44 protein-coding genes (2 of these 44 only partly in view) are annotated in these 57,671 nt (G+C 53.6%); 29 read left to right on the top strand and 15 right to left on the bottom strand.

What is annotated here, in order from left to right:
* On the top strand, positions 1-2,194 hold the 3' portion of the coding sequence (locus tag GW590_RS14935; RefSeq protein ID WP_169403842.1) for a bifunctional diguanylate cyclase/phosphodiesterase. Its footprint begins 866 nt before the window's first position; 2,194 of the gene's 3,060 nt are visible here — the last part of the coding sequence; the start codon falls outside the window, past its left edge; it ends in the stop codon at positions 2,192-2,194.
* A gap of 321 nt (positions 2,195-2,515) precedes the next feature.
* Positions 2,516-4,090, top strand: coding sequence for a hypothetical protein (locus GW590_RS14940; protein WP_169403843.1), 1,575 nt, complete (start codon positions 2,516-2,518; stop codon positions 4,088-4,090).
* Between the two features lie 121 nt (positions 4,091-4,211).
* Here GW590_RS14940 and GW590_RS14945 read toward each other — a convergent pair whose 3' ends face one another.
* On the bottom strand, positions 4,212-4,982 hold the full coding sequence (locus GW590_RS14945) for an N-acetylmuramoyl-L-alanine amidase (protein WP_169403844.1): 771 nt from the start codon (positions 4,980-4,982) through the stop codon (positions 4,212-4,214).
* Between the two features lie 159 nt (positions 4,983-5,141).
* Between GW590_RS14945 and GW590_RS14950 the strand changes: the two genes are divergently transcribed.
* The 7 genes from GW590_RS14950 to cobA all read left to right on the top strand — a co-directional run bounded on the left by GW590_RS14950 (position 5,142) and on the right by cobA (position 17,476).
* Positions 5,142-6,416 (top strand): nitrate regulatory protein, encoded by a 1,275-nt coding sequence (locus tag GW590_RS14950; RefSeq protein ID WP_169403845.1) that lies wholly within the window; start codon positions 5,142-5,144, stop codon positions 6,414-6,416.
* Positions 6,417-6,737: 321 nt separating this feature from the next.
* Positions 6,738-7,994, top strand: coding sequence for a CmpA/NrtA family ABC transporter substrate-binding protein (locus GW590_RS14955; protein WP_169403846.1), 1,257 nt, complete (start codon positions 6,738-6,740; stop codon positions 7,992-7,994).
* Between the two features lie 12 nt (positions 7,995-8,006).
* Complete coding sequence (gene ntrB / locus GW590_RS14960; protein ID WP_169403847.1) at positions 8,007-8,951, top strand: nitrate ABC transporter permease; 945 nt, start codon at positions 8,007-8,009, stop codon at positions 8,949-8,951.
* Positions 8,948-9,745 carry an ABC transporter ATP-binding protein gene (locus GW590_RS14965; RefSeq protein ID WP_169403848.1) on the top strand — a complete coding sequence of 266 codons (798 nt, stop codon included), beginning with the start codon at positions 8,948-8,950 and terminating at the stop codon, positions 9,743-9,745. Before ntrB ends, GW590_RS14965 begins: the two co-directional genes overlap by 4 nt.
* Positions 9,746-9,768: 23 nt before the next feature.
* Positions 9,769-13,965: a nitrite reductase large subunit NirB gene (nirB, locus tag GW590_RS14970; RefSeq protein ID WP_169403849.1), complete on the top strand. Its 4,197-nt coding sequence runs from the start codon at positions 9,769-9,771 to the stop codon at positions 13,963-13,965.
* Entirely contained in the window at positions 13,962-16,634 is a 2,673-nt protein-coding gene (locus GW590_RS14975) for a nitrate reductase (RefSeq protein ID WP_169403850.1), read from the top strand. The genes nirB and GW590_RS14975 overlap by 4 nt, the downstream gene beginning before the upstream one ends.
* Entirely contained in the window at positions 16,631-17,476 is an 846-nt protein-coding gene (gene cobA / locus GW590_RS14980; protein WP_169403851.1) for a uroporphyrinogen-III C-methyltransferase, read from the top strand. Before GW590_RS14975 ends, cobA begins: the two co-directional genes overlap by 4 nt.
* 1,978 nt (positions 17,477-19,454) lie before the next feature.
* Here cobA and GW590_RS14985 read toward each other — a convergent pair.
* The 7 genes from GW590_RS14985 to GW590_RS15015 form a co-directional block, all read right to left on the bottom strand.
* Positions 19,455-20,477: a LacI family DNA-binding transcriptional regulator gene (locus GW590_RS14985; RefSeq protein WP_169403852.1), complete on the bottom strand. Its 1,023-nt coding sequence runs from the start codon at positions 20,475-20,477 to the stop codon at positions 19,455-19,457.
* 102 nt (positions 20,478-20,579) lie between these two features.
* A complete protein-coding gene (locus tag GW590_RS14990) occupies positions 20,580-22,127 on the bottom strand; it encodes a serine hydrolase domain-containing protein (RefSeq protein WP_169403853.1) in 1,548 nt (515 codons plus the stop codon).
* 126 nt (positions 22,128-22,253) lie between these two features.
* Complete coding sequence (locus tag GW590_RS14995) at positions 22,254-23,000, bottom strand: ABC transporter ATP-binding protein (RefSeq protein ID WP_169403854.1); 747 nt, start codon at positions 22,998-23,000, stop codon at positions 22,254-22,256.
* Complete coding sequence (locus tag GW590_RS15000) at positions 22,997-23,827, bottom strand: ABC transporter ATP-binding protein (protein ID WP_169403855.1); 831 nt, start codon at positions 23,825-23,827, stop codon at positions 22,997-22,999. Before GW590_RS15000 ends, GW590_RS14995 begins: the two co-directional genes overlap by 4 nt.
* On the bottom strand, positions 23,827-24,741 hold the full coding sequence (locus GW590_RS15005) for an ABC transporter permease (RefSeq protein WP_169403856.1): 915 nt from the start codon (positions 24,739-24,741) through the stop codon (positions 23,827-23,829). The genes GW590_RS15000 and GW590_RS15005 overlap by 1 nt, the downstream gene beginning before the upstream one ends.
* Positions 24,738-25,745 (bottom strand): ABC transporter permease, encoded by a 1,008-nt coding sequence (locus tag GW590_RS15010; protein WP_169403857.1) that lies wholly within the window; start codon positions 25,743-25,745, stop codon positions 24,738-24,740. The genes GW590_RS15005 and GW590_RS15010 overlap by 4 nt, the downstream gene beginning before the upstream one ends.
* Before the next feature lie 2 nt (positions 25,746-25,747).
* The gene (locus GW590_RS15015; RefSeq protein WP_169403858.1) at positions 25,748-27,343 is read right to left on the bottom strand and encodes an ABC transporter substrate-binding protein; all 1,596 of its coding nucleotides are present in this window, start codon (positions 27,341-27,343) and stop codon (positions 25,748-25,750) included.
* A gap of 244 nt (positions 27,344-27,587) precedes the next feature.
* On the opposite strand from GW590_RS15015, the gene GW590_RS15020 reads away from it, so the two are divergent.
* Positions 27,588-28,724, top strand: a complete 1,137-nt coding sequence (locus tag GW590_RS15020) for a dipeptidase (RefSeq protein WP_169403859.1) — start codon at positions 27,588-27,590, stop codon at positions 28,722-28,724.
* An 11-nt stretch (positions 28,725-28,735) separates the two neighbouring features.
* Here GW590_RS15020 and GW590_RS15025 read toward each other — a convergent pair whose 3' ends face one another.
* From GW590_RS15025 to GW590_RS15035, 3 genes are all read right to left on the bottom strand, one after another.
* Positions 28,736-28,945, bottom strand: coding sequence for a hypothetical protein (locus GW590_RS15025; RefSeq protein WP_169403860.1), 210 nt, complete (start codon positions 28,943-28,945; stop codon positions 28,736-28,738).
* A 512-nt stretch (positions 28,946-29,457) separates the two neighbouring features.
* Complete coding sequence (uxuA, locus tag GW590_RS15030; RefSeq protein WP_169403861.1) at positions 29,458-30,642, bottom strand: mannonate dehydratase; 1,185 nt, start codon at positions 30,640-30,642, stop codon at positions 29,458-29,460.
* A gap of 55 nt (positions 30,643-30,697) precedes the next feature.
* The gene (locus tag GW590_RS15035; protein WP_169403862.1) at positions 30,698-32,011 is read right to left on the bottom strand and encodes an MFS transporter; all 1,314 of its coding nucleotides are present in this window, start codon (positions 32,009-32,011) and stop codon (positions 30,698-30,700) included.
* Between the two features lie 292 nt (positions 32,012-32,303).
* Between GW590_RS15035 and GW590_RS15040 the strand changes: the two genes are divergently transcribed.
* A complete protein-coding gene (locus tag GW590_RS15040; RefSeq protein WP_169403863.1) occupies positions 32,304-32,990 on the top strand; it encodes a FadR/GntR family transcriptional regulator in 687 nt (228 codons plus the stop codon).
* Between the two features lie 88 nt (positions 32,991-33,078).
* Here the strand turns inward: GW590_RS15040 and hutG are convergent, their stop codons facing one another.
* The 3 genes from hutG to hutC all read right to left on the bottom strand — a co-directional run bounded on the left by hutG (position 33,079) and on the right by hutC (position 36,105).
* Complete coding sequence (gene hutG / locus GW590_RS15045; RefSeq protein ID WP_169403864.1) at positions 33,079-33,885, bottom strand: N-formylglutamate deformylase; 807 nt, start codon at positions 33,883-33,885, stop codon at positions 33,079-33,081.
* Positions 33,882-35,132, bottom strand: coding sequence for an imidazolonepropionase (gene hutI, locus GW590_RS15050; protein ID WP_169403865.1), 1,251 nt, complete (start codon positions 35,130-35,132; stop codon positions 33,882-33,884). The genes hutG and hutI overlap by 4 nt, the downstream gene beginning before the upstream one ends.
* A gap of 187 nt (positions 35,133-35,319) precedes the next feature.
* Positions 35,320-36,105 carry a histidine utilization repressor gene (gene hutC, locus GW590_RS15055; protein ID WP_211186786.1) on the bottom strand — a complete coding sequence of 262 codons (786 nt, stop codon included), beginning with the start codon at positions 36,103-36,105 and terminating at the stop codon, positions 35,320-35,322.
* Positions 36,106-36,274: 169 nt separating this feature from the next.
* On the opposite strand from hutC, the gene GW590_RS15060 reads away from it, so the two are divergent.
* The 11 genes from GW590_RS15060 (at position 36,275) to GW590_RS15110 (ending at position 49,585) form a co-directional block, all read left to right on the top strand.
* A complete protein-coding gene (locus GW590_RS15060) occupies positions 36,275-37,648 on the top strand; it encodes a formimidoylglutamate deiminase (RefSeq protein WP_169403866.1) in 1,374 nt (457 codons plus the stop codon).
* The gene (locus GW590_RS15065) at positions 37,645-38,241 is read left to right on the top strand and encodes a HutD/Ves family protein (RefSeq protein ID WP_169403867.1); all 597 of its coding nucleotides are present in this window, start codon (positions 37,645-37,647) and stop codon (positions 38,239-38,241) included. The genes GW590_RS15060 and GW590_RS15065 overlap by 4 nt, the downstream gene beginning before the upstream one ends.
* A gap of 275 nt (positions 38,242-38,516) precedes the next feature.
* Positions 38,517-39,509, top strand: a complete 993-nt coding sequence (locus GW590_RS15070; protein ID WP_169403868.1) for an ABC transporter substrate-binding protein — start codon at positions 38,517-38,519, stop codon at positions 39,507-39,509.
* Between the two features lie 119 nt (positions 39,510-39,628).
* Entirely contained in the window at positions 39,629-40,405 is a 777-nt protein-coding gene (locus GW590_RS15075; RefSeq protein ID WP_211186793.1) for an ABC transporter permease, read from the top strand.
* Positions 40,402-41,187: an ABC transporter ATP-binding protein gene (locus GW590_RS15080; RefSeq protein ID WP_169403870.1), complete on the top strand. Its 786-nt coding sequence runs from the start codon at positions 40,402-40,404 to the stop codon at positions 41,185-41,187. The genes GW590_RS15075 and GW590_RS15080 overlap by 4 nt, the downstream gene beginning before the upstream one ends.
* A gap of 140 nt (positions 41,188-41,327) precedes the next feature.
* The gene (hutH, locus tag GW590_RS15085) at positions 41,328-42,878 is read left to right on the top strand and encodes a histidine ammonia-lyase (RefSeq protein ID WP_169403871.1); all 1,551 of its coding nucleotides are present in this window, start codon (positions 41,328-41,330) and stop codon (positions 42,876-42,878) included.
* A gap of 25 nt (positions 42,879-42,903) precedes the next feature.
* On the top strand, positions 42,904-44,586 hold the full coding sequence (gene hutU / locus GW590_RS15090; protein ID WP_169403872.1) for a urocanate hydratase: 1,683 nt from the start codon (positions 42,904-42,906) through the stop codon (positions 44,584-44,586).
* 288 nt (positions 44,587-44,874) lie between these two features.
* Positions 44,875-45,969, top strand: coding sequence for an iron-containing alcohol dehydrogenase family protein (locus GW590_RS15095; protein WP_169403873.1), 1,095 nt, complete (start codon positions 44,875-44,877; stop codon positions 45,967-45,969).
* A 278-nt stretch (positions 45,970-46,247) separates the two neighbouring features.
* Positions 46,248-46,982, top strand: a complete 735-nt coding sequence (locus tag GW590_RS15100) for a MipA/OmpV family protein (RefSeq protein WP_169403874.1) — start codon at positions 46,248-46,250, stop codon at positions 46,980-46,982.
* Between the two features lie 56 nt (positions 46,983-47,038).
* Positions 47,039-48,265, top strand: a complete 1,227-nt coding sequence (locus GW590_RS15105; protein WP_169403875.1) for an MASE1 domain-containing protein — start codon at positions 47,039-47,041, stop codon at positions 48,263-48,265.
* Positions 48,266-48,283: 18 nt separating this feature from the next.
* On the top strand, positions 48,284-49,585 hold the full coding sequence (locus GW590_RS15110; protein WP_169403876.1) for an HdeD family acid-resistance protein: 1,302 nt from the start codon (positions 48,284-48,286) through the stop codon (positions 49,583-49,585).
* 102 nt (positions 49,586-49,687) lie between these two features.
* Here GW590_RS15110 and GW590_RS15115 read toward each other — a convergent pair whose 3' ends face one another.
* A complete protein-coding gene (locus tag GW590_RS15115; RefSeq protein WP_169403877.1) occupies positions 49,688-50,668 on the bottom strand; it encodes a LysR family transcriptional regulator in 981 nt (326 codons plus the stop codon).
* A 212-nt stretch (positions 50,669-50,880) separates the two neighbouring features.
* Between GW590_RS15115 and argH the strand changes: the two genes are divergently transcribed.
* The 7 genes in view from argH to GW590_RS15150 are tightly spaced (at most 41 nt apart) and all read left to right on the top strand, a layout consistent with a single transcriptional unit that may run on beyond the window.
* Positions 50,881-52,308 carry an argininosuccinate lyase gene (argH, locus tag GW590_RS15120; protein ID WP_169403878.1) on the top strand — a complete coding sequence of 476 codons (1,428 nt, stop codon included), beginning with the start codon at positions 50,881-50,883 and terminating at the stop codon, positions 52,306-52,308.
* A gap of 17 nt (positions 52,309-52,325) precedes the next feature.
* Entirely contained in the window at positions 52,326-53,195 is an 870-nt protein-coding gene (locus GW590_RS15125) for an amino acid ABC transporter permease (RefSeq protein ID WP_169403879.1), read from the top strand.
* Positions 53,196-53,208: 13 nt separating this feature from the next.
* A complete protein-coding gene (locus GW590_RS15130; protein ID WP_169403880.1) occupies positions 53,209-53,973 on the top strand; it encodes an amino acid ABC transporter ATP-binding protein in 765 nt (254 codons plus the stop codon).
* Between the two features lie 41 nt (positions 53,974-54,014).
* Positions 54,015-54,842 carry an ABC transporter substrate-binding protein gene (locus GW590_RS15135; RefSeq protein WP_169403907.1) on the top strand — a complete coding sequence of 276 codons (828 nt, stop codon included), beginning with the start codon at positions 54,015-54,017 and terminating at the stop codon, positions 54,840-54,842.
* Positions 54,843-54,865: 23 nt separating this feature from the next.
* The gene (locus tag GW590_RS15140; RefSeq protein WP_169403881.1) at positions 54,866-55,720 is read left to right on the top strand and encodes a polysaccharide deacetylase family protein; all 855 of its coding nucleotides are present in this window, start codon (positions 54,866-54,868) and stop codon (positions 55,718-55,720) included.
* The gene (locus GW590_RS15145; protein ID WP_169403882.1) at positions 55,710-56,627 is read left to right on the top strand and encodes a polysaccharide deacetylase family protein; all 918 of its coding nucleotides are present in this window, start codon (positions 55,710-55,712) and stop codon (positions 56,625-56,627) included. Before GW590_RS15140 ends, GW590_RS15145 begins: the two co-directional genes overlap by 11 nt.
* Positions 56,624-57,671, top strand: the 5' portion of a protein-coding gene (locus tag GW590_RS15150; RefSeq protein ID WP_169403883.1) for an MmgE/PrpD family protein. It continues 317 nt past the right edge of the window; the window shows 1,048 of its 1,365 coding nt (coding positions 1-1,048); it begins with the start codon at positions 56,624-56,626; its stop codon lies beyond the right edge, outside the window. Before GW590_RS15145 ends, GW590_RS15150 begins: the two co-directional genes overlap by 4 nt.

Raw genomic sequence — 57,671 nt, forward strand, 5'->3', positions numbered from 1 at the left:
GCTCAGCTTTTTTCTGGCCGGGATGGTGCTCCATTATTGGCGTAAACAGCTTGATGCCATCCGTTCATTGTCTGATAGCCGTAACCAACTGGATAGCGCCCAGGCAGTAGGGCATCTGGGTACCTATGTTTTTGATATCGCCAATGGCACAGGTATTGGTACGGCATCCCTTTATTCAATCGTAGGCATTAGTCTCGAGAACCATCTCAATTTTGGCTTGTGGGAAACGATTATTTATCCCGATGACCAGCATGAGGTACGACGTCGCCTGGATCGAGCCATTAAAAATCAGGAACCAAACTTCTCTATCGAATACCGCATTGTCAGAAAAAACGATGGCATGATTTGTTGGATTTTGGATCTCACCAAATTGGAATATACAACGGATGGGACCATGTTGCGGATGAGCGGGGTTATTCAGGATATTGGGGAACGCAAGTTGGCCGAAGAGAGATTAAGGCTGACGCAGGAAGTTTTCCTGCACACTAATGAAGGTATTTTTGTCACTGATAGTCAGGGGCAATTTCTGGAGATCAACCCGGCGTATACCCAAATGTCGGGTTACAATTTGCAGGATGTGCAATGCCAAATGCCGCTTTTCCCGCACTCAGGCTTGTGCCCACAAATGTTTCTGCAGCGGATATTACCGCACCTGCAGCAAATGGGCCGCTGGGAAGGTGAGCTACAGAGCTGCCGTAAAGACGGTAGTCTTTATATTCAGTTTGCCCGTATTTCTTCAGTGCTTGATAACCAGGGCAATATATCCCGTTTTATCGGCATTGCTTCTGATGTTACCGAGCTGCGTGAAATACAGTCGCGGGTAGAATATCTGGCTTATTTTGACAAGCTTACCGACTTGCCCAATCGCATCCGTTTCATCGATAGCCTGCAACAGGCGATGGACAATCTTCAACTGGGAAATGAGTCAATTGGCGTGTGCTATCTGGATCTCGATGGCTTCAAGCTGGTGAATGATGAATGGGGGCACAGTACCAGCGACGCTATCTTGCAGCAGGTTGGTACGCGGCTGCAGTCTGCTTTCGGTCAAAACGGCTTGGTGGCACGTATTGGTGGCGATGATTTTGTGGTGTTGCTTCAACATCTACAGGGTGAAAATGCGCTACTGTCAGCGATAGACCAGTTACATAATTTATTTGTTAAGCCTTTTTTGGTTGAGCAAGTTAGCGCAAAACTGACGATTAGCGTCGGAGCCACCCTTTATCCTCGCGATGGAGGTGAAAGTCCGGAAGTGATGATCCGCAATGCCAATCAGGCAATGTGTATTGCCAAGCTGGCCGGAAAAAATCGTTCCCATCTGTTTGATGTCGTCAATCAACGGCGTTTACGTGACAATCAAAATCTTTTTGCGCGCGTGCTGATGGCGTATGAGCAGAATGAATTTGAGCTCTATTATCAACCCAAGGTCGATATGTATAACGGCCAGGTAATAGGTGTCGAAGCATTGATCCGCTGGATCCATCCGCAACAAGGCTTAATCACGCCTGAAGCTTTTTTACCGCTGGTGGAAAATACCGAGTTCTCCATCACCCTCGGGGAATGGGTCATGCGTCAGGCGATGAGACAGATGAAAATATGGTCGGCAGCGGGGCTGGTGCTCCCGGTCAGCATCAATGTTTCCGGCTATCATTTACAGCGTTCTGATTTTGTCAGTCGCCTGGCACAAATCCTCGACGAATACCCAGGGGTAAAACCAGACTGGCTGGAATTGGAAATTCTTGAAACTTCAGCAATGGAGGATTTGGATCAGATAGCTCTCTTACTGCAAGCCTGCATGGCGCTCGGGGTGAATTTTGCTCTTGATGATTTTGGTACCGGTTACTCTTCACTGACTTACTTGCGTCGTTTGCCGACGAAAACGCTAAAAATCGACCGTTCTTTTGTCATAGAGATACTGACAAATTCAATGGATCAGGCTCTGGTGGCGGGTATCGTTGCGTTGGGTCATAGTCTGGCGCGCGAGGTGATTGCCGAGGGCGTGGAAAGCCTTGAGCATGGTATTCCCTTGTTGCGTATGGGCTGTCATCTGGTACAGGGATATGGCATTTCTCGGCCGATGAGGGCAGATGAAGTCCAGGATTGGGTGGCGCAGTGGCGAATGCCGGAGATTTGGAAAAATTGTCTTAGCGAAGAAAGTCAGCAGGCACCAGACCTGAACCAGCGTGCCTTTGGCTAACAAGTGATAAAACAGACCGAAAGGCCTGTCTGCCGCGCGGAGAGACCATCCGCAGGATATCCGTTTTGCGTACCGTTCTAAAAAGATAAAGCTTTGCTTTATCAGACTGCTGACAAAGTCCGTTATTAGGGAGAGTGCACCGTTGGGGTCGTAACGGGCTTGCCCGTCGGAGCGCCCCTGGGTGCGCTATGCCCGGGTATCTCGATCATCAAGACGACTTGGTTATCAAACTCATAAAGCTTTGCTTTATTTTGCCGATAATTTTAGCAGCAAGATCGGGAACTCCTCTGGAAACAGGACGCAAAAAAAGGACTTATCGGCATGACAGTTATTTCTGTGAACAATAACCAATCAGCAAACAGCCTGTTGACGACCGCTAAAATAGCCGCAACAGTGTCCGCTGTTGCCAGCCAGCAGCAGGCGACACCGTCGACGTCGGTATCAATCGGCCAAGTGGCCAGCAGTTCCCCTGTCTACACCATCACCAAACCGGTACTGGTGTGGGAGAATGTGTCGAACGACCTGATCACCTCAAAAATCGCCAGTAATCTCGGCAGCACCGCCAGCAATGGGGGCTTTAGCGGCCTGGGCGCGGCATTGCTACAGCGTTTTACGCAAAGTGGCGGCAATTATTCGCAGTCGGTTTTTCAACAGACCTCAGCTTCCCAGACAGATGCAGCCACTTCGCTGGCCAGCCTTACCCGGCAGTCGCAGCTACATGGCACTGCCGAAAACCAGGTCAGTCTGAGTATCAAAACCGCCAGCGGTGCGCTGGTGGATATCACCATGGGTAGCGACAACGATGGCTTGGCTGTGCAGGTCAAAGTCAGTAAAGGTACCTTGAGCGATACCGAGCGGGCGGCGCTGGCCAAACTTGCCGATGGTTTTCAGAAAGCCATTGATGGATTGACCACAGAACCGCCAAAGCTGTATCTCAGCGGTTTAACCCAGTTTGATACTTCCGTACTCTCGTCCGTTGATTTGCATGCCAATTTCGGCACCGCCAGTACGCTGGATTTTCATGCCGACAGTAATTCGCGCACGGTGAAATCTACCGGGGCTGCCGGGACGGTGGCGATCAACGTCGATATGAGCAAGCGGGCGACTCTCGGTAGCGAAAGCCAGCAAAAACAGGCTATGACGCAATATTTGAAGCAGTTCGACAGCGCGGGTAATCGGGGCAACGGTGATGCCAACCTGATGACCATGTTCAAGGACGCCTTTACGGCGCTGAACAGCAACACCGGGCCGTCGGCCTCGACGCAAAAAAGTAGCGGTAGTACACCGATTTATTTCTCCCTTAATGGGACAGATAAAAATATGCTCACCGGTCTGGCGGATTTTACTGCTTCCGTCACTCAGACCACCAATACCAACGCCAACCCAATGCGCCCTGGCGAAGTAGATGCCTTTTCTTATCAGGTATCACAAACCAGCAGCATCACCGGCAGCAGCACGCAGGATCGCAATATTACGCAGAAACAGCAGGCCCATCTGGTGGCCAGCTATCACAAGCCGCTGGCCGCGGATCTGCAACTGAATCTGACCAGCGATAAAAGCTCGCAAAATTATCTGTATTACCAGGTGGATGACAAGTCGGAAAGCAGCACATCAATCCAATACCACAAAGGTTTGCTGGTTAGTGCCGCCGTGGAACAGTCGGCCAGTACCTCAACCCGTATTCAAAAATATGTGCAGGGCATCTTGCAGTCCGATACCACTACGCCGGTAACCGCCGCAAAATCCACCGATCTGCTCGGTAAGTTGCAATCGGCCTGGCAGAATGACAAGTCCGGGATGTCGTTCCAGGCTTATCTAAGCCAACATACGCTGCCGGATCTCAGTAGCCTGGTCTTGTTGCAGTCAGATCCCACTCAATTAGCACAGGCATCGTAATTGCTCACTAATAAATAACTGAGCCTGCAGCTAAGCCATAAAATTAACGGCGGTGACCACAATCAGCAACGGGTGGTCACCGCCGTTTTTTGTTGTTTAACCGGGAAGCTAAGCAAACAAGTCAGCTTACCGGGAAATACCTTTCAACCAGGGCATAAAGAATGGCGGCCGTCTCCGCATCCAGTATGCCGTCATATTTTTGCGGCCTGAAATGAAGCTGAAATGCGCGGATTACATTCTGGTATCCACTGGCGGTGGTCGTCATGGAAGTGTCGTAGCCATAGCGCGCGAGTTGGGCTATTACGTCGTTTTTTTCTGGCAGAACGGGGGTAAACTGCGCCTGATAATGTTGCCGGGTGGTATTTTCATACCAGGCACCGATCCCCGATAAGTAGAGCTCTTGCCACGGAAAAGCCGTGCCAGGATCGCTTTTTCTACCAGGGGCAATATCACTGTGTCCAAGGACATGGGTAGGGGAAATCTCAGGATAACGTTGCAAAATATTGGCTGCCAGTTGTTTGACGGCCTCAATTTGCTGCGGGTTATACGGCGGAAAGGTGAAGATGCCATTATTATCGCTGGCTAAATTGACAATCTCAATGCCAATGGCGGTGTCATTGAGGTTACTGCGTCCAGCCCAGGAACTCACTCCGGCATGCCATGCCCGTTCACTTTCATCAACCAGATTAAAAATACGTAATTGGTCAAAACCTGCTGCAAGATAAGTTTCGTCAAGCGGATCGGGCAGCAGATAGTGTGCGCTGACTGCAGATCCCGTCAGGGTTGCCACCGAGTTCGCAAAGTTGACTGCCGTATAATGCATAACCAGAAAGCGAACCCGACGATCGAAACTTTTTACAGAGCGATAGCGATTAAAATCAATAGTAAACATAGATATCTCCTTTTGTTGGTACAGCTCCAGATATTGATAGTACAGACTCTGAGCGCGCAGGTCTGCGCAAAGTAATGATGTCGACACTGCCCTTAAGATACTTACGGCATACTTATTGCATATTCCCTTTATCTTAGGTTTTGCGGGTTCAGGATCCTTATGACAATTTCCGCGCTCAATTTTGTATTGGCATCGAAAAAAAGTGAAATAACCAGCCTGCAACAAATGTTGCAAATGGGCAAACTGGTCGGGGCGGTAAGCCAGCTTATCCATGTGCTGCAGCGCGAAAGGGGAACGGCCAATATTTATCTCTGTTCTCAGGGACAATACTTTGCCGAGCAGCTCGGTGAAAGAGCCTTACAGGTGCAACTGGCCGAACAGGGGTTGATGGCCCAGCTTTCGGCGCTCGATCTTAGCGGACAATATATTACCAATGCCTCGCGTTTATTCAGTTGCATAGCCACCGTATTGCACGGTCTTACGACTTTGCCTGAGCTGCGGCAACAGGTCGCGGCGCGGACAATCGAGCAACCGGCGGCAATGGATCGCTATTGCCAGGTGATCCGCAGTCATCTCAGCCTGGTATTTGAAGCGGCGGACACTTCTGCCGATCCGGCCATTGCGCGCGCCTTGCTGGCCATGTTCAGCTTTATGCAGGGTAAAGAGCTGGCTGGTCAGGAGCGGGCGCTGGCCGCAGCGGGTTTTGCGGCACGTTATTTTGATGAACCGCTGCAACAACAACTGGTGGCCTTGATTGACGGACAGGATCGTTGTTTCCACACCTTTACCGAATTTGCCGATGCCCGCTGCATGGCCTTATGGCAGCAACAGCAAAGTGTCGACAGCAGCGAGTTTGAACGTTTTCGTCGCGTTGCCTGTACGCGCGTCACCCCAGGCAGTGAGCCTAACGATGTAGCACTGCGCTGGTTTGCGGTCACCACGGCGCGTATTGACGGTATGAAACAGGTAGAAGATTTGCTGGAGGATATGGTGATGGAATGTTGCCAAATGCGCCTTGCCCAGGCCGAAAAAGCCCAGCAGTTGCAACAACTGGATATTGCCTTGATTGACCTGCAAATGCCGCAGCAAAGTAGTCGTTATGCGGTGTTTATCAGTGAGCCGGCCGGGCAACCGAACCATGACCATTATCAGACCGACGGCCTCAGTCCACAATTGAGCCGATCGATTCTGGATCTGGTCGAACAGCAGTCTCGCCAGTTACAGGCGCTGGATGCCGAGCTGGTGGGTTTGCGGGCGTCACTGGTGGAGCGTAAGCAGGTAGAACAAGCCAAGGGGCTGTTAATGCAGCACCGGGGACTGAGCGAACAACAAGCGCATAAAACCTTGCGTGATATGGCGATGAACCAGAATAAAAAACTGGCGGAGATTGCGGCGGCAATGCTGTCGGTGGCCGATTTGTTAAGCGGCAAGTAAGCTACTACCTAAGTAGTAGTTGCACTGATGATGTGCCATTTCCTTGTGCATCAGCCTCTACGATAGTGCAAAAAAAACGCATTTAGCAAAGAGAAATTAGCTAACTCGTTGATTTATAGTTGCACGCATGTTTCAAAATAAGTTGGCACGTAAGCTGCATTATTACTTTTAACATACCAAGCCAATGGCGGTTTGGTCAGGATTACGGATAAAGGCGTCCGTTAGCGTTCAGGAAACTGAGCGCTAACAGGACGCTTTTTTTTTGCTTTTTTTTTACCTGTTACCAGTCCGGTTTGCGCTGTCAGCCATAGGGGAAATGCCATGAAACATGAGAAAGCACGGGGACAAGTGTCGCGTCGCCAATTTATTACCGGAAGTGCCGCCCTGGGTGGTTCTATGCTGTTACCCGGATTTATAAACAGCGTCTGGGCGGCGGGTTCAGATGCGCCGGAAAAGAGAGAGATCCGTGTAGGTTTTATTCCTCTCACCGATTGTGCTTCGGTGATCATGGCAGCAGAGAAAAAGTTTGATGAGAAATACGGCATAAAAATCATTGCCAGCAAAGAGTCGAGCTGGGCTTCGGTGCGCGACAAGCTGCTATCCGGTGAGCTGGACGCTGCCCATGTCCTTTATGGTCTGGTCTACGGCCTGCAACTCGGTGCGGCAGGTCCGCAGCGCGAGATGGCCATGCTAATGAGCCTAAATAACAACGGCCAGGCGATCACTCTGTCAAATCAGCTAAAGCAGGCGGGAGTGACAGACGCGGCTTCACTGAAAAAACAGGTTGATGCCAGCGCCAAAGGTACTTACACCTTTGCGCAAACCTTCCCAACCGGAACCCATGCCATGTGGCTTTATTACTGGCTGGCCAACGCCGGTATCCATCCCTTCAATGATGTCCGCAACGTCGTGGTGCCGCCGCCGCAAATGGTGGTCAATATGAAAATTGGCAATATGAGCGGTTTTTGTGTGGGCGAACCCTGGAATCAGCGCGCCATTCTCGACGATATCGGTTATACGGCGATAACCACCCAGGAAATCTGGCCGGACCATCCGGAAAAAATTCTCGGTACCACCGCCAGTTGGGTGACGGCTAACCCCAATGCTGCGCGCGCCTTGACCGCTGCCGTGTTGGACGCCTCGCGCTGGATTGATACCTCGGACGCCAATCGGATTGAAACGGCGCAGGTTATTGCCGGACGCGCCTATGTCAATTCTTCGGTTGAGACCATTCAGGGCCGCATGCTGGGTAGCTATGAGAACGGTCTGGGCAAGAAATGGCAAGACAGTCACAGCATGCGCTTTTTCCATGACGGCGAGGTCAATTACCCCTGGTTATCTGACGGCATGTGGTTCCTGACCCAGCAAAAGCGTTGGGGATTGCTTGACCAGCATCCGGATTATCTGGCAGTGGCGAAAAAGATTAACCGTATCGATATCTATAAGCAGGCCGCCAGCGCGGTGGGCGGCATCAATCTGCCGTCGAGCGATATGCGCAGCAGTACCCTGTTTGACGGCAAGGTGTGGGATGGCAGCAACCCTGCGGCCTATGCCAACAGTTTTGCCATGCAACGTTAAGTGAGGTGACCGATGACCAGCCAACCGATCCATTCCCATGACAGTGCCGAGATTATCCCGCTGTCGGCGAGCCCTGCCAGTGCAGAAATAGTGCCCTTAACCACGTCGCCAAAAAACGTGATGCCGGCACCAGCCGAAGCCCATAAATCGCAGCGTGGCAAGCTGTCCCAGACGTTGCGAGCCTTGCTGCAAAAAGCGCTGCCAGGCCTGCTAGGGCTGGGGATAGTTATTGTTCTGTGGCAGATAGCCGCCCTCAGCAGCAAAGGTTTTCCTACGCCACTGAAAACCTGGGAGGCGGCGAAGGTAATTTTTGCCGATCCCTTTTATGTTGCCGGTCCCAATGATATGGGCATTGGCTGGAACCTGTTGGCCTCACTGAAAAGAGTGGCGGTGGGCTTTGGTCTGGCAGCAGCATTGGGTATTCCCGCCGGGTTTCTGATTGGTCGTTTCAGCTTTATCGCCAATATGCTTAACCCGCTGATTGCGCTGTTGCGCCCAGTCAGCCCGCTGGCCTGGCTGCCGATTGGTCTGTTGTTGTTTCAACGTGCCGAACCGGCCTCTGCCTGGACCATCTTTATCTGTTCGATCTGGCCCATGATCCTCAATACCGCCGAAGGGGTGCGCCGCATTCCACAGGATTATCTCAATGTCGCGCGGGTGCTTAACCTTAGTGAATTCACGGTGATGCGCAAGATCCTTTTTCCCGCTGTGTTGCCTTACATCCTTACCGGCGTTCGCTTGTCCATTGGTATTGCCTGGCTGGTGATTGTGGCGGCAGAAATGCTCACCGGTGGCATTGGTATTGGTTTTTGGATCTGGAACGAGTGGAACAACCTCAACGTGCAAAACATCATTATCGCCATCCTGTTGATTGGCTTAGTGGGCATGTTGCTGGAATTGGGGCTGATCGCCATTGCCCGCCACTTTAGTTTTAACAATGGTCGGGAGTCGCTATGAACCGTGAAAAAGCCCTTATTCGCGTACAGAACGTCAGTCAGAGCTTTGCTACCAGCAAAGGCCGATTTTTGGCGCTGGACAATGTCAGTTTCGATATCCATCCAGGGGAAACCCTGAGTTTTATCGGCCACTCCGGTTGCGGCAAATCGACATTGCTCAATTTGATCGCCGGGCTCAGCCTGCCGACCTCCGGCGTATTGCTGTGTGATAACCGCGAGATTGCCGGTCCGGGGCCAGAGCGTGGCGTGGTGTTTCAAAATCACTCGCTGCTACCCTGGCTGACCAGCTACGACAATGTGGCGCTGGCGGTGCATCAGGTGTTTAAAAACCAGATGAGCAAAGCCGAGATGCACGACTGGATTGAACACAATTTGGCGCTGGTGCATATGAGCCACGCCAGGGACAAGCGACCGGGTGAAATTTCCGGCGGCATGAAGCAGCGAGTAGGCATTGCCCGCGCGCTGGCAATGAAACCGAAAATCTTGCTGATGGATGAGCCCTTTGGCGCGCTGGATGCCCTGACCCGGGCGCATTTACAGGATGCAGTAATGGAAATTCAGCAGCGCCTGCGCACCACCATTTTATTGATCACCCATGACGTTGATGAAGCCGTGCTGCTGTCCGACCGCGTGATGATGATGACCAATGGACCGGCGGCGAAGGTGGGTGAGGTGCTCAATATCGACTTGCCTCGACCACGATCCCGTTTGGCTATGGCCAGTGATCCGTTGTTCCAGGGGTATCGCCAACAAGTGCTGCAATTTTTATATGACAAACAAACGGCGATCGCCTGAGTCTGACTGCGGGGGCTGCGGTGATGAATAAAACGGATTTGCTGGTGATCGGCAATGGTATGGCGGGAGTGCGACTGGTTGAGCGGCTATGCCAGCTGGCGGCCGATCGCTATCGCATTACCCTGTTGGGGGAAGAGCCACAGACCGCCTATAACCGGATTTTACTGACCCCGGTATTATCCGGCGAAAAGGCCTTTACAGACATTATTACCCATCAAGCGGAATGGTATAAACGTCACAACGTCACTTTTTTTGCCGGCCAGCGGGTGACCCATCTTTCCCCGCAAAATCAGCAGGTTTATTGCGGCGAACGGGCTTTTCATTATGACCATCTGGTATTGGCCACCGGTTCGCAGCCTTTTATGCCGCCGCTACCGGGGGCAGATCTGCCAGGCATTTTTGCCTTTCGCAGCCAGGGCGATGTGGAAAATATTCTCGCCGGGTTGCGTCCGGCAATGCCGGTGGTGGTGATCGGTGGCGGAGTGCTGGGTATTGAAACCGCCGCCGCCCTGGCGCTGCGCGGAGTGCAGGTTACCTTGGTGCAGCGTGGACCTTATCTGATGGATAGCCAACTGGATGCTCAGGCCGCGGGGCATCTTGAACAATTGTTGGCAGAACGCGGCATTACCACGCTAACCGGCGCCGAAACCCGGCGCTATATCGGCAACCCGCAGGGAAAACTGTGTGCCGTCGAACTGGCAGATGGCCGTCGCTTGTCTGCGGAATTAGTGGTGGTAGCGGCCGGTGTCCGCCCGTCGATAGCCTTGGCACAGGTTGCCGGTGTGGCTTGTCAGCGCGGGATTCTGGTGGACCACGAGCTGCGCACATCCCATCCGCAAATATCGGCTATCGGCGAGTGCTGCCAGCTTGGCGAGCAAACTTTTGGTCTGCTGGCGCCTTGCTGGCAGCAGGCCGAGCGCCTGGCTGCGCGGTTGGCCGGTGTTGCCAGTCAACCGTATCAACAACACCCGGTGCCGCTGCGCCTGAAGGTGACGGGGATTGATTTATATTGCGCCGGACAACTGCAGGGCGACCCCGCCAGCGTGGTGCAAAAATCCTGGGATCCGCTGGCCGGGCATTATCGCCGTTTGCTGCTGGTGGATCAGCAACTGAAGGGGGTGCTGCTGCTAGGTGATGCCACCGCCGGACCTGACTATTTGTCTCAACTTGATATGCCGGCGATGCCGGGCACGGCGCTAAATGTGTTTAGCGCTGATAACACCCTGGCATCGAGCCAACCTAATGACAACGATCGATTATCCCCCGGGGTAACGAGGAGCGAAGCAATGTCTAAACCCGTAATGGTTGTTGCCGGACACGGCATGGTCAGTCATCATTTTCTGCAACAGTTGGTGTCGCGCCAATTGCAGCAAAAATACCAGATTATTGTTTTTGCCGAAGAGACGACGGCCGCCTATGACCGTGTGCATTTATCGGAATTTTTCTCGGGACGTAGCGCCGAATCGCTGTCGATGGTTGAACCGGGCTTTTTTGAGCAAAACGGCATTGAACTGCGTCTGGGTCATGTGATCGAACATATTGATCGCCAGTGCCGGGTAGTGGTCGACCGGCAAGGGCGGCAAACCGCCTACGACTTGCTGGTGCTGGCCACGGGCTCCTTTCCCTTTGTGCCCCCGATCCCCGGAAATGACGGCCCCGGCTGCCTGGTCTATCGCACTCTGGAGGATTTGGCCGCGATCAGAGCCTGTGCCGATCGCGGCAAAGTGGGGGTGGTGATTGGCGGCGGCTTACTCGGGCTGGAAGCGGCCAATGCCTTAACGCTGCTGGGGCTGGAAACCCACGTTGTGGAGTTTGCTCCTCGCTTAATGGGAGTTCAGCTCGACGAGGGGGGGGCCAGTATGCTGCGCCAGAAAATCGAGGCGCTGGGTGTGCAGGTACATACCGGCAAAGAAACTCGCGCCATTATCAGCGGCGAACAGCATGACTACTGCCTCTCCTTTGCCGACGGCGAGCGACTGGAAACCGATCTGGTGCTGTTCTCTGCCGGGATCCGTCCTCGTGACCAGTTGGCGCGAGAGGCCGGGCTGTCCGTGGGGACACGCGGCGGTATTGTTATTGACGATCGCTGCCGGACCTCAGACCCGACCATTTTCGCCATTGGTGAATGTGCACTGTGGAATGGGCAGATATTTGGTTTGGTCGCCCCCGGTTATCAAATGGCCCGCACCCTGGCAGATACGCTGGCAGGCAGTGAGGCGGCCTTTAAAGGGGCAGATATGAGCACCAAGCTGAAACTGCTCGGGGTAGAAGTCGCCTCGGTGGGGGATGCTCACGGTCGCACGGCAGGCAGCCAGAGCTATAGCTGGATAGACGGTCCGGCAGAAGTCTATAAAAAAATCGTGGTGTCCGCCGATGGCACACGGCTGTTGGGCGCAGTGCTGGTGGGTGACAGTAGCGAATACAGCGCATTGTTACAGATGATGCTCAATGACCTGCCGCTGCCGGCCAATCCGCAAAGTCTGATCCTGCCGGCTACTGCCGGCGGCGGCGCGGCAAGCCTGGGAGTCGCCGCCTTACCGGCCAGCGCCCAAATCTGCTCCTGCCATAACGTCAGCAAAGGCGATATCTGTGCGGCGGTGCAGGAGGGCTGTAGTGATATGGCGGCGATTAAAAGTTGTACCAAAGCGGCGACCGGCTGTGGCGGCTGTGCCACCCTGACCCGTCAGGTGATGGAGTTTGCATTAACAGAACTTGGGGTAGAAGTAGATCGCCATCTTTGTGAGCATTTTGCCTTTTCCCGCCAGGAACTCTATCACCTGGTGCGCATCGGTAATATCACCCACTTTGATCAGTTAATGGCCAAACACGGGCAGGGACAGGGCTGTGAAATCTGCAAACCGGCGGTCGGTTCGATCCTCGCATCCTGCTGGAACGAGTATCTGCTGAAGCCGCAACATTTGCCGTTGCAGGATACCAACGATCGTTTTTTTGCCAATATCCAGAAAGACGGCACCTACTCGGTGGTACCGCGGGTACCTGCCGGAGAAATCACCCCGGATGGGCTGATTGCCATCGGACAGGTGGCCAAGCGTTATCAGTTATATAGCAAAATTACCGGCGGACAACGAATCGACTTGTTTGGTGCCAGGCTGGAGCAATTACCGGAAATCTGGCAACAGCTGATTGATGCCGGATTTGAAACCGGTCATGCCTATGGCAAATCGCTGCGCACCGTCAAATCCTGCGTCGGATCCAACTGGTGCCGCTACGGGGTTCAGGACTCCACCTCACTGGCGTTGGAGCTGGAGCATCGTTACAAAGGGCTGCGCTCGCCGCATAAAATCAAAATGGCGGTGTCGGGTTGCACCCGCGAGTGTGCCGAAGCGCAAAGCAAAGACGTTGGGGTGATCGCCACCGAGAAAGGCTGGAATCTCTACGTTTGCGGTAACGGCGGCATGAAACCACGTCACGCCGATCTGCTGGCTCGTGATATTAGCACTGCACAGCTGATCCGCACCGTTGACCGTTTTCTAATGTTTTATATCCGCACCGCCGACCGGCTGCAACGCACCAGTAGTTGGCTGGACAATTTGCAAGGCGGTCTGGACTATCTGCGTCGGGTGGTGCTTGAGGACAGCCTGCATATTGGCGATGAGCTGGAAGCGGAAATGCAGGCGGTGGTGGCCAGCTATCAGTGTGAATGGCAGACCACCTTGTCCGATGCCGATCGCCTGACGCTGTTCAAACCTTTTGTTAACAGCGATATCGCCGATGAAGCGGTGATCAATGTGATGGAGCGCCAGCAGTGGCGACCCGCGACGGCCGCTGAGCGGGCAGTGCACGCGACAACTACGCTCAGCGAGCCGCTAGCAGGCTGGGTGGCGCTGTGCCCGCTGAGCGCTATTCCGGCAAACGCCGGTATGGCCGCCAGAATGGGCGATCAACAGATTGCACTGTTTTACTTACCCGCCCATCCACAGCAGGTGTTTGCGCTGGAAAATCGCGAACCAGACACCACGGCTAACGTGTTGGCCCGCGGGCTGGTGGGCGATGTGCACGGGGAGCCGGTGGTGATTTCGCCACTCTACAAACAACGTTTTAGTTTGCTCGACGGCCGCAGTCTTGACGCTTCGCCTCACAGCCTGCGGGTCTGGCCAGTGCGCATTGATCAGGGACGTGTTTGGGTTCAGGCATCCCCGCTTTCTCCGGCGTTTGGTACGGCAAACAGGCTGGCGCTGGGCGAGCAGGTGAGCCAATGAACGGCTTGAGCTTGGGCAGGGAGGCCGCCACCACCTGTGCCTATTGTGGCGTCGGCTGTGGCGTCAGGATGCAGCCGCAAGGCGAAGGCTTTAGCGCCTCGGGAGATCCCCGGCATCCGGCCAACAGCGGACGCTTGTGTGTTAAAGGCAGTGCGCTGGGTGAGACCCTGGATTTACAAGGCCGGTTACTGCGCCCCGAAATCCACGGCCAACCGGTCAGTTGGCCGACCGCGCTGGATGCGGTGGCGACACAACTGCAGGCAATAATCGCCGAGCACGGACCGCAGGCAGTGGCCTTTTATGGTTCCGGACAACTGTTGACCGAAGATTATTACGTGGCCAATAAGTTGATGAAGGGTTTTATCGGCAGCGGCAATATGGATACCAATTCCCGGCTGTGTATGGCGTCAGCGGTAGTCAGCTATAAACGCGCTTTTGGCGCTGACGTCGTACCGGGAAATTATCAGGATCTTGAGCTGGCAGATACCGTCGTGCTGGTTGGGTCTAATACCGCCTGGGCGCACCCGGTGCTTTATCAGCGGCTGGTACAGGCCAAAAAATCGCGTCCAGCCATGCGTGTCGTCGTCATCGATCCTCGTCAGACCGCCACCTGTGATATTGCCGACCTGCATTTATCACTGCAACCGGGCAGCGATGCCGCCTTGTTCTGTGGCGCGCTGCATGCCATGGCCGAGCGCGGCCGTCTTGATCAGGATTTTCTATTGCAGCATACCGAGGGGGCCGAGTCGACGTTGGCCGCGGCGGCACACTGGACGCTGGCGCGCACCGCCCGTTTTTGCGGCCTGAGCGAAGAGCAATTGCTGGCCTTTTATCAGTTGCTGGCTGACAGCCCATCCTGGGTGACGCTCTATTCGATGGGCATTAACCAATCCAGTTCCGGGGTGGATAAATGTCAGGCGATTATTAATTTACACCTCGCCACCGGTACCCTGGGTCGTCCGGGCTGCGGGCCGTTTTCCATCACCGGTCAACCCAACGCCATGGGCGGGCGCGAAGTTGGCGGGCTGGCTAATCAACTGGCGGCGCATATGGCTTTTGGCGCAGAAGAGGTGGATCGGGTGAGTCGTTTCTGGGAAAGTGACAATGTCACTACTCAGCCAGGATTAAATGCCGTCGATCTGTTTGCTGCCATTGCCGAGGGCAGTGTCAAGGCAGTGTGGATTATGGGCACCAATCCGCTGGTCTCGCTGCCCGATGCCGATCGTGTGCGCCACGGGCTGTCGCGTTGCCCGTTGGTGATCGTCTCTGACATTATGCGCGATACCGATACCAGCCGAGTGGCGCATATCCGTCTGCCGGCGCTGGGCTGGGGAGAGAAGAATGGCACTGTAACCAACTCCGAACGCTGTATTTCTCGTCAACGCCGCTTTTTAGCGCCACCGGGTGAAGCGCGAGCAGATTGGTGGATTTTGTCCCAGGTTGCACAGCGATTGGGGTTTGGCAAGGCGTTCGCCTATCAGCATCCCGCCGAGATATTCCGCGAACATGCGGCGTTATCGGGCTTTGAAAATCAGGGGACGCGCGCCTTTGATATCAGTGGGCTGGCCACGTTGAGCAATGCACAGTGGGACGAACTGGCTCCCTGTCAGTGGCCGATTAATAGTCAACATCCGCAGGGCTGCGCCAGATTGTTTAGCGATGGGCGCTTCTTTCATGCCGACGCTAAAGCGCGACTGCTGCCCATTGTTCCCCGGCTGGCGGTCAATCAGCCGACAGTGAATTATCCGCTGGTAATGAACAGCGGGCGCATACGTGATCAGTGGCACACCATGACCCGCAGTGGAAAATCACCGCGCCTGATGCAGCATATCAGCGAACCTTTTTGCCAGTATCATCCCGCCGATGTCAGTGGCGTCGTTGCGGGAGATCTACTGCGTGTGGCCTCCTCACACGGCTGGTTACTGCTGCGTGCGCGACCCGATTCGCTGCAGCCACGGGGCAGTGTCTTTGTACCCATGCACTGGAACAGTCTGTTTAGCCAACAGGCACGAGTGGGGGCGCTAATTGAGGCCCATACCGACCCCTTGTCCGGACAGCCGGAAAGTAAACAGATGCCGGTTAATGTTCGTCGGTGGCCAGCGGCATTTCAGGCGGAACTCTTTATTCGCGGCGTGCAAGTTGAGCCGCCGGCGGTTGAGTACTGGAGTCGTATTTCCCAGCCAGGGGTTGCGCATTTTGTCATTGCCGAGTCAAAGCTACCGGCTGACTGGTTAGCCTGGCTCAATAAACATGCCGAACTTAGCACTCTGACCTGCCAGTACGCCGACCTTGGCGCAGAAGGTTTCCATCTGCTGGCCTGGCGGGATGGCGAACTATGCCTGGCGTTTTATGCTCATCATCAGCGTCCGCAGCCGGATCGCCAGACCGTGGTTGCCGCATTCGCCCACCCGCCCGCAACGGCGGCAGGGCGTCTGGCATTATTGGCCGGTAAGCAAGATCAGGGTAAACCCGCGTCCGGGCCGGTGATCTGCAGCTGTTTTGGCATTGGTGAAGGGCAGATAAAACGGGCAATGGCACAAGGTTGTCACACTGTTTTGCAACTTGGCGAAAGATTGAAATGCGGTACCAACTGCGGCTCATGTCTGCCTGAACTGAAAACATTGATTGCTGCCCGGCCGCTAAGCTGTGTAGCGGGAGAAGGCCAATGAATATCTGCATACCGACATTACCTCATCAACATATTGCCCAGTTGCTGTCGCTGGCCGAACAACAGGATCCACTCTCGGGCGGTGAAGTATGGCTGGTGGGCGCGGGACCGGGAGATGTGGAGTTGCTGACATTAAAGGCACTGCGGGTGATACGTCAGGCTGATGTCGTGGTCTACGACCGTCTGGTATCTGCCCCGGTGATGGCGCTGATCCCGCAGGATGCGTTACGCATCGATGTGGGTAAAGCGCCGGGCAATCATCGTCTGGCGCAGCCGCAAATTAATCAACTGTTAGTCGATCTGGCGCAGTCGGGTAAACGTGTAGTGCGGCTGAAAGGCGGCGATCCCTTTATTTTTGGCCGCGGCGGCGAGGAGATGGCGCACTGTCAACAGCATGGGGTAGCTTGCCATATCGTCCCCGGCATTACCGCTGCCATGGGATGTGCGGCCGCCTGCGGGATCCCTTTGACCCATCGCGATCTGGCGCAGTCAGTGCGTTTTGTTACCGGGCAAGGATCACAGGGCGAAGAAGATATCGACTGGGCGTCGTTGGTCGCTGCCCGGCAGACGCTGGTATTTTATATGGGGCTGGCCAATAGCGGCATCATTAGCCAACGTTTGATTGCCAATGGGCTGGCGGCCAGTACACCGGTGGCGATTATTGAGCGGGGTACACAACCGCAGCAACGTGTCACCACTGGCGCTTTGGGAACCCTAAGCATGATCATTGAACGAGATGCGATTGTCACCCCGGCACTGTTGATTATTGGTGACGTGGTGAGTCTTTATCAGCGCAAGGCGGCTACCAAATATCCACCGCAACCGTTACAGCGCCAGGTGTAAATAGCATAGTGGCAGCCTATAACCATTTATTTTACTTCACTATCTCCACTATGCATTCCCTCCGCTTCGCGCGGCGCCGTCTCTGAATGTGCCAGTCAGCATGTCTTAAATGGCAATTTATGGCTTAAAGTCAATTAACTCCGAGGAGCTGTTTCGGGTTTGGCTTAAATGGCAATTTGTGTTTTAAAGTCAATGGGCTATGAGGCGCTGTTTCGGTTTTATAATAGCGGTGGCAACTTGGCCTGCTGTGCCGAACCGAGTTAAGGAGCGCTGGCCCGCTCCTTAACAATCCTCGGCCTTTTGGTGTTGTTGATGCGTCTGCTGCTTATTACCGGCTATTTTCCAGTGACTCCCAGCGTGGCACGAGCCGCGCTGCTGCGCAGTCCCCTTGCTCGGTCGGGAGCCAAAAGCGTCTCCCTCCTCTTCGCGCGGCGCCGTCTCTGAATGTGCCAGTAAGCTATCTACACCGTGCCGTTTCAGCTTAAATGTCAATTTTCTTTAGAGGAGCTGTTTCGGGTTTGGCTTAAATGGCAATTTGTGTTTTAAAGTCAATGGGCTATGAGGCGCTGTTTCGGTTTTATAATAGCGGTGGCAACTTGGCCTGCTGTGCCGAACCGAGTTAAGGAGCGCTGGCCCGCTCCTTAACAATCCTGGGCCTTTTGGTGTCTTTGATTTGTCTGCTGCCTATTACCGGCTATGTTTCAGTCACTCCGAGTGTGGCACGAGCCGCGCTGCTGCGCAGTCCCCTTGCTCGGTCGGGAGCCAAAAGCGTCTCCCTCCACTTCGCGCGGCGCCGTCTCTGAATGTGCCAACTAGCTATGTACATCGTGCCGTTCCAGCTTAAATGTCAATTTTCTTTAGAGGAGCTGTTTCGGGTTTGGCTTAAATGGCAATTTGTGTTTTAAAGTCAATGGGCTATGAGGCGCTGTTTCGGTTTTATAATAGCGGTGGCAACTTGGCCTGCTGTGCCGAACCGAGTTAAGGAGCGCTGGCCCGCTCCTTAACAATCCTTGGCCTTTTGGTGTTGTTGATGCGTCTGCTGCCTATTACCGGCTATGTTTCAGTCACTCCGAGCGTGGCACGAGCCGCGCTGCTGCGCAGTCCCCTTGCTCGGTCGGGAGCCAAAAGCGTCTCCCTCCTCTTCGCGCGGCGCCGTCTCTGAATGTGCCAGTCAGCATGTCTTAAATGGCAATGTATGGCTTAAAGTCAATTAACTCCGAGGAGATGTTTCGGTTTTATAATAGCGGTGGCCACTTAACCCGCTGTGCCGAACCGAGTTAAGGAGCGCTGGCCCGCTCCTTAACAATCCTTGGCCTTTTGGTGTTGTTGATTCGTCTGCTGCCTATTACCGGCTATGTTTCAGTCACTCCCAGCGTGGCACGAGCCGCGCTGCTCCGCAGTCCCCTTGCTCGGTCGGGAGCCAAAAGCGTCTCCCTCCACTTCGCGCGGCTCCGTCTCTGAATGTGCCAGTAAGCTATCTACACCGTGCCGTTTCAGCGGCAAACTTTTTATCTTTTTATCTTTTTATCTTTTTGTCTTTCGCCGTTGACCTTTAATGTTGCCGGTTTTGCTTTAAATGTTTCCTGGCCGATTCAAAACCTACGCTGAGCGACGTGGAGGGAGACGCTTTTGGCTCGCGACCGAGTGAAGGGACCGCGAAGCGGCGTGGTTTAGGCCACACACAGATGTCACTGGAAAGAACTACAACCGACGGCACGACACTTATCAATTTGGACAAGGCGCAGGATTCCAAAGGAGGCGCGCCTTCGCCTCCTTTGGGCGGTCTGGGCCGCCGCCCAGTGAGCGAAGCGAATGCAGTTGAAGTTGACCTTGACCTTGACCTTGAAGTTGACTTTAAAACCAAAAATTGTCATTTAAGCCAATCCCGGTTTTGCCGTAAATGTTTCCTGGCCGATTCAAAACCCAACCTGATATTAAGGTTATTGACAAAGTTGGCCGCTGATCGCTGACAATAAGGTCAGAGTTTGCCACGCCAGCGCGCAATGGAATCCCGCGATATCCACTCCACGGGAATACGCGAGATGGTAGGGATCTCCTCATCTTGATCAAACAGTTGAAGAAGTCTTTCCACCGCAGTGATCCCCAGTTCTCGCGCCGATTGGCGAATGGTTGACAGGCGGGGAGTGATGAGGTCCGAATAGATGGCGTCATCAAACCCCACCAGCGACATGGCCTCGGGGGCGCTCAGGCCTTTGGCACGCAAGCCATCAAGCAGGCCAAGGGCAAGAAAATCACTGGCAGCGAAAATGGCACTGGGGGGAGCTGGCAGGGCAAGTAGTTGTTCCAGCGCCTGGCGGCCAAACTGGCGACTGTAGTCACCGTAGCGCACCAGCGATGGGTCGTAGACCAGACCGTTTTGCAATAACGCCCGACGATAACCCTGATGACGTTCACGCACACTCATCAGTTCATTGGGGCCGCCAACAAAGGCAATACGCTGGTGGCCTGCACCGATCAATGCCCGGGTGGCCATTTCACCCCCGTGCACATTATCGGAAAAAACTTTAGGCACATCACAGCCGGGCACGTCTTCATCAATCAACACGACATGCTGGTGGCCTTTAAGTTCAGCGCAAAGCTGACCATTGTCCGGGCGATTAGTGGCAAACAGCAGGCCATCCACCTGGCGGGTATCCAGCCAACGGATAAACTGACACTCTTTTTCCAGATTATTACGTGTGACGCAGAGTACCAGGCTGTAGTTATGCTGCGATGCCGTTTCTTCGGCGGCGTCAGCCAGTTCGGCAAAAAAGGGGTTGGTAATATCAGGCAATACCAGACCGATGGTTTCACTGCCCCCCATGCTTAAACGCCGAGCCAGGCTGTTGGCCCGATAACCCAAAGTATTAATAGCATCTTCAATACGCTGCACCGTTTGCTGAGGCAGTACGATACTATGATTGAGGTACCTTGAGACGGTAGCTTTGGAAAGCCCCGCCATCTGTGCGACATCCGATAACACAACCCTTTTACTGGCCATAATGTCTCTCTGTTGCCCAAATAATGTATTTTCCCTGGCGGCGAGCGTAACACGATGAAGGGGACAGCCACTGCCTGCAGCAGGCCTGGCTCGACATCAGTGCTACCAACTGATTCGACACTCCTCGCGGCGAAAGTTCAGTACCCGGCTGCGATTGGAAATCAGCCTGACATTATAGCCCTGAAAATAGAGGCAAAAGGATTTTTCCCACGGGCCGTCAGGCATTTTTACCAATAGATGCCCCTGTCCCAGTGAGGTCAGCGTTCCGCTGGCGCGTTGGGTTCCCACGCCCATCAGCAGTTTGTCGCCTTCAATATCAAAGGCGGCTTTCGATTCGGGGTGCAGCCAGCGGCCCTGGATCATGGCCAGGCAGTTATTGGCTTTAACCGGGGTAAAATAGCGTTCTGCCAAACCAATCTCCCCCTCAATAGCCTGGCCATTCATGCGCAGACGCATTGGCAAATGAGCAGAGAGCGATATCGCGCTGCCATCTTCTGCCTGATAAAGGTTCTCGCTGGCACCTAAATAAGTGGCCACCCCCTGATTAATCGACAACCAGTAAGGCTCGGCGGTGCTGGCGTACAAACCATCGGTTAGCGCAGTGCTTCTGGCTGGCAATGACGTCGCCAACAGGGCAGACATAACCGTCAGCAGCGAAGTGTATGAGGCGGTGTCTTCCCGGTTGGAAACCAGAGCAACTCCGACTTTTAACTCGGGATGCAATAGAAAATAGGTCTTATAGCCGGCGTGTGATCCGCCATGACCCAACAGCTGATGTTGGCCAAGGGTCGAATGGGTAATGCCCAATCCATAGGCAGTGGCGGTGCCATTTTGCAGGCTACGTGGCTGGCTAAGTTGTTGCAGTACACCTGCACCGGGGCCGCTATTGGCTAACAGACTCTGTAACCAGAGAGACAAGGAGCGCAGGCTACCGGTCAGACTGCCAGAGGCAGAGAGATGTAAACCGGCGCAGGCGGTTTTCCAGCCGTCTTGCGCTTGCCAGTAGCCCGGCACCAGATTGGGGACCACATCAAACCAGCTTTCCGGGGCCTGAAAGGCAATATCCAGCGGTTCGGCGATATGACGCTGCAACAGGTCGGCAAACAAAATTCCCTGTTGTTGCAGAATGGTCTCGACTAAACGGTAGCCGGTATTGGAATAGGAGATCTCGGTACCCGCCGGAAAATTCAGGCTGCCGTCCTGAGCAAGAAACTCAATAATAGCGGCAGGTTCGCTGACGTTGTATACCGATATGCCCAGCAAGGACAGGGTTTCCCGCACGTCTGGCAAACCGCCGGTCATATCCAGCGCACGTCCCAGCGTCACCTGTGACATTGGCGGTTTCAGCATTGGCAGATACTGTCCCAATGTATCATTGAGCGAGAGATTGGCGCCGCTACGCAATAGCGCTAACGCGGCAAAAATATGTTTGGTGACCGAGGCATAGCGCACCACATTGTCAATGGTAAAGCGCTCGCCGGTAGTCAGATTGGCCAAACCACCGCAGGCTTCGCCCTGGATTGACTGACTATCAAATAAGGTGATGGCACCGCCCGGTTCCCCGGGGTGATCCCAGGCGGCAGTAATACGTTTTGCTGCCGACAGTGCAGCTTGCCAATCTAATGAATGCGGTGGATCTTTGAAAGTCATTGCAAATCTCCTTTATCCTTTTGCCCTGGACACTCGGCCTGCATTCACTTACCCGACTTGCTTCAAGGCAGCAATCAGGGATGCACAAGCATCTATGGCTTTGGCGAATATAAATGTAGGTCAGGCCTAATCGATTTCCGGTTCTTCCAGGCTCAGACTTAACTTTCTAAGCTCGGCGGTATGCGGATGTTTTACCTTCCCCGCCCGTAAATCATTGGCACTCACAAGCTCAACCATTTGACCACCAATCATTACGCCAATTCTGGTGCAAAGATGCGTTACCACCGCTAAATTGTGGGTCACCAACACATAAGTGAGTTTCTTTTGCTCACGGAGATCGGTAAGCAGATTTAATATCTCGGCTTGTACCGATACATCCAGCGCCGAGGTGGGTTCATCGAGCAGCAATAGCTCAGGTTCCGAGATCATCGCGCGGGCAATGGCCACCCGTTGTCGCTGACCACCGGAAAGCTGATGGGGAAAACGAAAACGCACGCTTTGCGGCAAGGCCACTTCATTAAGTGCCTCGGCGATGCGTTTTTCGATATTCAGAAAACCATGCACCGTCAGCGGTTCGGCAAGAATACGATCGATGGTCTGACGCGGATGCAGTGAGCCATAGGGATCCTGAAACACCATTTGTACCCGCCGGTAGAAGCGTTTTGCCCGTTTGGCACCCTGGACTTCGCCGCCAATATTCATCTCGCCGGACCAGTCAGGATTCAGCCCGGCCAGCGCACGCAGAATAGTGGATTTTCCCGAACCGCTTTCGCCGACAATGCCAAAGCTTTCGCCGTTGGCCACCTGAAAACTGACGCCTTTTACTACCTCGGTATCACCAAAAGAGATACGCAACTGATCTAAAGTAATCATGCAGTTTTCCATGCCTCATCGCGCACCAGGATCGGCAGGCGCTCTCTGGGGTGGGTCAGCGACGGCAGACACTCCAGCAGTCCGCGGGTATAAGGGTGCTGCGCGTGGCGTAACTCGCCCGCTTGCAGGGTTTCGACAATACGCCCGGCGTACATTACCGCCACGCGATCGCAAAATTTTGATACCAGCGGCAGATCGTGACTGATGAGGATCAGCCCCATACCGCGGCGCGAAACCAAATCATCGAGCAGACGCAGGATCTCGGCTTGCACGGTGGCATCGAGGGCGCTGGTGGGTTCATCGGCGATCATCAACTCAGGGTCGGGCGCCAGCATCATGGCAATCATCACCCGTTGACCCATACCGCCGGATACTTCATGGGCATAGCGTTCTGCCACCTTGTGCGGATCGCGAATACGCACCTGGTCAAGTAGATCAATGGCCGCTTCCATCGCCTGACGCTTAGTGCCGCCTTTGTGCGTTAGCCAGGCTTCGGCAACCTGTTTACCCAGCGGCATCACCGGATTAAGCGAGTATTTGGGATCTTGCAGAATAAAGCCCACGCGCTTGCCGCGGATTTGCCGCATCTGTTTTTCGCTGGCATTGCGCAGATCAATACCGTCAAACGCCAGGGTATCGGCACGGCAATGGGCGCTGGCAGGTAACAGATTCATCAGGCAACGCGCGGTCAGCGATTTCCCCGAGCCGCTTTCGCCGACAATGCCCAGCTTTTCCTTGCCCAACGATAAAGAGACGCCGCGTACCGCATCAAAGCTGCCGTTACGAGTGGCAAAGGTAATATGTAAATTTTTGATATCGACCAGCATTAGCGCTCCTTGGGATCGAGGACGTCACGTAAACCGTCGCCGAGAAAATTAAAGGCCAACGAGGTAACAAAAATGGCGATAGCCGGAATAAGCGGCACCCACCATTCGCTGAACAGGAAACGCCGCGCGGTGGCAATCATCGCCCCCCATTCCGGTGACGGCGGCTGTGCGCCCATCCCCAAAAAGCCAAGGCTGGCTGCGGTAATAATAATGGAGCTCATATCCAGCGTGACACGTACCACCAGACTTGGTACACACAGCGGCATAATATGGCGCAGCACAATACGCGCCGGGGTTGCCCCGGTGAGACGGCAGGCAGCAATAAAGTCAGTACCGCGTACCTGCATGGTTTCGGCGCGGGCCAGGCGTGCATAAGGCGGCCAGGCGGTGAGGGCGATAGCCAGGATGGCGCTTTCAATACCGGGACGCAGAGCGGCAACAAAGGCCAGCGCCAGGATCAGTCGCGGGAAGGCGAGAAAAATATCGGTCAGACGCATCAGCACCCGATCCACCAGTCCCCCGGCATAACCGGCAACGCAGCCAATCAGCAGTCCCAGTGGCGCGACTATGGCCACCACGATAATGACCATGCCGAGGGTAATGCGTCCACCATAGAGGATGCGGCTATAGGTATCGCGCCCGAGTTCGTCGGTACCTAACCAGTGCAGTGCCGATGGCTTCGACAGGCGATTGGCCAGATCCTGCGCCCCTGGCGAATAATGGGTCAGCAGCGGTGCGCATAGCGAGATGGCCAGCACCAGCAGTACGGTAATCAAGCCTATCAGCGCCAGCGGGTTGGCGCGTAGGCCCAGCCAGATACGATAACGTCTACCCCAGATAGCTTGCCTGCGGGTTTTGGGTGTCTCATCGAGCAGCCATGCTCGAGACCCCGGTCGTGCGGATAAAAGGGTCATTTTACGCGAGGATCCAGTAGTCGATAGAGAAGGTCGGCAAACAGATTAAGCAGCACGTAGATGGCGCCAATCAGCAAGGTGGAACCGATAACGGGGTTCATATCTGCATTCATCAGCGAGACTGTCAGATATTGTCCCAGGCCAGGCCAGGAAAACACATTCTCGGTGACCACAGCACCTTCCAGCAGCCCGGCGTAGGTCAATGCCAGCACGGTGATTAGCTGCACACCTACCGTCGGGAAGGCATGTTTCCAGATCACCCGACTGGCCGACAGGCCCTTAGCGCGTGCGGTAATAATATATTCGCCGCCCAAGGCGTTAAGCATAAAGGTTCGGGTCATTCGGGTGATATACGCCATGCTGAAATAGGCGAGGATCAATACCGGCTGCACCATATGCGCCAACGCATCCCAGAACGCGCCCGTATCGCCGGCCAACAACGAGTCCACCGTCAGTAGCCCGGTAACCTGCGGGATCATATCCTGATAGATAATGTCCTGACGGCCCGGTCCCGGTGCGATGCCCAGCGCAGAATAAAAAATCAGCAGGCTGAGCAAGGCCAACACAAACACCGGCAGCGAGTGTCCGGCCAGGCAGACCACGCGAATGGTCTGGTCGATCCAGCTACCTTGCCGCGTAGCCGCCCATACCCCGAGCGGAATGCCAACCAGCGCGGCAATAATGATCGCCGCGGTGGCAAGCTCAAGGGTAGCCGGAAAGTAACGGGCAATATCGCTGGTGACCAGATTGGAGGTGAGGGCAGAACGGCCCAGGTCGCCGTGGGCCAACTGATTGAGATAGTGTAAAAACTGCATCCACAGGGGCTGATCCAGCCCCATTTCATGACGTACACGTTCGACGACCGACTCCGGGGCATTGTCGCCCACGGCAGCCAGCACCGGGTCTGTCGGCATTACCCGCCCAATAAAGAAGGTAATCACCGACAAGCCAAACAAGGTAAGACAAACGCTGATGCAGGTACTCAGATAACCTTTGAGTCTCATGCTCACGCTTTAACAACCTTATCGTAGGGACTGGTGCTCATCACGGTTAACATCACGCCGCTGATATCATGTCGACAGGCGGCCGTTAAGGTCGGCTGGAACATAATCATAAACGGACTGTTCTCCATATGCCGGGTTTGCAGTTGCTCGTACAGCTTGATACGCGTGGCGGGGTCCGACTCGTGCAGCGCCTGGCTGCTGAGATCGGAAATGGTTTTATCCTGCCAGCTGCAACGCCATGCCAGCGTGCGGCTTTTGGCTTTATCGCTGTTATCGGGATTGCTGCAAAAGGTTTCGGCATTCGAGTTGGGATCAAAATAGTCTGCACCCCATTGCGTCAAGGCCAGCTGTTGCTGACGGGCACGCATTTTGGTCAGCACCTGACGGCTTTCGGCGGCCAGCAGCGTCACTTTAATGCCAATTTCAGCCAGGTTTGACTGAATGGCTTGCGCGATATCGGCAGAAGGCGACGCCGAGTAGTGATCGAGGGTGATCTCAAAACCATTGGGAAAACCGGCTTCTGCCAACAGGGCTTTGGCTTTGGCGACATCGCGTTTATACATTATGGTATTGACCGCCGCCGGAAACCCTTCAGGCAGAAAACTCTGATGGATTTTATGGGTCAGCGGGATGATATTTTTCTGAATTTTTTCGTAGTCGATGGCCCATTTGATGGCTTGCCATACCTGCGGCTTGGCCAGATTAGGGTGAGCCACATTGCCAGATACCATCAGCGTAGCGGCAATCCCTTTTTGTACCAGGGTAAAGTTTTTATCGTCTTTTAACGGGCGTAGCTGTTCGGTGGTCAGGTTGCGGGCAATATCAATATCGCCTTTTTGCAGCATCAGCAACTGGGCAGAAGGATCGGTGATATGACGCATAATGACGCGTTCAATTTTACCCGCCTGCGGATGGTTTTTGTTGCTCTCAAGGATCACGGTTTCACTGACTTTCCAGGTACGCAAGGTATAAGCCCCGGAACCGGCACTGTTGGTTTTCAGCCAGGCATTGCCGAGATCATCGCCTTTTTGATTGGCCAGACAGGCCGATTTCTGCACCACAGAGCCGACGTTGGCCGACAGGCAATAGAGCAGAAAGGATTCAGACGCCGGTTCGGCGGTTTTAATGACCAGAGTTTGCGCATCTGGTGCGCTGATAAACTGTTCAACGTTGTCTTTGGTATAACCAAACTGGTTGATGATATAGGCCGGGCTTTTATCCAGCTTAACCACGCGCTGTAATGAGAAAGCGGCGTCTTCGGCGGTTAATGGTGAGCCATCGGCGAATTTGGCCTGCGGATCCATTTTAAAGGTAAAGGTTTTTTTATCGTCTGAGACGCTCCATGACAAGGCAAGGTCGCCTTCGATTTCATCCGGGGCACTCAGTTTCGGTTTTACCAATAGTTGATAGAGATTGCCGGTGACTTCTTCACCTACGCTTTCGAAGGCTTCATGGGGGTCAAGGCTGGTAATGATATCCAGTTGGATCGCCATCACCAACATGGTTTTTGGCGTCGCAGCAAAAACGCTGTCAAAACTCAGGTAAGATAAAACAGGAATAGCAGTAAAACCGGTAATAAAATTACGCCTTGTGACCATGTTGTCTCCCATCGTGTTGATAGTTAAATTAAAAGTTAAATTTTGTTGTTTCTTACCCTTGACTTGTCGCTCGGGCTTTGCCACTAATGAAAAGCCTGACAGCCTCGCCGCATTGCCCTGTTATCCACAAAAAAAGTAATGTGAAATAGTGCTCAAAGCTGGTGCGCATCACTGATGAATTGCACCCTTAAGGCGCGAGAGCTGATAAATCTATGTCGTGCTTAACCAAGGGTAGACCTTTTTTATGAATAACAAAGTCAGTGAAATCGAGAGCCTGGTACCGGTATTTGACGGCCATAATGATGTTTTATCGCAACTTTGGTTAAACCATCATCAGCAACCGGAGCATGCGTTCCTCCAGGGACCCGCCTGTGGGCAATTGGATCTGCCACGCTGCCGTGAGGCTGGCTTTGCGGGAGGCCTGTTTGCTGCCTATGTTTCTTCGCCCAAATTACCCTCTGTAGCCACTGACTCAGGGGATACAGCAAATATCGTGCCTGGTTGCGGGATCGATACGCGTTTTCTGTTGGAAGGGACTAAAAAACATCCTGATTTTTCGCCTACTCCCGATCTCAATTCTGCGCGCGACGTCACAATTGGCATGATGGCGTTTTTGTTGCGCATCGAAAAATCCTCCGCGGGGGCGGTAAAAATTTGCCGCAGCGCGCATGAAATTCGCCAGGCGATGCAAAATCAGGCATTAGCTGTAGTTATGCATATTGAAGGTGCCGAGGCGATTGACCCGGATCTCTATTTGCTGGATGTGCTATATGCCATGGGTTTGCGTTCAATCGGACCGGTATGGAGTCGTCCAAATATTTTCGGCCACGGTGTACCCTTTAAATTCCCGTCAACGCCGGATCTGGGGCCGGGTCTGACAGATTTGGGTATCCGCTTGGTAAAAGCCTGTAATGAAAAACGGATTATGGTGGATCTCTCTCATCTTGATGAGAAAGGCTTTTGGCAGGTGGCAAAGCACAGCGATGCGCCGCTGGTGGCCAGTCACTCCAATGCGCATGCCCTTAGCGCCCAGTCGCGTAATCTGACGGATAAGCAGTTGGCGGCGATTAAAGAGAGCGGGGGCTTTGTCGGCGTAAACTTTGGTATGTCGTTTTTACGCGAAGATGGCCAAAAGTCACCAGATGCCACCGTCCACGAGATGGTGCGCCATGTAGATTATCTGTTGGAAAAACTGGGTGAAGACCACGTGGGATTTGGCTCTGATTTTGACGGGGTGACTTTAACGCCAGATATGGTGGATGTCAGAGGTTTGCACAAGCTGGTAGCCGCATTGCGTGAAGCGGGCTACAACCAGGCGCTGCTGGAGAAGGTGTGTCATAAGAACTGGATCAAGGTATTGGAGAGGACCTGGGGGGAGTAAGCGGTGGGTTTTTAAATTACTTGTTTGTTTTTGATTGCAAATTTGCTTTTAACTTCAACTTCAAGGTCAAGGTCAGCTTCAAGGTCAAGGGCATTCGCTGCGCTCACTGGGCGGCGGCCCAGACCGCCCAAAGGAGGCGAAGGCGCGCCTCCTTTGGAATCCTGCGCCTTGTCCAAATTGAACAGTGTCGTGCCCTCGGTTGTAGTTCTTTCCAGTGACATCGGTGTGTGGCCTAAACCACGCCGCTGCGCGGTCCCTTCACTCGGTCGCGAGCCAAAAGCGTCTCGCTCCACGTCGCTCAGCGTAGGTTTTGAATCGGCCAGTAAGCATTTAAAGCAAAACCGGCAACATTAAAGGTCAACTGCGAAAGGCAGAAAAGACAAAAAGACAAAAAGACAAAAAGACAAAAAGACAAAAAGACAAAACAGTAGTTTCTGAAACCGTATGGTGTACAGAGCTGACTGGCACATTCAGAGACGGCGCCGCGCGAAGCGGAGGGAGACGTTTTTGGCTCCCGACCGAGCAAGGGGACTGCGCAGCAGCGCGGCTCGTGCCACGCTGGGAGTCACTGAAACATAGCCGGTAATAGGCAGCAGACAAATCAACAACACCAAAAGGCCCAGGATTGTTAAGGAGCGGGCCAGCGCTCCTTAACTCGGTTCGGCACAGCGGGTTAAGCTGCCACCGCTATTATAAAACCGAAACAGCTCCTCGGAGTTAATTGACTTTAAGCCTACTCCGTAAAGAGCGTCTGCTTTAACGCCCGCTCTACACCACGTAATTCTGCCAGACCTTTAAGTCGACCAATTGCCGAGTAGCCTGGATTGGTTTTTTTCTTCAGATCGTCCAGCATCTGATGACCATGATCCGGACGCATAGGAATAGGGCGCAGATCCTGGGTATGGCGGCGGCGCTGTTCCTCAGTGAGGATGGCTTTGATCACCGAGACCATATCGACATCACCGTCGAGATGAGCCCCTTCGTGGAAGCTTCCCGGGGTTTCCTCACGACAGGTCGCACGTAAATGAATAAAGTGAATGCGATCGGCAAAGGTGGCGATCATATTCACCAGGTCATTGTCTTCACGTACGCCGTAAGAACCGGTACACATGGTAAAGCCATTATTGACACTATCCACGGTGTCTTTCAGCCACTGCATATCTTCAATGGTGGAAACAATGCGCGGCAAACCGAGAATAGGACGCGGTGGATCGTCCGGATGAACCGCCAGACGCAGGCCATGCTGCTCGGCCACCGGCACAATAGCGCGCAGGAAATAGGCCATATTTTCACGCAATGCAGCTTTATCAATACCATCATACGTGGCCAGACGCGCACGGAATTGATCCAGCGTGTAACCCTCTTCGGCACCCGGTAAACCGGCAATAATATTGGCAGTCAGCGTCGTTTTGTCTTGCTCGGACATAGCGGCAAAATAGTCGGCAGCCTGCTGCTGTTCCAGCGCTGAATATTGTTCTTTGGCGCCTTCACGTTGCAAAATATGCAAATCAAAAGCGGCGAATGCGGTTTGGTCAAAACGCAGCGCGCGTGAACCGTCCGGCAATAAATAGCCCAGGTCGGTGCGCGTCCAGTCCAGAACCGGCATAAAGTTATAGCAAATGGTATCAATGCCACAGGCTGCCAGATTACGCATCGATTGCTGATAGTTGGCAATATGTTGCTCAACCTTGCCGCTGCGTGTCTTGATCTCTTCATGTACCGGGATACTCTCCACTACCGACCAGACCAAACCTTTCTCGGCTAACAGGGCCTGACGTTTTTTGATCTCGTCAATCGGCCACACTTCGCCATTGGCGATATGGTGCAGCGCAGTGACTACGCCGGTGGCACCCGCCTGACGAACATCATCGAGTGATACCGGGTCATTAGGACCATACCAGCGCCAGGTTTGTTCCATACGTTACTCCTTAAGTAGATATAGGTAGCTGCCAGCAGACAGGCTACAAAAATTATCAGGCAGCGTCTGCCGCTTCGATTGGGTTTTTTACAATAAAGAAATAAGAAAGTGCCCCCGCAAAAGTTACGCAGGAGCAAACCACCAATGCCCAGTTAAAAGAGCCGGTGGTGTCCAGTACCCAGCCGGTAACTATCGGCGCGAATGAGGCACAAATAAAACTGCCAAAGTTCTGGATACTGCTTAACGAAGCCACCATGCGTGACGGAGCAATAATCTGCACCAGTCCCCAGGCGGAGGTACCGGCAAAATGAATAAAGAACAGAGCCAGACTGATAAAGGATACGGCCATTGCCGTACTCGATGACTGGATCACCAGCAGGGTACAGGCAGCAGAGCATATCAGGCCAAAGCAAATCAGCGTCTTGCGGCTTTTAAGCAGCGAGTAACCGAGATTGGCCAATTTATCTGCTACCAGACCGTTAACCAGCATTCCCAGCGAGCCAAACAGGAATGGAATAGCCGCGACCCAGCCGGTATTGGCCAAGCTCAGACCTCGCTCAGCCTGCAAATAGCCGGGTAGCCAGGCCAGATAGAGCCAGCCGGTGTAGTTAACGCCGCTAAAACCGAGGATCATGCCCCATACCGTGCGACGTTTAAACAATGAGCCCCATTCACGAAAACTCAGGCGATTACTGGCCAATGGTTTACTGCCTTGATCAAGATAGGCGGTTTCTTCGGCGTTCAGGCTTAGCTGGTCGCGGTTTCGGTACCAGGCATACCAGCACAGTGCAATGACCATCCCGGCGATACCGATGATTAAAAACATCATGCGCCAACCAAAAGCCAACATCAACGCCACCAGGATCGGCGGGGCAAAGGCCTGACCCAAGGTGGTCGAGGAGTTAAATATGCCCATTGGCAGGCCGCGCTTTTTGATATTGAACCAGTCATTTACCACTTTTACGCCGCTGGGCATAAATGGTGCTTCGCCAATCCCCAGGCCAATACGAAGCATAATAAAGTGGCTGAAACTGCTAACGCTGCCCGCCAGCGCCTGCATGCAAGACCAAAACAGCAGTCCGCCGCCGAGGATCACCCGTGGACCAAAACGATCGAGCAGCAGACCGCTGGGAAGCTGGGAAATACCATACGACAAAGAAAATGCGGATAGCAGAAACCCAAACTGCGTTGCTGATAGACCTAAATCCATACGAATAGTTTGATTGGCAATTGATAACGAACCGCGATCGAGAAAATTGATGATCCCGGCGAGGAACAATAATGTCAGTGAGATCGTCTGTATACGTTTGATTTTATTCGATCTGGCGAGGATTTCTGGTGGTGCGATTTCCAGAGAAGAAGCTTGCATAGCCTGTCCTTACCTGTGATTTATTGTAAAAAAACGAGTGTAGGGTAAACGTTTTTATCATTAATGGACCAATCGTCTGCTGGTCAGGCCACCAGACCTGTGTATCATTCAGGACTATTCAGTGAAATAATGTGATCCAGTCTGCAATATTGATTTTTTATCCCTCGATGCGCCAAAATTTCTGACTGCTACGGCAAAGGTGAATAGCGGGTCGGTATCAGGCTAGGCAGAGCGAGGTGGGTTGATGTATGGTAAAAACACTAAATAAAATCAGGGCGATCCGGGGAACGCAATGGAATTACCAACGTTAAAAGTGGAACGGCTTTATCGCCAAATCTCAAATTTACTCATTAACTGCATTAAAAGCGGACAATTTGTGCCGGGAGAGATGATCCCCTCCGAGCGCGATCTTTCCAAACAGCTTGGCGTCAGTCGCTCGTCAATCCGCGAGGCACTGATTGCGTTGGAAATCACCGGCTGGATTGAGATCCGAACTGGCAATGGGGTGTATGTCAGCGATCCGCTGCCGCCGCAGCTGGATACGCAAATTGAAGAGGAATTCAGTTTGCAATCGTTGATCAAAGCGCGGCAGATTTATGAAGCTACTAACGCCGAACTGGCAGCATTAAACGGCACCGACGATCAGCGGGAAAAACTGGCAGAGATTAACCGTGAACTGACCCAGCTCAATAGCAATAATCAGGCTTTCCTGAAAGAAGATAAGCGCTTTCATCTACTGATTAGCGAAATGACCGGCAACGAAGTGTTGCGCGATATGATGGAATACCTGTGGAATAAACGTGACTCTACACGTTTTGTTCGTCTGGAATCGCACTATGCCGAAAATGATTTTCCGCTGGAAATGAACGCCGATCACCAGGCGATCACCGACGCCATTTTGGCTCGTGATGCAGTAGCAGCCAAACAGGCAATGCAACTCCATTTACAGCATGTCTACGATCGATTGTTTAATGAATAATTCCGCATTTTTTTAAGCCCTTCCCGCCCGAGAGCGCCATACCCAATCCTGACTGATAGCGGCAGGATTGGGTGAATCCGTCGCAAGGTTACTGATGTTGTGTTTGACCCCATTGCAACATGGCGGAGATCATTGGCTTAAGCACCCCTTGCAACTGCTCGGCCTTGGCCGCGACATAAGGGAAGGGGGCCTTCTCGTCCATATAGTTGCACTGCGCCAGCTCTAGCTGTACCGCATGTTGCTGCTGCGACGGCTGGCCATAAGCGCGGGTGATATAGCCGCCCTTAAAGCGTCCATTCAGCACGTGGCTGAATTTATCCTGGCTTTGGCAACAGGCTTCAACCATGGACATTAACCCCGGGGCACAGCTCTCGCCGCCGTTGCTGCCCAGATTAAGATCGGGTAATCGGCCGTCAAACAGGCGCGGGATCACCGAGGCAATCGAATGGGCATCAAACAGCATGGCATAGCCAAACTGTTGCTTCATCCGCGCCAGTTCCTGCTGCAGTTGCTGGTGATAGGGCTGCCAGACCTCATCGAGATAGCGCTTACGTTCTGCGTCGTCGGGTTGTTGCCCGTCTTTAAAGGTCGGACGACCATCAAACAGCGTGTCGGGATATAAGCCGGTGGTAGCCGTGGCATACAGTGGCTTATCATCCGCCGGGCGATTAAGGTCGATCACCAGGCGAGAATATTGACCAACAAGCATGCTGGCTCCGAGTTGTCGGGCAAAATCGTACAGTTGCGGGATATGCCAGTCGGTGTCCGACAACGGTTGCGCATCGTCAGTCAGACCACGAGCCACCGCAGGTGTCAGGCGAGTGCCGGCGTGGGGAATGCTGATCAGCAGCGGTACGCTACCCTGAGTAAATGTAAAAGGATCGGCAAGACTCATAAACGAATTTCTCCTCGATAAATCACGGTGCAGGGCAACTGACCGCCCAGCCAGTAAACCAGTTCTGCCGGGCGAGCCAAGGGCCAGTGAACAAAATCGGCAACCTTATTGATTTCCAGTGAACCGTGGGTCTGCTGTAGCCCCAGCGCTTTGGCACCATGGTAAGTGATACCGGCCAGCGCTTCTTCCGGCGTCATACGAAACAGGGTGCAAGCCATATTAAGCATTAATCGCAATGACAACGCCGGGGAGGTGCCGGGGTTGGCATCACTGGCCAGCGCCATGGCAACGCCGTGGCGACGAAACAGCGCTATTGGCGGGCACTGGGTTTCGCGCAGCAGATAGTAGGCGCCAGGCAACAGGACGGCGACGGTGCCGCTGGCGGCCATCGCCTGGACATCGCTTTCGGTGGCATATTCCAGATGGTCGGCAGAGAGTGCGGCGTGTCGGGCCGCCAGGGTGCTGCCATGCAAAGCGGATAATTGTTCGGCATGCAGTTTAACCGGCAAGCCCAGGGATTTGGCTTTATTGAATACACGTTCAACCTGCTGCGGCGAGAAGGCCAGATGTTCACAGAAGGCATCGACGGCATCGGCCAGCGACGCTGCCGCTACCTGGGGCAACAAGGTCTCGCAAATCAGATCGATATAGTCATCGGCGCGCCCCTGATATTCCGGGGGAATGGCGTGGGCTGCCAGACAGGTGGCTTTGACTTCAACCTGTTGTGTGCTGCCGAGTGCGCGGATCGCCTGCAGCATCTTCAGCTCACTTTCCACACTCAGTCCATAGCCGGATTTGATTTCGACACAGGTCACACCTTCGGCCAATAGTGGCTGCAGGCGAAAAGCTGCCTGATCAATCAACTGTTGTTGCGTCGCCTCGCGGGTGGCGTTGACGGTAGAGAGGATGCCCCCGCCCTGTGCGGCTATATCGGCATAACTGACGCCGTTAAGGCGTTGCTCGAATTCGCCACTGCGATCGCCGCCGAACACCAAATGGGTATGACAGTCAATAAAGCCGGGGGTGATAATGCCGCCGCCAAAATCTGTGCGCTGTGCTGCGTCAAAATCCGGGCATTGGGCATAAGGGCCAATCCACAAAATTTTTCCGTCTTTAACCGCTATTGCGCCGTTTTCAATGATGCTGTAGCGCCCGTCGCGCAGTGTGACCAGATCGGCTCCCCACCACAGGCTGTCACAGGACATTTTGTTATCGCAAGGGGATGGTGACTGCAAGGGTACCGCCATGAAGATCTCCCAACTGAACGTATCTTGTATAGACAACTACAGGCAAGCTAGCGCATAAATTCAGCGGCGGCAAGCGCCGGGGTAATAGTTTTTTCTTATCACGAGATACTTTCCAAAATGGCAGTTCTCCACTGGCCCGATAAGAAAATTTCGGCAAAATTAGGCTCTATGGCGCGCCGCAAACCCCTTAACCATGACTGGTGAAACGACCAAATAACTGATAGCGCGAACCGGGATAAATCAGACGGGCAGAGGTCACCACCTGATTGCCGCTCCAGGTACGACGATGGATCACCAGGCAAGGTTCGTGTTCTTTCAGTTGCAGATAGCGGCTCTGTGTCTCGCTGGCGCTAACGGCTTCGACCCGATGCTCCCCGGCGGTCAGCGGTGCCACTTTTATCAGGTAGTCATAAGGGGTGTTGTGATTAAACACTTCGCGCAAATAGTCAGGGGCGGTTAATGGATTAACGCAGCGCTCTTCAATTTGCACCGGCAGGTCATTTTCGTAATGCACAATTTGCGAATAAAACATCTCCTGACCGCGGGTAATACCCAGTTGCATCGCCTGATCGCCATTGGCCGGGCGGGCTTCGCAAAGCAGGATTTTGCTGCTGTGCCTATGGCCACGTTCGGCGATTTCATCAGCGATATTATGCACTTCCAGCATTGGCGTATAGACCTTGGCCTCGGCAACAAAAGTCCCCACGCCCTGCATACGGATCAAAAATCCTTCGCTGGTTAATTCGCGCAGTGCGCGGTTGATGGTCATGCGGCTGACACCCAGCTCATTGACCAACTCGCTTTCGGAAGGCACGCGCTGGTGAGGTTGCCATACCCCGGTGCGGATCTGGGTAATAATTGCCTGCTTAACCCGTTGATAAATCGGCGCAGGAGTATCGCTGATCGCGGCAGACAGTTGCGACAAAATTTGTTGTGACACCACCTGTTGTTCAGACAATGGTTGGTCAGACATGTCACTCACCTCACTCAAAATAAAAAATGTGTCATTGAAATTATTTTCAAAAAAACCGCAGTGACAAGTTTACAGTTCTATTTGGCGTATGTATATGTATAGACAAGCTGATGAAAAAAGTGTCGCAGATTGCCATTTTTTGATTTTTTAATTATTCAGGAATATTGCTATGCCCGCATATTTTGCCCCCCGCGCCTTATTGCCCGACGGCTGGGCACATGACGTTCGCTTTGATGTCGATACCCAGGGCATGATCGCGCAGGTTACCTCTCATGCCAACGCAGAAGGCTGTACTCGGCTCAATGGGCCCGTGTTGCCGGGCATGCCCAATCTTCACTCCCACGCCTTTCAACGGGTAATGGCCGGTTTGGCTGAAGTGGCGGGGGATCCGCAAGACAGTTTCTGGACCTGGCGAGATCTGATGTACCGCATGGTCGCTCGCCTGACGCCGCCGCAGGTGGGGGTGATCGCCCGTCAGTTATATATTGAAATGCTGAAAGGTGGCTACACTCAGGTCGCTGAATTTCATTATCTTCATCACGATGTGCAGGGCCAGGCGTACCTCGATCCCGGTGAAATGACCGCCCAGCTCAGTGAGGCAGCAAGTGAGGCGGGTATTGGCCTCACTTTGTTGCCGGTGCTGTATAGCTATGCGGGTTTTGGCGCGCAACCGCCGCAGGCAGGTCAGCGGCGATTTATTCAACATGTTGACGGCTACCTGGCGCAGCAGCAGGTTATCTCTCGTCAGCTTGCCGGGCGGCCAACGCAAAACCAGGGATTATGTTTTCATTCCCTGCGTGCCGTGTCCCTTGAGCAAATGCAGCAGGTGCTGGCCGCCAGTGACCCAACTCTGCCGGTGCATATTCATATTGCCGAACAGCAAAAGGAGGTCAATGACTGCCTGCACTGGAGCGGACAACGCCCCATCGCCTGGCTGTTTGATCACCTTGAGGTGGATGCACGCTGGTGCCTGATCCACGCCACTCATCCCGACGCCAGCGAGCTCAAACAGCTGGCCGTCAGCGCGGCGGTGGCCGGGCTTTGTCCCACCACCGAGGCCAACCTCGGCGATGGCATTTTCCCTGGCGTGGATTATCTGGCGCTTGGTGGACGCTGGGGCATTGGTTCCGACAGTCATGTCTCCCTTAACGTCGTTGAAGAACTGCGTTGGCTGGAATATGGCCAGCGACTGCGTGATACTCGGCGTAACCGTCTGACATTGCCCGAACAACCTGCAGTAGGGGATCTGCTTTATCAGCAGGCATTGGCGGGTGGGGCGCAGGCTTGCGCCATACCCGTCGGCAAATTGGCGGCGGGTTACCGCGCCGACTGGCTGGTGCTGGATAGTGAATGCCCGTATCTTGCCGCGGCCGAAGACAGTCAACTGCTCAATCGCTGGATTTTTGCCGGCGGTACGGCGCAGATCCAGGATGTCTGGGTGGCCGGTGAGATAAAAATTGTTGCCGGTCGTCATCCGCAGCAAGCGCAGGTGGCGGCAGATTTTATCGCGCTATTGCGTTTGCTGGGCCAGGAGGTCTTATGAGTCACTTTTCTGCTATTCACAATACGCTGGAGTTTTTTACGGTGGCTGACTTGGCGGTTACGCCATGGCGTAACGGCGGCGGCGAAACCCGTGAAATCCTCAGTATTCCCGACCAGGCCAGCGATTTTAACTGGCGTGCCAGTATTGCTACTATCGCCGAGGATGGACTTTTTTCGCTGTTTCCGGGGATCGATCGCTCTATTACCTTATTGTCCGGTGAGGGGGTGCATCTGTTTGCCGAAGGCAAGATTGATCATGCCTTAACCAGCATCGCCGAGCCTTTTGCCTTCTCCGGGGATGTGGCGGTGACATCACGTCTGCTGGCGGGTACTACCACAGATTTTAATATTATGACCCGGCGCGGTACTTGCCGGGCGGTGGTTAGCGCCAAACAGCAGGAGTTTTGCGCGCCATTGCTGCTCGGTGGTGTACTGCTGGTGCTGCGCGGTGAATGGCTGCTACAGGGCGAGAACGGCCTGAGCGCACAGCAGGGCGTTGTGTGGTCGAATAGTGAAGATATGACGCTGGAATTATTGTTGCAGCCACAAACAGCCGACGCCTTGCTGATATGGGCGGCCATATTACCGCTATAACCCCTGTCAGGTGATGCGCCAAAATAGCGCGTTGCCTGCACCGAAATAAACCGCAACGGACCGGTGAAGTGCAACAAGGTTGGTGCGAGAAAGTGCTTAACCCGTGGCAACCGTTGATTGCCCGCTCTTTAGAATAGCGCACAGCATTAGTGATAACTGGCATACATCTTGCCTTACTTAATGACTAACTTGTATAGACAAGAATAGACAGTAGCGTGGCTTGCCCCTTTGGTAAGCCAATTTTCTTAAGACAGGTACTTCGACAGGAGTGGCAAATGAGCAAAATGTTATCTAAAGCCGGACTGAAAAAATCCTTCACCTTATTAAGTATGGCGGTAACCCTGGGTTGCGTCAGTGTCGGGGCCGCACAGGCAGCGGATACCCCGGTCGCTATTGGTATTTCTGGCTGGACAGGTTTTGCGCCGCTGACGCTGGCAGACAAGGCCGGCATCTTTAAGAAAAACGGTCTCGATGTCACGCTAAAAATGGTACCTCAACAGTCACGCCATCTGGCGATTGCTTCCGGGGCCTTGCAGTGTGCCGCCACCACGGTGGAAACCTACCTGACCTGGAATGCCGCAGGTGTGCCGATTAAACAAATCGTGCAACTCGATAAATCTTATGGTGCTGATGGCGTTGCGGTACGTCAGGGGATCAACAAGATCAGCGATCTGAAGGGGAAAACCATCAGCGTCGATGCGCCAGGGACTTCGTCCTACTTCCTGCTGGCGTGGATGCTGGATAAAAACGGTATGACCATGAAAGATGTCAAACTGGCCACCCTCGGACCCGATGCCGCAGCACATGCCTTTATCGCCGGTCAAAATGATGCGGCGGTGACCTATGAGCCTTACCTGTCCACCATTCGCCAAAGCCCGGACAAAGGCAAAATTCTGGCCACCACCCTGCAATATCCAATGGTGATGGATACTCTCGGTTGTACTCCGGCCTTCCTGGATAAAAACCCGAAAGCAGCCCAGGCGCTGGTCAACAGCTATTTTGAAGCGCTGGATATGATTAAGAAAGAGCCGGATAAATCCAACGAAATCATGGGTGCCGCCGTCAAGGAAACCGGCAAGCAGTTTGCCGAAGAGTCCAGCTACCTGCGCTGGCAGGACCTAGATCAAAACAAAAAATTCTTTAGCGGCGAGATCACCAGCTTTAGCCAGGAAGCAGCCACTTTGCTTACCGGTATGAAGATCCTGCGCAAAACCCCGGATATCAGCACGCTGTTTGATCCTCAGTATGTCAATAACGTGAAAAAATAGTGATAAAGGAACCCTCGATGCCACGTTCTGTTACTGATATTACGCAGAACCCATCTGGGTCAGCCCCTTACTCGCCGGCACCGCTGCCGGCCAGTAAAAAAGTCTGGCACAACCCGATGATGGTTCCGCTGCGACCGGTTCCCGCGCGTCAGCGCTGGTTCCTGGGGTTCTGTTTTTTTGTGGTGTTTTTTGCCGTTTGGGCATTGGTCACCTTTACCGGCGTCGTCTCGGCGACCTTTCTCGCCAATCCGGCCAGCATGCTTGAAGAGGGCTGGTTATTGTTTACCGAGTTCGGTTTTTCTACCGATATTGGCATGACGGTGATGCGTGTGCTGGGAGGCTTTGTTTTAGCGTCAATCATTGCCGTGCCGTTAGGTATCCTGATGGGGTCCTATAAGCTGGTGGAAGCCTTTTTTGAACCCTTTGTTTCCTTTTGTCGTTATCTGCCAGCGTCAGCGTTTGTGCCTTTGCTGATTTTGTGGGCGGGCATTGGCGAAATGCAAAAAATTCTGGTTATTTTTATCGGTTCCTTCTTTCAGATCACCCTGATGGTGGCCGTTACGGTGGGGGCCGCACGGCGCGATCTGGTCGAAGCCGCCTATACGCTCGGTGCCACCAATCGCAGCGTAGTACGGCGGGTGATTATTCCCGGTGCTGCGCCGGAAATTGCCGAGCTACTGCGGCTGGTGCTGGGCTGGGCCTGGACTTATGTCATTGTCGCCGAGTTGATCGGCTCTTCCAGCGGTATTGGCCATATGATTGTTGATAGCCAGGCGATGCTTAATACCGGGCAGATGATCTTTGGCATTATCGTAATCGGCTGCATTGGCCTGCTGTCTGATTTCTTGTTTAAAGCGGCCAATCGGCGGCTGTTTATCTGGAGTTCACTGAAATGATGCATCCAAAATTAAGTGTCCGCCAGGTCGAACGTATCTTTACCGGCCCAAAGGGTGAACAAACCCAGGCGTTATTGCCGGTCGATTATCAGGTCGATGAAAACGATTTTATAACTATCCTCGGACCTTCCGGCTGCGGTAAGTCTACGCTGTTGCGCATTGTCGCCGGGCTGGACCAGCCGACGCGCGGCGAGGTATGGCTCGACGGTGAACTGGTTGACGGACCGGGTGCCGATCGCGGTATGGTGTTCCAGAGTTATACCTTATTCCCCTGGCTGAGTGTGCAGCAGAATATCTGCTTTGGTCTGCAGGAGCGCGGAGTAAGTAAAGCGGCACAAATCGAGCGCAGCGACTACTTTATTAATAAGGTGGGGTTACGCGGTTTTGAGCATCATTTCCCGCGCCAGCTTTCCGGTGGGATGCAGCAACGTACCGCTATTGCCCGTGCGCTGGCCAATGACCCGAAAATCCTGCTGATGGATGAACCCTTTGGCGCATTGGATAACCAGACGCGGGTAATGATGCAGGAATTGCTGCTGTCCATCTGGGAGTCGTCGCGCAAGACGGTACTCTTTGTTACCCATGATATCGACGAAGCAATTTTTATGGCCAATAAAGTGGCGATTTTCAGTGCTCGTCCTGGCCGTATTAAAACCGAAGTGGCGGTCGATTTCCCGCATCCGCGAGACTATCGACTGAAAACCTCGCCGCAATTTATGGCACTGAAAGCGCGGGTGACCGAAGAGATCCGTGTGGAAACCCTGCAATCTCAGGAACACTAGGCGTCTGGCGGCCTTAGTTGGCCGTCAGGCGGATTATTGAAAGGTTAACGGCGGCACAGTGTCGCAGATTTACACTATTCCCGGGCGGGTGACCGTGCCGGGAAAAAGTTTACATTAACTTGTCTATACAGGAATAGATTATGGCTTCTTCATCCACTGATATGACACTTTGCCACTTGCAACCCGGTGAGGTTGGTTTAGCCACGTTACGTCAGATTTACCAGGGCAACGTGCGCATAGAACTGGCTGATTCAGCCCGCGAAAAAGTGCTGGCATCGCAGCAAACGGTGCAGCGTATTGTTGAACAGGGCCGGGTGGTGTATGGCATCAATACTGGCTTTGGCAAACTGGCGCAAACCAGCATTCCGGCGCAACGCCTGGCAGAGTTGCAGCGCAATCTGGTGCTGTCGCACAGTGTCGGTATCGGTGAAGACTTGCCGGATAACGTGGTCCGCCTGGTGATGGCCACCAAGGTGCTGAGTCTGTCCCGTGGCCACTCGGGTATTCGCATGGAAGTGATTGAAGCCCTGATTACCCTGTTTAATGCCGGCGTCATGCCCTGCATACCACAGAAAGGTTCCGTAGGTGCCTCCGGCGACCTGGCCCCATTGGCACATCTCTCCTTAATGTTGATTGGCGAAGGTGAAGTCCGCGTTAACGGCGAGAAAGTTTCCGCCGTCGCCGGACTGGCCAGCGTTGGGCTGGAGCCGTTTATCCTTGGCCCGAAAGAGGGGTTGGCGCTGCTTAACGGCACTCAGGTTTCTACTTCACTGGCGCTGCGCGGTCTGTTTGAAGGTGAGCGGGTGTTTGCTGCCGGACTGGTGGCCGGTGCCATGTCACTGGAAGCGATTAAAGGTTCGGTCAAACCACTGGATCCACGTATCCATGCTGCCCGTGGGCAAGAAGGACAAATCGCTGTAGCAGCGGCAGTTGCCAGTCTGCTGGAAGGTAGTGACATTGTCACTTCTCATGCCCACTGTGGCCGCGTACAAGACCCGTATTCCATCCGCTGTGTACCCCAGGTGATGGGCGCATGCCTTGATAATCTCAAACACTCGGCGCGTATCTTGCAAATCGAAGCCAATGCCGCATCGGATAATCCATTGGTCTTTGCCGAAAATGGCGATGTTATTTCCGGCGGTAATTTCCACGCCGAACCCGTGGCCTTTGCTGCCGATATTATTGCCCTGGCAGTCGCCGAGATTGGCGCCATTTCCGAACGTCGTATCGCGCTGCTGCTTGATACCGGTTTATCCGGTTTGCCCGCTTTCCTGGTGAACGATGGTGGCGTCAACTCCGGCTTTATGATTGCCCAGGTCACCGCTGCCGCGCTGGCTTCGGAAAACAAGTCACTGGCTCATCCCGGCAGCGTCGACAGCCTGCCAACTTCGGCCAACCAGGAAGATCATGTCTCGATGGCTACCTATGCCGCCCGCCGTCTCGGCGATATGTGCTTTAACACCGCAGTGATCGTGGGCATTGAAGCCATGGCTGCGGCGCAAGGTATCGATTTTAATCGGCCATTGCAAAGCTCGGCAATAATGGAAGCAGAACTGCGCACGCTGCGTGAAAAAGTCGCCTTCCTGGAACGTGACCGCCTGATGGCGCCGGATGTCGAAAATATGCGTCTGTGGGCCAGCCGCGAAAACTGGCCTGCACCGATCCAGTCTTTATTACCAAGCTTTCTCTAACTTTCAATTTTGCCAGGAGTAACACATGACTTCTTCACTGAAAAACGCCGTTGCCCGTGTGGTGCGTGCTCCCCAGGGGACGGAATTAAGCTGTCAGAATTGGCAGATCGAAGCGGCCTATCGCATGATCCAAAACAACCTGGACCCCGATGTGGCAGAACGCCCGCAAGATCTGGTGGTGTATGGCGGCATTGGCAAAGCGGCACGTAACTGGCCAGCATTTGAAGGTATTTTGCACAGCCTGCGTCATCTTAAAGAAGATGAAACCCTGTTGGTGCAATCCGGCAAACCGGTAGGGGTGTTCCGTACACATACCGAGGCACCGCGGGTACTGATCGCCAACTCTAACCTGGTGCCTCATTGGGCTAACTGGGAACATTTTCATGAGCTGGATAAAGCCGGCTTGATGATGTACGGCCAGATGACCGCCGGATCCTGGATCTACATAGGCGCTCAGGGCATTGTGCAGGGCACCTATGAAACTTTTGCCGAAGCCGGACGTCAGCACTATGACAGCAATCTCAGTGGCCGCTGGATCCTCACTGCCGGGTTGGGCGGCATGGGTGGGGCACAACCGTTGGCCGGGGTGTTGGCGGGTGCCTGTGTGTTGGCTATCGAATGTCAGGAATCCCGTATCGATTTCCGTCTGCGCACGCGTTATCTCGACTACAAGGCTTATAGCATTGACGAAGCGCTGGGCATGATTGAAAAAGCCTGCGCCGAGAACAAGGCCATTTCTGTCGGTCTGCTGGGTAATGCCGCGGATATCATGCCAGAGCTGGTAAAACGCGCGCAACAGGGCGGACTGCGTCCTGATATCGTCACCGACCAGACTTCGGCGCATGATCCGCTCAATGGCTATTTGCCGCAGGGCTGGACGCTTGAACAATGGCAACAGGCACGTAACAGCGATCCTCAATCGGTGGTCAAAGCAGCGCGGGCGTCTATGGCCGTTCATGTCCAGGCGATGCTCGACTTCCACGCCATGGGCATCCCGACCGTGGACTACGGCAACAATATCCGCCAGGTTGCCAAAGATGAAGGGGTCGCTAATGCCTTTGATTTCCCAGGCTTTGTGCCGGCCTATATTCGTCCGCTATTTTGTGAAGGCAAAGGTCCTTTCCGCTGGGTTGCCTTGTCTGGGGATCCGGAAGATATCTATAAAACCGACGCTAAACTGAAAGAGCTATTCCCGGATAATGCCAATTTGATCAATTGGCTGGATATGGCCCGTGAGCGCATTGCGTTTCAGGGCTTACCGGCGCGTATTTGCTGGTTGGGTCTGGGTGAAAGACATATCGCCGGACTGGCCTTTAACGAGATGGTACGCAATGGCGAGCTGAAAGCGCCAATTGTTATTGGACGCGACCATCTTGATACCGGCTCGGTGGCGTCACCAAACCGTGAAACCGAGGCCATGAAGGACGGATCGGATGCGGTCTCCGACTGGCCACTGCTTAACGCATTATTAAATACTGCAGGCGGTGCCACCTGGGTCAGCTTGCATCACGGTGGCGGAGTCGGCATGGGCTTTTCTCAGCATGCTGGTATGGTGATTGTCTGCGACGGGACAGAAGCGGCAGATGCCAGACTGGCACGTGTATTGTGGAATGATCCGGCCACTGGCGTTATGCGTCATGCCGATGCCGGCTACCAGCAGGCCATTGATTGTGCGAAAAGCCACGATCTCAACCTGCCAATGCTGTAAATATGTGACGGCGTCACTTAGACGATAATCCTGGTTATGCCTTTAAAAAACAGGTAGTAATCGCCAAGCGGGCAGGGTAGTTATCCTCTGCCCGTTTTTATGGCGGGCATTATCCGTGGAGATATCTTTGTTGTAGTGCCATTCGTTTAGGACGTGGCAAATAGTGCTTTCCTGTCTGTAACGGACAGAGTTCGGCCCGTTATGGCGCAAAGTTTGCTTATCTCACCACGCATGACCATTAGCATGCAGCCTGAAACATCATGACCAAAGTCGACAGAGAGGCAGTAAATGCAAGCACAGAATATTATTTTCCCCGCTCAAATTTTGCGCGGCCCCGGCGTAATTTCCCAACTTGGCGCTATCTGTAGCCGGTTAGGTAAACGCGCGTTGGTGATCGGCGGCCATCAGGCGTTGGCGGCGGTTGGGGACAACATTCGTCACTGCCTGGAGGGCACGTCGGTGACGCTGGTGGGCAGCGAATGGTATGGCGGCGAGTGCAGCGAAGGGCATATTCTGCGTTTGGCTAAACAGGTAGTCGCCTTATCTGCGGATATTATTATCAGCGTCGGTGGCGGAAAATCACTGGATACTGGCAAAGCCGTCGGCGTTGCCTGTCAGATCCCGGTAGTGACCCTACCGACCATTGCTGCGACCTGCGCGGCCGTAACCCCGCTGTCCATTCGCTACTTTGATGATGGACATTTCCGCGATCTCTATCCGTTGCCTCAGGCGCCCGCAGCGGTAATAATCGATAGTCAACTGCTTGCCCAGGCGCCGCTGCGCTGGCTGGCGGCCGGATTGGGCGATACCCTGGCTAAATGGTATGAATTCCGAGCCATCAGCAGTCAGCACAGTGATTTAAGCGGCGTAGCGCGCTCATCGAGCGCCAACAGTCGTATTTGCTATGATCTGATCGCCGCCTATGGCGCGCCAGCCTGTGATGCAGTGCGTGCGGGAAAAGCCAATAGCGAGCTGGACCAGGTACTGGATGCCATCTTTATGTTTGCTGGTTTGACTTCCCTTATGAGCAGCGGTGCCCATGCGGCGGCGTCGCACGCGATATATGAAGGTTTTACCGTCTGTGATAAAACCCGTGAATTTGGTCATGGATTATTGGTCGGTCTCGGTAATCTGTGTTTGTTGGCGTTGGAAGATCGCAGTGATGAGGAACTGCGCGAAGCGGTGTTATTGTCCCACGCCTGTGCCGTGCCTCTGCGTTTAAGGGAAATTGCCGAACTCAATGATCAGGAGCTGGCCAGTATTATTCAAGCTTCACTCCATGCGCCCGATATGCAAAATATGCCGCATGCGGTGACTGCCGATGCGCTGTATGCTGCCTTTGCCCGCGTTGAGTCCATGGCGGATGCGCTGGCACTTTATTAGTTGCGAAGGCGTCAAAAGAGGTTCTCAATAACCTGGGATGAAGCCTCTCTTTTAGCGCTGCTGATGATGATTTTGTTGGCAAATTCTGCCGCTAATTAGCGGCATTTTTTATTTTTAACGAAGTTGATTTAAATATATTTAATTGATAAATATCGATATTTCACCTTTTACTATTGTAAGACTATCGCCTACACTTGTAACTAAATATGCATTCTCAGTCGCTGTTCAACGAACCAATAACAATGACATATACTGGCTGAGCCCTGGAGGTTAACAGCATGATAACCAGGATCTTGAGCGCATCGTTGCTCCTTATCGCTGTCACTACACAGGCAAAAGACTTGGCATTGGGTCTGGATAATGAATGGCAAATCTCTCCTTACCGTGCCACTCGCGTGGATTATTTTCCATTCCCGTTACTTACCTGGACGGGGGATACTTTCTATATTGACGGTGATGAAGCAGGCATCCTGGCGTGGAAGGATGAGTATAATGAATTAAAAATCAAGGGATTATGGTTCGATCGTAGCTACGATCGCGGTGACGGTAATGGTTGGGCAATGCAACAGCTAAATAACCGTCGCACGACCATGATGGCGGGGGTCAGTTATCAGCGTATTACTCCGCTGGGGGCATTATTTGGGCAAGTTGCCGCCGATACCCTCGGCGTAAGCAACGGAATTATGGCGACGCTATCCTGGCAAGCTCTGCTGCCTATCGAGCAATTGGCCGTAATCCCTGCCTTTGGCCTGGACTGGGAAAGTGCTCGCCAAAACCGTTACTATTATGGCGTCTCGGATGCAGAATCTGAACGCAGTTCCTTGCCAGCCTATAATCCAACGGCAAGCCTTACCCCCTGGATCCAGATGGCCTTCGATTATACCTTTTCTCCTCGTTGGGATGGTTATGCCTCAGCGCGGGTGAATTTTCTCGATCAGACGGTGACATCCAGTCCAATGGTCGATAAATCGCAAAGTTATGTAGTTGATGTTGGGGTTAATTATCATTTTTAAGGGCAGGCAGCCTGTCCTGATTCGGGCTGTAAACGCGCAATAGGGAGGACAACACATTGCGGACTCTTCGCCTGGGCTTGACGCTGATTGGCTGGGCCTGTCTTTATGCCATATTAGGCTATATCTCGTTGCTATTGGATGACCCTTATACCCGAGTGGCCTTTGTCTGGTTTCCCGCCGGGGTCGCGGTGGCCGCCTTCTTATTTAACGCCAAACGTCACTGGCCAGCGCTGTTTTTCGCCTTGTTTATCGCACGTATGCTGCTTGATGCCGGCATGTTGCATAATCTTGAAACTTCCTTTGTTTTATCCGCTATCTCCCTGGGTTCAGATTTGGCCGTAGCTTACTGCACCCGTCGTTTTTCGCGCCGAGGTGACGATCTCAATATTATTCTGGTTTGGCTACTCGCCTCGTTGATCATCAGCGCTCTCGCCGCACTGCTGGGGGTCGGATGGCTATCATTCAGTAAGCATATCTCTCTGTCACACTTCTGGGTGTGGTGGGCAGCCAACGTCAGCGGAATTATTGCCGTCAACATTATGTTGGCTGGCTGGATGGTAAACCAGGGCAGCATGACCCGTTTGTCGCGGCCAATGCAACTGGGAATAGGTGTATTGCTTCTGGCGGCAACGCTGCTGGCGACCTGGCATATTTTTAGTCAGTCGTTGAGTCTGGCGGATAATACGGCACTGATTTTCTTGCGTACTGTCTTGCCGATTGTACTTATTTTGCTGTTGACCATTATTGTCGGCAGCAGGGCCGGTTCTCTGACCTTCCTTGTTCTCGCCGCGCTGGTGGTTTTTTATTCCTGGCAGGGGCTTGGTCCGTTCTTTTTAAGCGGTCTGAACAGCAATGAATCATTACTTCTGGCGCAGTGCTATCTGTGTACTATCGCGCTGTTGTTGGTCTTTGTGCGCATTTTGACGCGCAATATCAAGTCGGTCAGCCCTGAGTCGGCGTTTAGCCAACGCTACCATATGGCAATGCCGACCGGCACGTTAACCTGGGACAATCCGGCGCTATTTGGTGCGGTTCGGCTGCCGAACAACCGACAGGGGTTACTGGATGCCGTTGCTCCTGAGGAGGTTAACGGACTGCTGGCCTATTGGCAGCAGGCAATTGATGACGGAGCCAGTCGTTATGGCTACACCTTTCATTTAACGCTGGCAGACGGCAAAAACTTTACCATTTCACAGCAAGAACTGATCCGCGTCGACAGCGAGCAAGGATTTGCATTGATAGGACGATGGAATGTGGTGCACGGAAACTCTCCCGCTAAATAATAAAAGCGAGTATTGAGCATGGTTCAAATTGCGTTGTTACTTTTTGGTACGCGTTTTACCCGCAAGAAAGCGCTACCGTTAGCATTGATCGCGTTGTTGTGGTTAGTCCTCGGGGTGGTCATTATTATTGATGGTCTTGATGGTGTTCGCTATTTTCCATTGCGTACTTTTGGTGCCTTGTTGCTGATCGAAAGTATGGTCACGCTGTTTATGGCTTCCAGTGCGTCTGGTGCGCAAAGGGCAATCTTTACCTTTAAAGGTGGCATCTTTTGTTTTGTTGCACTGATGATCCTCTGCGGTCGTTCAACCAGCGATATGTTGTTGGCGATTTTTTTCGGTTTTAGCTACTTCATTACCGCCATACTGATGATGCTGGCCGCCTGGGTGGTGCGCTTTGAACGCTGGAAACAGACCTTTATCGGCGGGATCGGTCGCTTCGCGTTCGCCGTTTTTCTGGTCACGCCGTGGCCGACCCACTACCACGACACCCTGTCATTATTTATCGGTATGACGCTGATCCTGGGCGGTATCAATACCCTTAATATCGCCTTGAGCCTGCGGCATTTACAGCAGGGCAGTTCTATCTTTCAATTGTTTGCCCCGGTAAGTTTGCTGAAAAATGTTGCCAGACGCCGTCCCGGCAAGGTGTTTGATGCCCGGGATATGGGGGCGCAGGGACAAGGGCTTACGGTCCATATCTGGACGCCGGAGGGCACCTCAGCCAATCCCGCGCTGCCAAGGCCGGTGATCAATCGCTATATTGCTGCTGTCGATAGCAATGGTGTGATCTCCACCGGGCATGCGGCGTTGGAAATGACTCCGGACCTCTATATCAGCCTTTATCCTGCCACTGAAATTGACCGTTCACCGGGGGAATTTTTTAATATCCTGAAGGCGACACAGGAAAATAATGTAGCGGGCGTCTTCCAGCCAAGCTATCGGCATGAAGCAGAAGAGTGGTGCGAATCGACGCGCAAAATTATCTTCTCTCGCTATAACGAAGCCAGCCTGCGACACTTCTGGGAACATTATCGGCAAGATGAAATCTATAATTTGACCTGGCGAAACTGTTCCAGCAGCGTTGCCTTTGCCCTGGAAGCCGCTATGGATGGCGTTCTGGCTTCCCGGCACCATGATTGGTTAGCCTTTATCCGTCTGTTCTTTATGCCCGAGCTGTGGATTGCTGCACAGCTAAGACGGCGGGCGACCACCATGGCCTGGACTCCGGGATTGGTAGCCGATTACGCCCGGGCAATTCGCGCGTTGGTTCATCTCGCCGGGATGAGGCTAAAGCAGGAACAAAAGGCCGCAGAGGGATAACGGCTGACCCGTCCTCTCTAAGGTCGCAGTCCCTGTTGCACCACTGCGCACAGGCGTTGCCTTATGCTAGTGCGCAATTCCTGGACTGCATATCGTCAGGAGCTAGCCCACTGAACGCAGCGCTGCGCTTTGTCCGTTATCCTGTAACGCCTTAAGAAATAGCGTTAATACATTATTTAATGCACTGCCTTTTTTAACTACCAGGCTAAAGGGAGTAGTGATTTTTATTTTATCCGGGGCTAAAGCTTTAAGTCTGTTGCCCCCAAAAAGGTGCATGGCATAGTGTTTTGGCAAAAAGCCAATATAGTTGCCGGTAAGAATAAGCAGGCTGACAGCTTCCACCTGCACCGCGATAGCATTAGAGTTTGCTAACGGCAGATAACTGTTTTTTTCACTGTGATTGGCATAAAAATGGTTGACGATTTCTGCGGATTTTATTTGTTGTTGGGTAATATCTTCATCAGCCAAAAGATAAAACGGATGTTTATCACCGCAGTAGAGATGGGTTATTTCTTCATAAAGATCGTAATAGTCAAAGTCAGGTTTTTCCTGATAGACCGGCATAATTCCGCAGGTAAAGCGACCATCGAGGATGCCGCGTTCAATTTCGTCAAGCTGGGTGGCGTGGAGTCGAATACTGACTTTGGCTGCCTTGCGGTGCATAACGCCAAGCGCATGAATAACTGGTGAATTTTCATCAGTAATGCTGTTGTCGATAATGCCGATATTCAGCTCGCCAAACATATCATGGCGCGCAGTATTTAACTTGTCACGAAACTGATTAAGGGATGAAAACAGATCGAGACAGGCTTGATAGGTAACTTTACCGTGTTCGGTAAGATAAAAACCCTCTCTGCCACGGGTGCAAAGTTTCATACCAAAGCGCACTTCAAGGTCGGAGATTTGTTTACTGATCGCTGCCAGACCAATATTTAGTTCATTACAGGCAGCAGTAAATCCACCGGCTTCCACTACCGTCTTAAAGACACGCAAAAGCTTTAAATCTGCAACACCAATGCCCGCCTGGTTTAAATCACTTTTTGTGGGTGATGTGTTTCCTGATTTGGAAAGTGGACTTTCCATAAAATATATTTACCCCCACTACAAATGACGCCAACATCCAATTAACCAAGATTTCTCAATTAATAAATTTACAAGTGCTGAACAGTTCGCTGCCACGCGTTTTGCTGGTGGGCACCGCGGCAATCAAATTGCCCTTATGCCCCCTGTGACCCGGCCCTGTACAGCCTCTGTGTTAGCAAATTGCAACATCTATGCCATAAAAGGAGTCGTCAATGTCCCAGCCCGTCGATCGTCTGTGGGGTGCTCGTTTTAAACAAGGTCCGGCAGCGGCGCTTAGCGCTTTATCTCGTAGCCCTGACTACTATTTTGCCCTGACCGAATATGACCTGGAGGGTTGTCGCGCCCACGCTTATGAGTTGCAACGCGCAGGACTGCTCGACGATCGGGAAACTCAACAAATGGTGGCGGCGATTGCCCAGATGGCTGCCGACTTTCGTGCTGGCCTGGTACAGCCCAGCGAAAATGATGAAGACGTCCATACCTTTATCGAAAGGGTTCTCACCGAACGTCTTGGTGAGCTGGGTGGCAAGCTGCGGGCCGGACGTTCGCGTAACGACCAGACAGCCAACGATCTGCGCCTGTATCTGCGTGACAATGGTCGCAAGATTGTCGCCGCTCTGCTAGCGCTGCAACAGGCATTGGTCAGGCAGGCCGAATTGCATATTCATACCCTGGCCCCCGGTTTTACCCATTTGCAACAGGCGCAGCCCATCGTGTTTGGCCATCAACTGCTGGCCCACGCCCAGTCGTTTGCCCGCGATGTCGAACGCTTTCAGGACTGGGACAAACGCTGTGCGCGCTCACCGCTCGGTGCTGCTGCCATGGCTGGTTCAGCCATTGCCATGCATCCGGAACTGTCGGCCAAAGATTTGGGCTACGACGGTGCCTGTGAAAACTCCATCGATGCCGTCGCCAGCCGTGACCATGTCGCTGAATTTCTGTTCGCCGCCAGCATGCTTGGCGTCAACCTGTCGCGGATCTGCGAAGAAGTCTGCCTGTGGGCCTCCCGGCAGTTTCGCTGGGTGGAGTTAAACGATGGTTATGCCACTGGCAGCTCCATTATGCCGCAAAAGAAAAACCCCGATATCGCCGAACTGACGCGCGGTAAAAGTGGCCGTCTGATTGGCAATCTCAGCGCCATGCTCACCACCATGAAAGGCTTGCCGCTCTCTTACAATCGCGATCTGATCGAAGACAAACGCAATGCCATCGACAGCGTTGACCAGTTACTGCTGGTTCTGCCCGCCATGGCCGGGATGATCGACACCATGGAGGTCAATGTGGCGCGACTGCGCGAACATGCCCCTGAAGGTTTTACATTGGCAACGGAAGTGGCGGACTGGCTTTCCCGTCGTGGCGTGCCTTTTAAAGAGGCGCACGAAATCACCGGCCAACTGGTGCAGCTTTGCGAACAGCAGCAACTGGAATTACACCAACTCAGCGATACCCAGTTGCAACAGGTCGATAGCCGCCTGTTACCGCAAGTGCGCGACTGCCTGACGCTGGAAGCGGCAATCCATGCCCGCAGCGGTTGGGGCGGCACCTCGCCGTTGCGCGTGGCCGAGCAAATCTCACGTCTGAAAATTGTGCTGCAGCAGCAATCCGCCTGGGTTTCGGCTTACAGCGGTCTATCTCTTTAATCTCAACGGAGTTTGCTATGCCGAACTTACGCGCCAATGTGCCGGAGAACAAAACACCAGTGAGAGATCTCAGCGACTACAGCTACGTACCACAGCGCTACTACGGCCGAATTTTCGCCTCGGTGGTGATCCTGCTGTTACTGGCTTTACTGATCAATGCCTTTGCCCACGGCAAAATTGAGTGGCGGTTTGTTGGCCAATTTCTCACCGCCCAGGCCATTCTGTTTGGCCTGGCTAATACCATTGTCATGTCGATCCTGGCGATGGGGCTGGGGGTGATTTTTGGCGTCATTGTTGCGGTGATGCGCATGTCGCACAACCCGGTATTACGCAGCGTGGCTATTGGCTATACCTGGATTTTTCGCGGTACGCCGCTGATCCTGCAATTGCTGCTGTGGTTCAATCTGGCGCTGATTTTTCCGGTGATCAGCATTCCTGGGCTGTTCACTATTCAGACAGTGGACATTATGTCGCCATTTATGGCGGCGCTGCTGGGGCTGAGTATCAACCAGGGAGCCTATACCTCGGAAGTGGTGCGTGCCGGGTTGATTTCGGTGGACCAGGGGCAGTACGAAGCGGCGAAATCCATTGGCATGACTCGTCTGCATGCGCTGCGCCGCATTATTTTGCCCCAGGCCATGCGGGTGATCATTCCGCCAATTGGCAACGAGTTTATCAGTATGGTGAAGACCACCAGTCTGGCCAGCATGATCCAGTACTCCGAACTGCTTTATAACGCGCAAACCATCTACTTTGCCAATGCCCGCGTAATGGAACTGCTGTTTGTTGCCGGCATCTGGTACCTGGTGGTAGTGACGCTGCTGTCGATGGGGCAAAACCGTCTTGAGCGTTATTTTGGCCGTGGCACCCGCCGCCGTAACAGCTAAGGAGAAGCCAACCATGAAAAACATTATTACCGCGGTCAACGTCAATAAATATTTTGACCAGTTCCAGGCATTGAAAAATATCAACCTCGAAGTCAGACACGGCGAAGTCATGTGCGTAATTGGGCCAAGCGGTTCCGGGAAAAGCACTTTTTTACGCTGTATTAATCAGTTGGAACGCATCGATAGCGGCGGTATCTGGGTCGATGACGAACTGGTGGGCTATCGCATGGAGGGCAAAAAGCTCTACCCACTAAACGATAAGCAGATTGCCCGCCAGCGGCTGAAAACCGGCATGGTGTTCCAGCGCTTTAATCTTTTTCCCGACAAAACGGCGCTGGAAAACATTATCGAAGGTCCGTGCCAGGTATTGCTGCGACCGGTCAAAGAGGCCACTCAGGAAGCGATGGCGTTGCTGGAACGCGTTGGCCTGGCCCACAAGCGTGATGCCTATCCGATGGAGCTTTCCGGCGGTCAGCAGCAGCGCGTGGCCATTGCCCGTGCCCTGGCGATGAAACCCAAACTAATGCTGTTTGATGAACCTACCTCGGCGCTGGATCCTGAAATGGTCGGCGAAGTGTTGGCGGTAATGCGCAGCCTGGCTGCAGAAGGGATGACGATGATTGTTGTCACCCATGAACTTGGTTTTGCGCGAGAAGTTGCTAATCGCGTGGTCTTTATGGATGAAGGCGGAATTATAGAAAGTGGTAATCCGGAAGATGTTTTGCTGAATCCACAAAACCCCAGAACGCAGAATTTTATTTCTGCCGTGCTGATTTAAATACTCTTACACATGGGAATACCTTTATGAACAAGCCAGTGCTGAAGAAAACCTTGTTATCGCTGATTGCCGCCGGTGTGGTGATGAATGCCGCCGTTTGGTCCTCAGCCACCGCTGCCGCAGAATTGAGCCAAAAAGAAGAAATCAAAGTGGCGATGATGCCCAACTACCCGCCGTTGGAATTTAAAGATCCGGCAACCAATCAGCTCACCGGTATGGACTATGACCTGGGCATGGAGATTGGCAAGCGTCTCAATCGTAAAATCAGCTGGCAGGAAATCGGTTTCGAACAAATGGTTAACGCCGTGGCCACCAAGCGCGTGGATATGATCCTCTCCGGAATGACGGATACCAAACCGCGCCAGGACATTGCCACCTTTGTTGACTACTACAACAGCGGTCCGCAGTTCTATACCACCATTGCTCATAAAGACATCAATACCATGCTGGATTTGTGCGGCAAGAAAGTCGGCACCAGCCGTCGCACCACCTTCCCGGCTGAAATTGCCGCCTGGAGTGCAGCCAACTGCGAACCGGCCGGTAAACCGGCGATTGTGGTGGTCGGCGCCGAGGGAACAGCCGATGCGCGTACTCAGTTACGTCAGGGCCGTATTGAAGGCGTAGTGCAGGGCAGTGAAACGCTGCCCTACATTATGGAACTGGAAAAAGATACCTACAAACCGTTGGGCAAAGCCTTTGCCTATCAGGTGACCGGTATGGGCATCAGCAAAGATGATACGGCGCTTATTGAAGGTGTGAAAGGGGCACTGACTGCCATGATCGCCGATGGCACCTATCTGAAAATCCTCACCAAATGGGGTCTGCAAGACGGCGCCATCAAGGAAGTCTCGATTAATAAAGGCAAGTAATCAACTGTAGAGCGGGATAACTCATGACGATATCGACTGCGACCAGTTTATGGCCGCAAGGTAACAAAGGCTGTATGGCACTGGCGTTTGACCTCGATGGTCCAACCGGCGATGCCATGCTTAATGGCTCCATCTGGCACAAGCCTGAGTATTTCACTTTTGGCGGCTATGGACCCTATCGGGCTCTGGCCCGCATTCTCGACTTGCTGGATGACTATCAGCTACCGGCTACTTTTTTTGTGCCTGCCTGGGTGGTCGAGAATTGGCCAAAACAGTGTCAGGCGATTGTCGAGCGCGGGCACGAAGTGGCTTACCACGGCTATCGTCATGAGTCTTTTTACGCCATAGATGCCGAAAAGCAGCGTTGGGTGATGGAAAAATCCCGCAACATCTTCTGGCAGTACCTCGGCATCCGCGCCGAAGGTTTTCGCACCCCCTCCGGCGACTGGCATCAGGATACTCCGGCAATGTTGATTGAGGCGGGTGTCACTTATTCCAGCAGTATGCGCGGCGACGATCGGCCTTATTTGATTAAGGTGCCGGGCTATGATGCCCCGCTGGTGGAGATCCCCGGACGTTGGGAAATGGATGATTATGCCTCTATTGCCTATACCCGTGAGCCAAATTTTCCGTCAGGACTGGATCGCACCGCCAGCTATGCGCTAACGCTGGATAACTGGTGCCGCGAGTACGATGGAGCCATGAACGAAGGCCTCAGTTTAACCACGTTGTTTCATCCAAAAATCAGCGGTAAACCAGGACGCATTATGCTACTTGACCGATATTTTGACCACTTGCGCAGCCGTGATGATGTCTGGTTTGCTCACTGCCGTGACGTTGCCCATTGGTGGAGACAGGAGCATAGCGATGTTAAATAAACAGCCCGCTCTCCTGGACAAATGGCCGCAAGGGAAGCGCTGTGCGCTGGTGATCACTGTAGATTTTAATGATATTCAGGGGATCCTCAGTCAGGTGCCTGCGGTGGCCGGGCGTGAAAAGACGCTGTCGGTGTGGCGCTATGGCACGCTGCGCGGTATCGACCGTCTGTTGGCGTTGCTGGCGGATAAAAATATGCCCAGCAGTTGGTGTGTTCCCGGTATTGTGGCCGATGAACATGCCGATAAAATCAGGCAAATTGCTGCAGGCGGTCATGAATTGGCGACCTGCGGCTATGAATTTGCCAATTTTGATAACTTGACGCTGGCTCAGCAAATTTCCAGTCTGCAGCGCGGTCAGGCGGCGCTAAAAACGCATACCGGCATCCAACCGCGCGGTTTTCGTATCCCGTCAGGCAACTGGGCTCCGGGATTTGCCGATGCGCTCAGCGCACAGGGTATTAGCTGGAGTTCCTCATGGCGCGGCGATGATCTGCCTTACTTCCAGCCGATGAATGACGGTTTGCCCTCTACCCTGGTGGAGTTGCCGCTGCATTATGAACTGGAAGATGAACCCTATTTTGCCTTTAATCTCAGTCCCGCTGTGCCGCCGGCCCAGTCGCGCATTGCTTCCTATAGCCACACTTTGGAAAATATGAAAATGGACTTTGACGGTTTTTACCGCTTTGGCTTGTGCTATGTGTTGCGCTTGCATCCGGAAGTGATCGGTACGGCGGGACGCATCGGTCTGCTGGCTGAACTGCTGGATTATATTACCTCATATCCCGATGTCTGGGTGGCTCGCGCCGATCATCTGGCCGACTGGTGGCTTCAGAGCCAGCCACAAAATGAGGCCAGCCATCCGGCACAAATCTGGCAGCAACATACGCAAAATGGAGTGCAATTATGAGTAAAGGGCAAGATGCACAATCGCAGCTGGTGTCCTTTATCCGCCACACCCGTTTTGAGGATCTGCCCGTTGAACTGGTCGCACGAACCAAGCGTCATCTTATTGATACGCTGGGCGCGGGGCTGGTGGGAGCGACCAGTCAGGTGGCGAAAGAGGTGAGCGCGGTGCTGCTCAGTGAAGGGGCTACGCCGCTGGCAACGCTGTGGGGCCGTAAGGAATATACTTCGGCGCGTAATGCGGCACTGCTTAATGGCATAGCTGCTCATGCCTTCGAGCTGGACGATACTGGCGGCTGTGATCATTCCGGTGCCGTAGTTATCCCGGCAATCCTGGCGATATTGCCTCTGTGTCAGCGGGTAATCAGCGGCGAAGAGTTGATTACTGCCGTGGTGATTGGCTACGACGTGGCGCGACGAGTGCTGGAAGCCTGCGGGGGTTACTCGGCACATAACGGTGCCGGTTGGCACTCCACCTCAACCTGCGGCGTCTTTGGTGCGGCGGCGGCGGCGGCAAGGCTCTTGGCCCTGGACGACAGCCAAATCTCCAGCGCACTGGGGATTGCCGGCAGCTTCAGTGGGGGGCTGTGGGCCTTTATCCACGATGGTTCGCAAAGCAAAAAACTGCATGCTGGCAGAGCCGCCGAGGGGGGAGTGCTGGCGGTATTAAGCGCTCAGGCCGGGATAAGCGGTCCGGGGCAGCTATTTACCGCGCGCTGGGGCGGCTTTCTGCAAACCCTGGCCCCGACAACGGCCGAGCCCGCAGCACTGGTGGCAGAACTTGGGCAAGTCTGGAAATTGCTGCGTTGCTCAATCAAGCCTTATGCCTCCTGTCGTGGTACTCATTCAGCGATTGACGCAACTGGCATATTGCTTGAACGTCTGGCTGTTGCCGGTAGTGATATTGCCGAGGTGCAGATCACCCTATCGCCTTTCCTCTATGAGATGTGCGGTGATGAGCAAATCAGCTCGCTGGCGGCGGCGCAAATGAGTATCCGTTATGCGGTGGCAGCACGTCTGGTCTACGGACATGCCGGGCTTGATGCCT

The organism is Rouxiella aceris (genome assembly GCF_012933545.1).
Classification (GTDB): domain Bacteria; phylum Pseudomonadota; class Gammaproteobacteria; order Enterobacterales; family Enterobacteriaceae; genus Rouxiella; species Rouxiella aceris.

Bases quoted from the DNA above. Each gene is read 5' to 3' on its own strand.
- GW590_RS14940 (WP_169403843.1), top strand. From the start codon at position 2,516: ATGACAGTTATTTCTGTGAACAATAACCAATCAGCAAACAGCCTGTTG.
- GW590_RS14945 (WP_169403844.1), bottom strand. From the start codon at position 4,982: ATGTTTACTATTGATTTTAATCGCTATCGCTCTGTAAAAAGTTTCGAT.
- GW590_RS14950 (WP_169403845.1), top strand. From the start codon at position 5,142: ATGACAATTTCCGCGCTCAATTTTGTATTGGCATCGAAAAAAAGTGAA.
- GW590_RS14955 (WP_169403846.1), top strand. From the start codon at position 6,738: ATGAAACATGAGAAAGCACGGGGACAAGTGTCGCGTCGCCAATTTATT.
- ntrB (WP_169403847.1), top strand. From the start codon at position 8,007: ATGACCAGCCAACCGATCCATTCCCATGACAGTGCCGAGATTATCCCG.
- GW590_RS14965 (WP_169403848.1), top strand. From the start codon at position 8,948: ATGAACCGTGAAAAAGCCCTTATTCGCGTACAGAACGTCAGTCAGAGC.
- nirB (WP_169403849.1), top strand. From the start codon at position 9,769: ATGAATAAAACGGATTTGCTGGTGATCGGCAATGGTATGGCGGGAGTG.
- GW590_RS14975 (WP_169403850.1), top strand. From the start codon at position 13,962: ATGAACGGCTTGAGCTTGGGCAGGGAGGCCGCCACCACCTGTGCCTAT.
- cobA (WP_169403851.1), top strand. From the start codon at position 16,631: ATGAATATCTGCATACCGACATTACCTCATCAACATATTGCCCAGTTG.
- GW590_RS14985 (WP_169403852.1), bottom strand. From the start codon at position 20,477: ATGGCCAGTAAAAGGGTTGTGTTATCGGATGTCGCACAGATGGCGGGG.
- GW590_RS14990 (WP_169403853.1), bottom strand. From the start codon at position 22,127: ATGACTTTCAAAGATCCACCGCATTCATTAGATTGGCAAGCTGCACTG.
- GW590_RS14995 (WP_169403854.1), bottom strand. From the start codon at position 23,000: ATGATTACTTTAGATCAGTTGCGTATCTCTTTTGGTGATACCGAGGTA.
- GW590_RS15000 (WP_169403855.1), bottom strand. From the start codon at position 23,827: ATGCTGGTCGATATCAAAAATTTACATATTACCTTTGCCACTCGTAAC.
- GW590_RS15005 (WP_169403856.1), bottom strand. From the start codon at position 24,741: ATGACCCTTTTATCCGCACGACCGGGGTCTCGAGCATGGCTGCTCGAT.
- GW590_RS15010 (WP_169403857.1), bottom strand. From the start codon at position 25,745: ATGAGACTCAAAGGTTATCTGAGTACCTGCATCAGCGTTTGTCTTACC.
- GW590_RS15015 (WP_169403858.1), bottom strand. From the start codon at position 27,343: ATGGTCACAAGGCGTAATTTTATTACCGGTTTTACTGCTATTCCTGTT.
- GW590_RS15020 (WP_169403859.1), top strand. From the start codon at position 27,588: ATGAATAACAAAGTCAGTGAAATCGAGAGCCTGGTACCGGTATTTGAC.
- GW590_RS15025 (WP_169403860.1), bottom strand. From the start codon at position 28,945: ATGTCACTGGAAAGAACTACAACCGAGGGCACGACACTGTTCAATTTG.
- uxuA (WP_169403861.1), bottom strand. From the start codon at position 30,642: ATGGAACAAACCTGGCGCTGGTATGGTCCTAATGACCCGGTATCACTC.
- GW590_RS15035 (WP_169403862.1), bottom strand. From the start codon at position 32,011: ATGCAAGCTTCTTCTCTGGAAATCGCACCACCAGAAATCCTCGCCAGA.
- GW590_RS15040 (WP_169403863.1), top strand. From the start codon at position 32,304: ATGGAATTACCAACGTTAAAAGTGGAACGGCTTTATCGCCAAATCTCA.
- hutG (WP_169403864.1), bottom strand. From the start codon at position 33,885: ATGAGTCTTGCCGATCCTTTTACATTTACTCAGGGTAGCGTACCGCTG.
- hutI (WP_169403865.1), bottom strand. From the start codon at position 35,132: ATGGCGGTACCCTTGCAGTCACCATCCCCTTGCGATAACAAAATGTCC.
- hutC (WP_211186786.1), bottom strand. From the start codon at position 36,105: ATGTCTGACCAACCATTGTCTGAACAACAGGTGGTGTCACAACAAATT.
- GW590_RS15060 (WP_169403866.1), top strand. From the start codon at position 36,275: ATGCCCGCATATTTTGCCCCCCGCGCCTTATTGCCCGACGGCTGGGCA.
- GW590_RS15065 (WP_169403867.1), top strand. From the start codon at position 37,645: ATGAGTCACTTTTCTGCTATTCACAATACGCTGGAGTTTTTTACGGTG.
- GW590_RS15070 (WP_169403868.1), top strand. From the start codon at position 38,517: ATGAGCAAAATGTTATCTAAAGCCGGACTGAAAAAATCCTTCACCTTA.
- GW590_RS15075 (WP_211186793.1), top strand. From the start codon at position 39,629: ATGGTTCCGCTGCGACCGGTTCCCGCGCGTCAGCGCTGGTTCCTGGGG.
- GW590_RS15080 (WP_169403870.1), top strand. From the start codon at position 40,402: ATGATGCATCCAAAATTAAGTGTCCGCCAGGTCGAACGTATCTTTACC.
- hutH (WP_169403871.1), top strand. From the start codon at position 41,328: ATGGCTTCTTCATCCACTGATATGACACTTTGCCACTTGCAACCCGGT.
- hutU (WP_169403872.1), top strand. From the start codon at position 42,904: ATGACTTCTTCACTGAAAAACGCCGTTGCCCGTGTGGTGCGTGCTCCC.
- GW590_RS15095 (WP_169403873.1), top strand. From the start codon at position 44,875: ATGCAAGCACAGAATATTATTTTCCCCGCTCAAATTTTGCGCGGCCCC.
- GW590_RS15100 (WP_169403874.1), top strand. From the start codon at position 46,248: ATGATAACCAGGATCTTGAGCGCATCGTTGCTCCTTATCGCTGTCACT.
- GW590_RS15110 (WP_169403876.1), top strand. From the start codon at position 48,284: ATGGTTCAAATTGCGTTGTTACTTTTTGGTACGCGTTTTACCCGCAAG.
- GW590_RS15115 (WP_169403877.1), bottom strand. From the start codon at position 50,668: ATGGAAAGTCCACTTTCCAAATCAGGAAACACATCACCCACAAAAAGT.
- argH (WP_169403878.1), top strand. From the start codon at position 50,881: ATGTCCCAGCCCGTCGATCGTCTGTGGGGTGCTCGTTTTAAACAAGGT.
- GW590_RS15125 (WP_169403879.1), top strand. From the start codon at position 52,326: ATGCCGAACTTACGCGCCAATGTGCCGGAGAACAAAACACCAGTGAGA.
- GW590_RS15130 (WP_169403880.1), top strand. From the start codon at position 53,209: ATGAAAAACATTATTACCGCGGTCAACGTCAATAAATATTTTGACCAG.
- GW590_RS15140 (WP_169403881.1), top strand. From the start codon at position 54,866: ATGACGATATCGACTGCGACCAGTTTATGGCCGCAAGGTAACAAAGGC.
- GW590_RS15145 (WP_169403882.1), top strand. From the start codon at position 55,710: ATGTTAAATAAACAGCCCGCTCTCCTGGACAAATGGCCGCAAGGGAAG.